This is a genomic window from Pseudoclavibacter sp. AY1H1, assembly GCF_002931055.1.
Taxonomy (GTDB): domain Bacteria; phylum Actinomycetota; class Actinomycetes; order Actinomycetales; family Microbacteriaceae; genus Pseudoclavibacter.
Genome location: NZ_PSXX01000019.1, coordinates 1 through 53,564, shown reverse-complemented (window position 1 = coordinate 53,564; position 53,564 = coordinate 1). Strand labels below are relative to the sequence as shown.

The 53,564-nt window shown below is 63.7% G+C and carries 65 protein-coding genes (1 of these 65 running past the window's edge); 31 read left to right on the top strand and 34 right to left on the bottom strand.

The window, feature by feature from the left end:
* From C5E05_RS19370 to C5E05_RS19345, 7 genes are all read right to left on the bottom strand, one after another.
* Positions 1-29 carry the start of a hypothetical protein gene (locus C5E05_RS19370; RefSeq protein WP_104342871.1) on the bottom strand. 469 nt of this gene lie to the left of the window's left edge, so 29 of the gene's 498 nt are visible here — the first part of the coding sequence; its start codon is at positions 27-29; its stop codon lies beyond the left edge, outside the window.
* A gap of 275 nt (positions 30-304) precedes the next feature.
* Complete coding sequence (locus C5E05_RS19365) at positions 305-943, bottom strand: hypothetical protein (protein WP_104342870.1); 639 nt, start codon at positions 941-943, stop codon at positions 305-307.
* Positions 944-958: 15 nt separating this feature from the next.
* Positions 959-1,378, bottom strand: a complete 420-nt coding sequence (locus tag C5E05_RS19360; protein WP_104342869.1) for a pilus assembly protein TadG-related protein — start codon at positions 1,376-1,378, stop codon at positions 959-961.
* 2 nt (positions 1,379-1,380) lie between these two features.
* The gene (locus tag C5E05_RS19355) at positions 1,381-1,839 is read right to left on the bottom strand and encodes a TadE/TadG family type IV pilus assembly protein (protein ID WP_258064928.1); all 459 of its coding nucleotides are present in this window, start codon (positions 1,837-1,839) and stop codon (positions 1,381-1,383) included.
* Entirely contained in the window at positions 1,836-2,213 is a 378-nt protein-coding gene (locus C5E05_RS19350; protein WP_104342868.1) for a TadE/TadG family type IV pilus assembly protein, read from the bottom strand. The genes C5E05_RS19355 and C5E05_RS19350 overlap by 4 nt, the downstream gene beginning before the upstream one ends.
* A gap of 4 nt (positions 2,214-2,217) precedes the next feature.
* Positions 2,218-2,388 carry a hypothetical protein gene (locus C5E05_RS20310; RefSeq protein ID WP_181059761.1) on the bottom strand — a complete coding sequence of 57 codons (171 nt, stop codon included), beginning with the start codon at positions 2,386-2,388 and terminating at the stop codon, positions 2,218-2,220.
* A 394-nt stretch (positions 2,389-2,782) separates the two neighbouring features.
* Entirely contained in the window at positions 2,783-3,301 is a 519-nt protein-coding gene (locus tag C5E05_RS19345) for a helix-turn-helix domain-containing protein (protein ID WP_219819585.1), read from the bottom strand.
* Positions 3,302-3,457: 156 nt separating this feature from the next.
* Here C5E05_RS19345 and C5E05_RS20305 point away from each other — a divergent pair, with 156 nt between their 5' ends.
* The 3 genes from C5E05_RS20305 (at position 3,458) to C5E05_RS19330 (ending at position 5,693) form a co-directional block, all read left to right on the top strand.
* The gene (locus tag C5E05_RS20305; RefSeq protein ID WP_181059759.1) at positions 3,458-4,357 is read left to right on the top strand and encodes a hypothetical protein; all 900 of its coding nucleotides are present in this window, start codon (positions 3,458-3,460) and stop codon (positions 4,355-4,357) included.
* Between the two features lie 181 nt (positions 4,358-4,538).
* Complete coding sequence (locus tag C5E05_RS19335) at positions 4,539-4,754, top strand: hypothetical protein (protein ID WP_104342865.1); 216 nt, start codon at positions 4,539-4,541, stop codon at positions 4,752-4,754.
* A 153-nt stretch (positions 4,755-4,907) separates the two neighbouring features.
* Entirely contained in the window at positions 4,908-5,693 is a 786-nt protein-coding gene (locus tag C5E05_RS19330) for a hypothetical protein (protein ID WP_104342864.1), read from the top strand.
* Positions 5,694-5,818: 125 nt separating this feature from the next.
* On the opposite strand, the gene C5E05_RS19325 is transcribed toward C5E05_RS19330, so the two are convergent.
* The 3 genes from C5E05_RS19325 to C5E05_RS20300 are packed head-to-tail and all read right to left on the bottom strand — an operon-like array spanning position 5,819 to position 6,633.
* Positions 5,819-6,214 (bottom strand): type II toxin-antitoxin system death-on-curing family toxin, encoded by a 396-nt coding sequence (locus tag C5E05_RS19325; protein WP_104342863.1) that lies wholly within the window; start codon positions 6,212-6,214, stop codon positions 5,819-5,821.
* Positions 6,211-6,432, bottom strand: a complete 222-nt coding sequence (locus tag C5E05_RS19320) for a hypothetical protein (protein WP_104342862.1) — start codon at positions 6,430-6,432, stop codon at positions 6,211-6,213. The genes C5E05_RS19325 and C5E05_RS19320 overlap by 4 nt, the downstream gene beginning before the upstream one ends.
* 60 nt (positions 6,433-6,492) lie before the next feature.
* Complete coding sequence (locus C5E05_RS20300) at positions 6,493-6,633, bottom strand: hypothetical protein (protein ID WP_181059757.1); 141 nt, start codon at positions 6,631-6,633, stop codon at positions 6,493-6,495.
* A 162-nt stretch (positions 6,634-6,795) separates the two neighbouring features.
* Here C5E05_RS20300 and C5E05_RS19315 point away from each other — a divergent pair, with 162 nt between their 5' ends.
* The 11 genes from C5E05_RS19315 to C5E05_RS19270 all read left to right on the top strand — a co-directional run bounded on the left by C5E05_RS19315 (position 6,796) and on the right by C5E05_RS19270 (position 14,650).
* On the top strand, positions 6,796-7,242 hold the full coding sequence (locus C5E05_RS19315; RefSeq protein WP_104342861.1) for a hypothetical protein: 447 nt from the start codon (positions 6,796-6,798) through the stop codon (positions 7,240-7,242).
* 106 nt (positions 7,243-7,348) lie between these two features.
* A complete protein-coding gene (locus C5E05_RS19310) occupies positions 7,349-8,314 on the top strand; it encodes a hypothetical protein (protein WP_104342860.1) in 966 nt (321 codons plus the stop codon).
* Positions 8,307-8,798: a hypothetical protein gene (locus tag C5E05_RS19305; protein WP_104342859.1), complete on the top strand. Its 492-nt coding sequence runs from the start codon at positions 8,307-8,309 to the stop codon at positions 8,796-8,798. The genes C5E05_RS19310 and C5E05_RS19305 overlap by 8 nt, the downstream gene beginning before the upstream one ends.
* 5 nt (positions 8,799-8,803) lie before the next feature.
* On the top strand, positions 8,804-9,088 hold the full coding sequence (locus C5E05_RS19300; RefSeq protein ID WP_146081200.1) for a hypothetical protein: 285 nt from the start codon (positions 8,804-8,806) through the stop codon (positions 9,086-9,088).
* Between the two features lie 17 nt (positions 9,089-9,105).
* Complete coding sequence (locus C5E05_RS19295; RefSeq protein WP_146081199.1) at positions 9,106-9,414, top strand: hypothetical protein; 309 nt, start codon at positions 9,106-9,108, stop codon at positions 9,412-9,414.
* A 373-nt stretch (positions 9,415-9,787) separates the two neighbouring features.
* A complete protein-coding gene (locus C5E05_RS19290; protein ID WP_104342856.1) occupies positions 9,788-10,504 on the top strand; it encodes a DUF4238 domain-containing protein in 717 nt (238 codons plus the stop codon).
* Between the two features lie 28 nt (positions 10,505-10,532).
* Positions 10,533-10,991 carry a hypothetical protein gene (locus C5E05_RS19285; protein WP_104342855.1) on the top strand — a complete coding sequence of 153 codons (459 nt, stop codon included), beginning with the start codon at positions 10,533-10,535 and terminating at the stop codon, positions 10,989-10,991.
* A gap of 73 nt (positions 10,992-11,064) precedes the next feature.
* Positions 11,065-11,394 carry a helix-turn-helix domain-containing protein gene (locus C5E05_RS19280; protein ID WP_104342854.1) on the top strand — a complete coding sequence of 110 codons (330 nt, stop codon included), beginning with the start codon at positions 11,065-11,067 and terminating at the stop codon, positions 11,392-11,394.
* A 64-nt stretch (positions 11,395-11,458) separates the two neighbouring features.
* Entirely contained in the window at positions 11,459-12,229 is a 771-nt protein-coding gene (locus tag C5E05_RS19940) for a hypothetical protein (RefSeq protein ID WP_146081198.1), read from the top strand.
* Between the two features lie 57 nt (positions 12,230-12,286).
* Positions 12,287-13,534: a hypothetical protein gene (locus C5E05_RS19935; protein ID WP_146081197.1), complete on the top strand. Its 1,248-nt coding sequence runs from the start codon at positions 12,287-12,289 to the stop codon at positions 13,532-13,534.
* A gap of 123 nt (positions 13,535-13,657) precedes the next feature.
* Positions 13,658-14,650 carry a hypothetical protein gene (locus tag C5E05_RS19270; protein ID WP_146081196.1) on the top strand — a complete coding sequence of 331 codons (993 nt, stop codon included), beginning with the start codon at positions 13,658-13,660 and terminating at the stop codon, positions 14,648-14,650.
* A 234-nt stretch (positions 14,651-14,884) separates the two neighbouring features.
* Here C5E05_RS19270 and C5E05_RS19265 read toward each other — a convergent pair whose 3' ends face one another.
* From C5E05_RS19265 to C5E05_RS19255, 3 genes are read right to left on the bottom strand one after another with little or no spacing between them, the layout of a single operon-like run.
* Entirely contained in the window at positions 14,885-15,220 is a 336-nt protein-coding gene (locus tag C5E05_RS19265; RefSeq protein ID WP_146081195.1) for a hypothetical protein, read from the bottom strand.
* Positions 15,221-15,254: 34 nt separating this feature from the next.
* A complete protein-coding gene (locus C5E05_RS19260) occupies positions 15,255-15,515 on the bottom strand; it encodes a Txe/YoeB family addiction module toxin (protein ID WP_104342850.1) in 261 nt (86 codons plus the stop codon).
* Positions 15,512-15,763: a type II toxin-antitoxin system Phd/YefM family antitoxin gene (locus C5E05_RS19255; protein ID WP_104342849.1), complete on the bottom strand. Its 252-nt coding sequence runs from the start codon at positions 15,761-15,763 to the stop codon at positions 15,512-15,514. The genes C5E05_RS19260 and C5E05_RS19255 overlap by 4 nt, the downstream gene beginning before the upstream one ends.
* Positions 15,764-16,070: 307 nt before the next feature.
* On the opposite strand from C5E05_RS19255, the gene C5E05_RS19250 reads away from it, so the two are divergent.
* Positions 16,071-16,307 (top strand): hypothetical protein, encoded by a 237-nt coding sequence (locus C5E05_RS19250; RefSeq protein WP_104342848.1) that lies wholly within the window; start codon positions 16,071-16,073, stop codon positions 16,305-16,307.
* Positions 16,308-16,485: 178 nt separating this feature from the next.
* Here C5E05_RS19250 and C5E05_RS19245 read toward each other — a convergent pair whose 3' ends face one another.
* From C5E05_RS19245 to C5E05_RS19205, 9 genes are all read right to left on the bottom strand, one after another.
* The gene (locus tag C5E05_RS19245) at positions 16,486-16,971 is read right to left on the bottom strand and encodes a hypothetical protein (RefSeq protein WP_104342847.1); all 486 of its coding nucleotides are present in this window, start codon (positions 16,969-16,971) and stop codon (positions 16,486-16,488) included.
* Between the two features lie 227 nt (positions 16,972-17,198).
* Positions 17,199-18,077, bottom strand: coding sequence for a type II secretion system F family protein (locus C5E05_RS19240; RefSeq protein ID WP_104342846.1), 879 nt, complete (start codon positions 18,075-18,077; stop codon positions 17,199-17,201).
* Between the two features lie 2 nt (positions 18,078-18,079).
* Positions 18,080-18,937, bottom strand: coding sequence for a type II secretion system F family protein (locus C5E05_RS19235; RefSeq protein WP_104342845.1), 858 nt, complete (start codon positions 18,935-18,937; stop codon positions 18,080-18,082).
* Positions 18,937-20,478, bottom strand: coding sequence for a CpaF family protein (locus C5E05_RS19230; RefSeq protein ID WP_104342844.1), 1,542 nt, complete (start codon positions 20,476-20,478; stop codon positions 18,937-18,939). Before C5E05_RS19230 ends, C5E05_RS19235 begins: the two co-directional genes overlap by 1 nt.
* Positions 20,471-21,298, bottom strand: a complete 828-nt coding sequence (locus tag C5E05_RS19225) for a hypothetical protein (RefSeq protein WP_104342843.1) — start codon at positions 21,296-21,298, stop codon at positions 20,471-20,473. The genes C5E05_RS19230 and C5E05_RS19225 overlap by 8 nt, the downstream gene beginning before the upstream one ends.
* 1 nt (position 21,299) lies before the next feature.
* A complete protein-coding gene (locus C5E05_RS19220) occupies positions 21,300-21,983 on the bottom strand; it encodes an SAF domain-containing protein (RefSeq protein WP_104342842.1) in 684 nt (227 codons plus the stop codon).
* Between the two features lie 194 nt (positions 21,984-22,177).
* Entirely contained in the window at positions 22,178-22,798 is a 621-nt protein-coding gene (locus tag C5E05_RS19215) for a hypothetical protein (RefSeq protein ID WP_104342841.1), read from the bottom strand.
* Positions 22,795-23,748 carry a ParA family protein gene (locus C5E05_RS19210; RefSeq protein WP_104342840.1) on the bottom strand — a complete coding sequence of 318 codons (954 nt, stop codon included), beginning with the start codon at positions 23,746-23,748 and terminating at the stop codon, positions 22,795-22,797. Before C5E05_RS19210 ends, C5E05_RS19215 begins: the two co-directional genes overlap by 4 nt.
* Positions 23,749-24,231: 483 nt before the next feature.
* Positions 24,232-24,897, bottom strand: a complete 666-nt coding sequence (locus tag C5E05_RS19205) for a hypothetical protein (RefSeq protein ID WP_146081194.1) — start codon at positions 24,895-24,897, stop codon at positions 24,232-24,234.
* Between the two features lie 255 nt (positions 24,898-25,152).
* Here C5E05_RS19205 and C5E05_RS19200 point away from each other — a divergent pair, with 255 nt between their 5' ends.
* From C5E05_RS19200 to C5E05_RS19155, 11 genes are all read left to right on the top strand, one after another.
* Positions 25,153-25,356 carry a hypothetical protein gene (locus C5E05_RS19200; RefSeq protein ID WP_104342838.1) on the top strand — a complete coding sequence of 68 codons (204 nt, stop codon included), beginning with the start codon at positions 25,153-25,155 and terminating at the stop codon, positions 25,354-25,356.
* Complete coding sequence (locus C5E05_RS19195) at positions 25,353-26,321, top strand: conjugal transfer protein (protein ID WP_104342837.1); 969 nt, start codon at positions 25,353-25,355, stop codon at positions 26,319-26,321. The genes C5E05_RS19200 and C5E05_RS19195 overlap by 4 nt, the downstream gene beginning before the upstream one ends.
* Positions 26,314-26,646 (top strand): hypothetical protein, encoded by a 333-nt coding sequence (locus C5E05_RS19190; RefSeq protein WP_104342836.1) that lies wholly within the window; start codon positions 26,314-26,316, stop codon positions 26,644-26,646. Before C5E05_RS19195 ends, C5E05_RS19190 begins: the two co-directional genes overlap by 8 nt.
* Entirely contained in the window at positions 26,643-27,248 is a 606-nt protein-coding gene (locus tag C5E05_RS19185; RefSeq protein ID WP_104342835.1) for a hypothetical protein, read from the top strand. Before C5E05_RS19190 ends, C5E05_RS19185 begins: the two co-directional genes overlap by 4 nt.
* Positions 27,249-27,268: 20 nt before the next feature.
* Positions 27,269-29,809: an ATP-binding protein gene (locus tag C5E05_RS19180; RefSeq protein ID WP_104342834.1), complete on the top strand. Its 2,541-nt coding sequence runs from the start codon at positions 27,269-27,271 to the stop codon at positions 29,807-29,809.
* 101 nt (positions 29,810-29,910) lie between these two features.
* Positions 29,911-31,998, top strand: a complete 2,088-nt coding sequence (locus C5E05_RS19175) for a hypothetical protein (RefSeq protein WP_104342833.1) — start codon at positions 29,911-29,913, stop codon at positions 31,996-31,998.
* A 3-nt stretch (positions 31,999-32,001) separates the two neighbouring features.
* Positions 32,002-33,186 (top strand): M23 family metallopeptidase, encoded by a 1,185-nt coding sequence (locus tag C5E05_RS19170; protein ID WP_104342832.1) that lies wholly within the window; start codon positions 32,002-32,004, stop codon positions 33,184-33,186.
* A gap of 587 nt (positions 33,187-33,773) precedes the next feature.
* Positions 33,774-35,750: an FtsK/SpoIIIE domain-containing protein gene (locus tag C5E05_RS19165; RefSeq protein WP_181059755.1), complete on the top strand. Its 1,977-nt coding sequence runs from the start codon at positions 33,774-33,776 to the stop codon at positions 35,748-35,750.
* Positions 35,751-35,782: 32 nt separating this feature from the next.
* Positions 35,783-36,166, top strand: a complete 384-nt coding sequence (locus C5E05_RS19930) for a hypothetical protein (RefSeq protein WP_146081193.1) — start codon at positions 35,783-35,785, stop codon at positions 36,164-36,166.
* Entirely contained in the window at positions 36,150-36,689 is a 540-nt protein-coding gene (locus C5E05_RS20740) for a DUF6611 family protein (RefSeq protein ID WP_374953456.1), read from the top strand. Before C5E05_RS19930 ends, C5E05_RS20740 begins: the two co-directional genes overlap by 17 nt.
* On the top strand, positions 36,686-37,030 hold the full coding sequence (locus tag C5E05_RS19155) for a hypothetical protein (protein ID WP_104342829.1): 345 nt from the start codon (positions 36,686-36,688) through the stop codon (positions 37,028-37,030). Before C5E05_RS20740 ends, C5E05_RS19155 begins: the two co-directional genes overlap by 4 nt.
* Positions 37,031-37,079: 49 nt before the next feature.
* On the opposite strand, the gene C5E05_RS19150 is transcribed toward C5E05_RS19155, so the two are convergent.
* The 3 genes from C5E05_RS19150 to C5E05_RS19925 all read right to left on the bottom strand — a co-directional run bounded on the left by C5E05_RS19150 (position 37,080) and on the right by C5E05_RS19925 (position 38,699).
* Entirely contained in the window at positions 37,080-37,517 is a 438-nt protein-coding gene (locus C5E05_RS19150; RefSeq protein ID WP_104342828.1) for a hypothetical protein, read from the bottom strand.
* A gap of 229 nt (positions 37,518-37,746) precedes the next feature.
* The gene (locus C5E05_RS19145) at positions 37,747-38,184 is read right to left on the bottom strand and encodes a hypothetical protein (RefSeq protein ID WP_146081192.1); all 438 of its coding nucleotides are present in this window, start codon (positions 38,182-38,184) and stop codon (positions 37,747-37,749) included.
* 104 nt (positions 38,185-38,288) lie between these two features.
* Positions 38,289-38,699 carry a hypothetical protein gene (locus C5E05_RS19925; protein WP_146081191.1) on the bottom strand — a complete coding sequence of 137 codons (411 nt, stop codon included), beginning with the start codon at positions 38,697-38,699 and terminating at the stop codon, positions 38,289-38,291.
* 271 nt (positions 38,700-38,970) lie between these two features.
* Between C5E05_RS19925 and C5E05_RS19135 the strand changes: the two genes are divergently transcribed.
* The 4 genes from C5E05_RS19135 (at position 38,971) to C5E05_RS19120 (ending at position 44,432) form a co-directional block, all read left to right on the top strand.
* Positions 38,971-40,986 carry an Ig-like domain-containing protein gene (locus C5E05_RS19135; protein WP_104342825.1) on the top strand — a complete coding sequence of 672 codons (2,016 nt, stop codon included), beginning with the start codon at positions 38,971-38,973 and terminating at the stop codon, positions 40,984-40,986.
* Between the two features lie 91 nt (positions 40,987-41,077).
* A complete protein-coding gene (locus C5E05_RS19920; protein WP_146081190.1) occupies positions 41,078-41,701 on the top strand; it encodes a hypothetical protein in 624 nt (207 codons plus the stop codon).
* Between the two features lie 68 nt (positions 41,702-41,769).
* Entirely contained in the window at positions 41,770-44,028 is a 2,259-nt protein-coding gene (locus C5E05_RS19125) for a hypothetical protein (protein WP_104342823.1), read from the top strand.
* Between the two features lie 32 nt (positions 44,029-44,060).
* On the top strand, positions 44,061-44,432 hold the full coding sequence (locus tag C5E05_RS19120; protein WP_104342822.1) for a hypothetical protein: 372 nt from the start codon (positions 44,061-44,063) through the stop codon (positions 44,430-44,432).
* Between the two features lie 437 nt (positions 44,433-44,869).
* Here C5E05_RS19120 and C5E05_RS19915 read toward each other — a convergent pair whose 3' ends face one another.
* The 9 genes from C5E05_RS19915 to C5E05_RS19080 form a co-directional block, all read right to left on the bottom strand.
* Positions 44,870-45,184, bottom strand: a complete 315-nt coding sequence (locus C5E05_RS19915; protein ID WP_146081189.1) for a hypothetical protein — start codon at positions 45,182-45,184, stop codon at positions 44,870-44,872.
* Between the two features lie 370 nt (positions 45,185-45,554).
* Positions 45,555-45,920 carry a hypothetical protein gene (locus C5E05_RS19115; RefSeq protein ID WP_104342821.1) on the bottom strand — a complete coding sequence of 122 codons (366 nt, stop codon included), beginning with the start codon at positions 45,918-45,920 and terminating at the stop codon, positions 45,555-45,557.
* A gap of 139 nt (positions 45,921-46,059) precedes the next feature.
* On the bottom strand, positions 46,060-46,800 hold the full coding sequence (locus tag C5E05_RS19110; protein ID WP_104342820.1) for an HNH endonuclease family protein: 741 nt from the start codon (positions 46,798-46,800) through the stop codon (positions 46,060-46,062).
* Positions 46,801-46,897: 97 nt separating this feature from the next.
* Complete coding sequence (locus C5E05_RS19105) at positions 46,898-47,398, bottom strand: hypothetical protein (protein WP_104342819.1); 501 nt, start codon at positions 47,396-47,398, stop codon at positions 46,898-46,900.
* Positions 47,399-47,500: 102 nt separating this feature from the next.
* Positions 47,501-48,460 (bottom strand): DUF3560 domain-containing protein, encoded by a 960-nt coding sequence (locus C5E05_RS19100; protein ID WP_104342818.1) that lies wholly within the window; start codon positions 48,458-48,460, stop codon positions 47,501-47,503.
* Between the two features lie 396 nt (positions 48,461-48,856).
* On the bottom strand, positions 48,857-49,285 hold the full coding sequence (locus C5E05_RS19095; RefSeq protein ID WP_104342817.1) for a hypothetical protein: 429 nt from the start codon (positions 49,283-49,285) through the stop codon (positions 48,857-48,859).
* Positions 49,286-49,394: 109 nt separating this feature from the next.
* On the bottom strand, positions 49,395-49,862 hold the full coding sequence (locus C5E05_RS19090) for a hypothetical protein (RefSeq protein WP_104342816.1): 468 nt from the start codon (positions 49,860-49,862) through the stop codon (positions 49,395-49,397).
* A gap of 192 nt (positions 49,863-50,054) precedes the next feature.
* Positions 50,055-50,543: a hypothetical protein gene (locus C5E05_RS19085; RefSeq protein WP_104342815.1), complete on the bottom strand. Its 489-nt coding sequence runs from the start codon at positions 50,541-50,543 to the stop codon at positions 50,055-50,057.
* Positions 50,544-50,554: 11 nt separating this feature from the next.
* A complete protein-coding gene (locus C5E05_RS19080) occupies positions 50,555-51,553 on the bottom strand; it encodes a hypothetical protein (RefSeq protein WP_104342814.1) in 999 nt (332 codons plus the stop codon).
* Between the two features lie 151 nt (positions 51,554-51,704).
* Here C5E05_RS19080 and C5E05_RS19075 point away from each other — a divergent pair, with 151 nt between their 5' ends.
* A complete protein-coding gene (locus C5E05_RS19075) occupies positions 51,705-52,307 on the top strand; it encodes an RNA polymerase sigma factor (RefSeq protein WP_181059753.1) in 603 nt (200 codons plus the stop codon).
* Positions 52,308-53,564 lie beyond the last annotated feature (1,257 nt).

The following is a 53,564-nucleotide window of genomic DNA, read 5'->3' as shown; positions in this document are numbered from 1 at the left end:
AGCTGCTGTGCGGCCTCGGCCGGTGTCATGGTCGGGACTGCAGGAGCAGCCGGTCCGCCGCCCCCTCCGCCGCCTTCGCCAGCGACTTCGATACATGTGCCGGCTCCACCGTCGCGGGCGGGTAGGAAGTTGCCTCCGCACGTGGCAGCGGTGCCGTCGAATGGAACGGCGGGTGCTCCCCCGCCGTTTCCGTCAATGCCGATGGAAGTTCCGGCTGCATAGGCCGGAGTAGCAATGCCGACGAGGCTGAGGAGGAGAGCTCCGATGGTTGCTGTTCGGATGATCGTGCGACGGGATTCCTTAGTTAGCATGTCGTCACCGGTTCGTCGGTCCCGCCGCCGGTGAGAACCCAGCGACCGTCGGAAGGTGAGTAAACGAGCACAGAGGTGACTCGCACTCGTTGTGGGTCCGTGAAGGGTTCAATTTCGCCTGAGGCGCGGACAATGCTGACTCGGGAGTAGTCGGCGCAGCCCTTGAGGTTGACCAGTCCGAATGGGACTGACTGGCCGGATCCTTGATCGACCGTGTCTTGGGTGTACGTTGCCGAACGGTCCACCTCGAAGCTCGAATCTCCCTCGATGTGGGCGCCAAGATCTTTCAGTGTCGCTGCGTTCTCCAGCGCCTTGTCGAGAGGGTCACCTGCTGCGAGGGCGCCGAGGTCCGCGGAAGCGGAAGGGTTCGCGTAGAGGGCCCAGACCAGATCGTCGAAGGTCGCATCCGCTGTTGAGGCGAAACTGATTGCTTCTTCTGCGGAGCTGGGGGCCTCAGTGACATAGGGATCCGCGGTGATCGCTTCTGCAGTGGGTGTTGCTGTCTCGGTCGACGTCGCTGCTGACGTCGATGGCGTGTCAGTCGGCGTGGTCTCTGACGCTGGGCTGCAGCCCGCGAGGGCGATGGTGGCGAGGATGCCGCACCCCGCGGCGATGGTGGTGAGTTTCTTCATGGGCTTCTTTCTGGCTCAGCCGGTCGGGCCGTCGATGAGTTGTGCGGTTGCTTGTCCGTCGACGGGCAGATGTGTGATGCCGATGAGGCTGAGGAACCTCGTCGCGTAGGTGGTGCTTGTCGTGACGGTCACGGTGAACCCGTCGACGGCTACGGTTCCTTCCATGCCGCTGGCGGCGATGTAGCCGCTCGCGGCCTCCTGGGCCTTGTAGCTGTCGACCGAGAGTGTCTGGCCGACCATCGTGGTCCCGCTGATCGAGTTCGCTGCGGCGCGAGCCGCGGAGGCTGCTGTCTGTTGTGCGTTCGTGGCTGCTTGTACCTTGCCGCCACCGTCGACGACGAGGCCAATGATGAGGACGAGGGAGACGACCGTGAGGACCAGAAACAGGGCGGTGGAGCCTCGCTCGTTCTCGGCCTGGTTGAGGTTGCGGAACATGGCTAGTCATTCCTCTCTCGGTACGCGTCGACGGGGCTATTGGCTGTCGCGGTGAGGGTTCGTGTTCCTCCGAGGCCTGGGAGCGCGATGTCGCTCATGCTGACCGTGCAATTGATCGTCGCGGACACGACGCCGGTCTCACCTAGTTGCGCTCCGAGCCCTGAGTCGTTGATCGAGACCGAAAGTGCGTCGCACGCGTATCCGGACTGGGACAGCGTGAGCTGAGCGGTCTCGGTCGCGTTCATCTGTGCTTCGAATCCGCTGCGCGAGAGGGAGGCCTCACGGGCCGCGGACGCGGCTGCGGATTCAACTGCGTTGCCGGCGACGGTGAGTCGGGCTCCGGCGATGAGGAAAGCGACGATCAGGATCAGGATTGGTCCAGCGACGGCGAACTCGACAGCGAGAGAGCCTCGCTCGCTGCCGAGTTCGCCGTTGCGTGCTCGTCTGAAACCGAACATCATTCGACCCACCGTTCGACTGGCCCCGTGATGGAGCGCTCAACATGCAACGGAATCCACGGCAGGATGCTCGGCGCCTCCCCGGTCACGGTCACGTCGATGTCTGTTGCCGTCCGGGTGACGTTGACGTTGGCGTGAGCCAGTGCTTCCCCTCCGCTGTTGGCCGCGTCCAAGCCAGCGGAAATGCCGTCGCTGACGGTGCCGTTGAGCTGTCGCGTCTGTTCGTACGCGGTCTGTGCGGCCGCCTGCGCGATGTTTCCGGCGTGCATGAATGCTGCTCCCTGGATGATCGCGAAGATGATGACGAGGAGCGCGGGGAGCACCATGATGGCCTCCACGCTGTAGGAGCCGCGTTCCCCCTCTCTTGGGGTGCGCATCGGGCTATCCGGGGAGCTCGGCGATCTGGCCCTGCACGAATGCGGTGATGGCCGCGATGACGATGCCGGCGATGACGAGTGCGCCTACGACGATGAAGATCCATTCGACAGCGGAAGCGCCCTGCTCGGGCGCGCGAGTGATCGTGCGGATGCGAGTACGGATGGTGCTGAGCATGTGAAGCCCCCTTGGTGAAGTGTGCTGGTATTCCATCTAGGTAGTGGCTGACTTGCCCCACAGTTTGGACAAGTCCCCCCCTGGGAATTTTCTCGCATTCTCTAGGCCTCGTCGCACCACGGCACTCGTGTTGCTCTCAGGTCAACAATTCGTGTCCAACGTCCGCGCTGTCGCGCTAGTGAATCGAGTTCACCTACCCGATCGGTGTGGGGAGCGGTAGTCGGGTCTGAAGCAGGCTCGCCCGGCACTGAGGGGTGCCGGGCGGAGGTTGTGAAGCTGAATCAGTGCCAGGGGTGTGTGGCACATGAGGTCAGGGAGAAGGCCTGCGGCGAGCGGCTCATGCAGATGAGTTGCGACCGGTTGGCGTGCAAGGCAACTGGTTCGTGGCTTTGATCTATCGCCCGGGTTTCGGGTGAGATTCCTGCAAGTGGGTGAGGAGGTCTTCGGCTGACAGCCGAGCGAGGGACTCAGCTCGCGCTTGGAGGTCGGCTGTTGCCTCTGTGCCAGCGGGGTCCGGGTGGTCTGTGTCGATTTCGGTTAGTAGCGATATGGCCGAACGTGCGTCCAGGAAGGCGCCCCACTGGCGGTGAAGCGCAGTGAGCTCGGCCTCGGCGTGCTCGACGGCAGCACGAAACTCGGATGTCGAGGGAGAGGCGAGTAGGTCGGCAATCTCTACGCGCAGGGCTTGGGCAATCGTCACGAGGTCATCGACGTCGACGCGCCGTCCGCCCGTCTCAATCTGGCTGAGGGTCGTCTTGGAAAGAGGGCGCCCTGCCTGGGCTAGCAGCTCCGCCAAATCGTCGAGTCGCAGCTGTCGAGCCTCACGGAGGTGCTTCAGGTTGCGCGCCAATGCCTCGCCCACGGGGCCGAGCTCGACTCTTCTCGTTGCCATCTTGTTGACAGTAGTAGACAAGTCAGGAATTTGTCTATACGGTCAAATCAACGAAACCGGAACTACCAATTCCGTTCTTGTTGCACCTCTGTGGTGTGAGTAAAAAACGAAGGTGCCCCCGGCGCTACCAACACCGGGGGCGGTCTTCCCCAACCCTGTGCAAGGAAAAGAGACGACATGCGAAGCATTGCAGGTCTGCGATGGCTGCAGCAACAGCCTGATAGTCATGGTGACGCTGGTTTCACTCCGAGATTCCAGCCCATGTCGTCGCCACGTGCTGAGGTTGCGCGCATTCTTGCGCCTCTGAAGTCTCGGCCGTGGGTGCAGCTGTTCGGCACGGTTCGTCTGCACAATGCTGCGGGCGATGAGCCGGTCAACGACAAGACGGGGCGACCGAACCAGGCGACGATTTCGCGGGCGATCGAGCTGATTGCGCTGCTGGCTACTCGCCCAGCTGCGTCGGCTGTTGAGGTGCATGATGCGCTGTGGCCGGGTCGGCCGGCGGAGGGTTCGTCGGCGTCGAGTACTCGAAACACGTTGACCTCCCGCGCTCGTCGTTGGCTCGGCCACGCATCCGACGGTGCCCCGTACTTTCCTCGTGGCACCGCCGCCGCATACCAGCTCCACGAATCGGTCACTTCGGACTGGGAAGTGCTTCTGCAGCTGGTCGGCGACGACGTCGAGCAAGCACCTACCGTGCGCCTGCAGGCGGCCTTCGACCTCGTCCAGGGCAAGCCCTTCGCCGATGTGCCTGACCACCGCTACGGGTGGGCCGAGTCCCTGCGGATGGGAATGCTCGCCACGGTCGACGATCTCTGCCATGTCCTGTTCCAGCGGTACATCAATGCTGGCGACGTCGCGCGAGCTCGCGCGGTCGCTGCGAGGGCTCGCAGTATGGGATCGCTGAATGAGCTGGTCTGGCGCGACGCGCTCCTGGCTGAGCAGCTCGCTGGCGATCGTGTCGGGTTCGAGCGCATTGCGCTGCAGCTGCAGCGCGCTCTCCAGGGCCTCGGCGACGGCTATGAGCTCGAAGCGGAGACCCGCGAGCTCATCGACCGCGGCCGCGGGCAACTGTGACAGGCCCCCGACTGACTCATGTCCAAGGTGGCCTCGCGGGCCGCCACTACCTCTGTATACAAATCAACGGTGAGGAAACTCGATGAAGGTACGTGTTCCGCACGTCAGGCGGGCAAGGGCGCCGCGCCCCACGCGTCAAACGATGGAAGCTGAATCACGGAGTCAGCTGGCCTGGCGGAGCGTGGGTGATTCCTTCACTCTCGCTGCCGCTGCCGCGATCCTGGCGTTCTTGCTCGTCGACGTCGCTGTTTCTGTGACGGTTCGCATCGGGATCTCGGAGGTCTTCGCGTACCTGGCTCTGGGGGTCCCCGTGCTGCTACTCGTCGGCGGAGCGATCTGCGAAGCCGCGCAGCTCTGGTGCATGGCTCGGCGCAAGAAGAACGGCCACCGTGGTTAGTGCGTCCTGGGCGGCAAACGCAGAAACCCACGCGCAGGGCGTGGGTTTCTCGAATTGGCGCTCTGAGCAACTCTTTCATCCCCCGCTACCGAGTTAGACACTGGCACCCGTCGGTGCGCAGGTGCTAGCCGCGCGAGGTGCAGGATTGCTGACATGAGTGAATCGGTGTCCCTCGAGGCCATCCGCGCGACCTATGCGCATCTTGCCCGATGGCAGTACAGGGCTGGGCGCAATCCTCCGGAGGAGCCGGAGATCGGGAGTGAACTCCATCTCGATGACGCTGTATTTCCGTGGCATCCCATCAGCGAAGTGTGCCGAGTTTCGCTGGTTCTCGCTGGTGAGCACCTCCGGGCTGCGCGCGACTTGATTGAGGCAGACCAGCTGTACCCAGGGGCGCATTTCACCGTGCTGCGGAGTGCCCTCATGGGAGCGGCGCAGGCCGTGTGGATTCTCGCGGCTCCGGATCGCGAGGAGCGGCGTGAGCGGGGCTTGATGCTGATTGGTGAGATGTACCGGCAGAAGCGGGCTCATCTCGGTGAGCAAGATGTGCGGATGCTGACGGTGGCGCAGCGTGCCCTGCTCGCATCACAGCTGGAGTGGTGTCAAACGCGAGTCGGGCAGGTGAAAGACGCTCGAAGGTCGCAGCAGCAATTCACCCAAACCCACGTCATCAAGGCAGCGTTGGATCTCCGGTTCGAGGATCCAGAGGCTCGTCTTGACGGGCGTCTGCTGTGGCGTCAGATGAGCGCTGATGCGCATGTTCTGGGCTGGTCGATGTTCGAGCGTGCGGACGTGATCAAGAGCGGCGCTAGGGGCGGGATTGGGACGATGATGGCGGGCGGAGATTTGGGCCACATTGTGGAGCCATACTTGCTCTCCTTCCGGTTGTTGAAGGATGGCTGGTCGCGTTTTGATCGCCTGTGCGAGGCGGGTTCCTAGTTATTGGACGAGGCTCGTGTCCAGCCACGTATGAGGTGCGCGTCTCGCGTCGACGTTCACTCGGGGCACCTCGGCGGCCTCCTTTGAGGGGACGGCCTCCATCTCGGGAGGGCAACGGTCAGGCGTTACAGTCTGGGCTTCGAGTGGGCCTCTAGCCATGCCGCGACGTCAGTGACATCGACCTGATTCGCTGCCACTCGGAGAAGGAATTCTTCGGCGTCGTCGACGTGTGGTCCGATCCACTCGTATCCATTCGATTCCAGGAACACCGTGGCTGTCAGGAACGAGGTTCGCTTGTTGCCGTCGGTGAAGTACTGCGTCGTGGCAAACCCGTGGAGGAGTGCGGCTGCCTTCATGAAGACGCCGGGGAACATGACCTGGTCGAAGAACTCTTGGCGAGGTCTGAGCACGATTCCCATGACTCCGTCGGGGTCGCGGATGCCGGCACCGGCGCCGCAGAAGGTTTCGTTGATGATCGCGACGATGTCGTAGTCGAGGAAGAAGTAGTCGTCCTCGCTCATGCGAGCCGGCGCATGAGCTCCTTGTTGCGGGCCGCTATGCGCTTGGCTGCTGCGAGCGCGTCCTCACGCTTCACGGTCTTCGTCTGGCGGGGAGTTGAGTCGCCGTCGTTGGAGACGCGCTCCTGCGGGATCGAGATGTGCGTGTGCGCGACAACGAATCGCCCGGTGCTCGAGTTGCGAGCGACGGAGCGTCCCGTGGGATTCGAGTTCTGGCGCATGCAACAGATTCTAGATCAGGGCGTTCTGGAGGGGCAGGGCGAAATGAATTCTGCCCCATTTCAGCCGTACGTCGTCTGGCCCGATGCGCCCTTGGTGCGCAGCTGCAGCGTGCACTCCGGGCCCTCCGCGATGGCTACGAGGTCGAGCCGGAGACGCGCGAGCTTACCGAACGCGGCTTCGTGCAGTTGCGATGAGACCACGACCATCCCATGTCCAAGGAGACCCTCACGGTCGCCACTACTTGGGTAGGAGAAACGATGAAGGAGGGTTCCAGGTGAATGCAGGTTCGATGCAACTTCAGAAGGTCCGCCCTGGGCGCGGGCAAGTAGCGGAGATACGACGGCGAAGGCGGAGAGAGCTTCGTGAGCGACGTGATCGATCAGGATTCCGCGCGCCGTCAGGGCGAAGCGATGCTTGATGCGATCGAGCTCGAGGCGGGAGCGAAGACGCTTGACGGGCATTCGTGCGCGGAGTCGGCGGAACGGGCCTATCGTCGAGCGTTTCGCGCGGAGCAGACGCTCTCGGTGGTGCGTGCCGCTCTTGGAGAGCTCGAGGTGGGTGACGAGGTTCGTGCATGCCGCGCGCGATCGGTGCTCGCTGAGGTGGATGGGCAGTTGCCGCTCGTGGACGGGGACGTGCTCCTGGCCTTCAGTGCCGATGAACTCGAAATCCTCGCTTCTCGTCTCCGGGGTCTGCAAGTCGAGCCTCGGTTCCCTGATACCAAGCCCCTGTACGCGCTGCGTCGCGCGGTTCGGCGTATCGAGGAGGCCGCTCTGCAGGCAGCCTCTGAGCGAGGTGGGTCCGAGTGACGAAGCGAGTCGGGATTGTCGTCGACGCGGCCGACGAGACCGAAGCGGTCGAGCTGCTCTTCGAGGCTGGGATCCTCGTCCACGAAACCAGGAAGGAACGATAGCCATGGCTGAAGAACAAGGCCGGCCTCTTGAGCTGGAGTACGAACCGTACGAGCTCACCCGCGTGTATGACGCGATCAGCAATATTGAGTACCCGGGCTCTGACTCGGACGAGTGGACCCACAAGGCGAAAGTCGCTGCTCGGGAGCTCATGGAGTGGGCACGCGCAGACGAGCGCGCGAAACGACCCAACCGGGAGCAGATGATCGCGGACGGCATCAACCGTACGGTTGACGAAGGTCTCGGACCGCATCCATTGCCCGATTCCTACTGCCATGCGGTGCAGTGCGGTGTTGACGCCGTGCTCTCGTCGCTCGCTCTCAAACCCGAGGGTGATCAGGAGCTCCTCGATCGAATCGAGGTCTTGGAGAAGGATCTGGCCTACGAGGTGACCCAGAAGGTCAACCTGGCAGAGCAATTGGAGCGCGCGAAACGACCCAACCGAGCGCGGCTCATCGCTGCCATGGACAAGTGCCGAACGGATTGGGAGGATTCCCGCTCGCTCACGGGGCCTGACCTCAGTGAGAATCTGGCCGATGCCGTATTCGCGGTGATCGCTGACGAACCTGCGGCCAGCGATGAGCCGAGCGTCGAGGAGGTTGCCACCAGCGGGAAAGCGATCCTCACCGATCGGCAGATGTTCGAGCTTGTGGTTAAGGCTCTCCTCCGTGGGTCGTTTGGCTGGTACTCGGAGACGTTCCAGCAAGCGCATGACGCTTGGTTCCGTTGGAAGGCCATGCACGACGACAGGGTGCGCTCCGCGGAGCGAGAGAGGTTGCTTGACCGTGTGGTCACACGCGCGGGAATAGAGGCCGGAGCGCGGCGCCTGTTCGTGTACGACACAGCTGCTGCTGGCGATGCGGAGGGCGCGTGGGACGCGTTGCTCGACGACGCGCCTCTTCGTGCCATCTACCGAACGCGCGCTCGAGCTGTCCTCGAAGCGGCCGCGCGACAGCCGTCCGATGGCTGAGGTATCGATAGGTGATGGCGCCGTCGCTTCGTCTGAGACGGTGCTGAAGGAGCGAGTTGTCTACGTCGGTCGACGGGTGGGCTCTTCCGGCAAGATCGCCCACTGGTACATGCCGGTCAGGCGTGAGGAATCGCTCTACGGAAGTCTGAAGAAGTACTCGCGCGATCAGGCGATCGGAGCCGTGTTCGAGATCTCGCGGCCAGCAGATCAGCCAGCGAGTACCTATGTCGCGGGCGAGCACGCGCCGCGCGTCGTCGACGTGTGGTCGGACGAAGCTGAGATTGCTGAGTGGCGAGTGTTGGATCGTGCGGAGTACCAGCAATCTGTGGTCGTCGCGCGGGTTCGTAGGGGGCTCCGCGAAATGCCGGACGAGTTTGACGACGCGCTCCGCGTGCTGACGCGACATTTCGCGAAACTGAATCACTCGCAACGTGCCGCGCTCCTGCCTCTGGTGCAGGCGCGCATCCTCGGCGGTGGAAACTAGTGAACATGAAGTTCAGGGAATCGGCCCTAGGCGGGGCACTGCGCGAGGTGGCAAATCCTCTGTGGTTGGCCCCGCTCGGGGTTGGTGCCGGCGTGATCGTTGGTGGAGGCATGGCGGGCGTGCGGTGGCCGGTGTTCATCGTGGGTGCGCTTCTGATGCTTGCAGCTCTCGCCGTGCTGGTGCTTCGATGGCGTCGACAGCGTCGCGAGGAGCACCGGCTGGCGGAACAGGCGCGGTGGGCTGAGCTCCATGACCTGTACCGGCGTGCCAATGTCGACGAGAGCAAGTGAAGGCGAGAGGGGCCATCATGGCGAAAGACCAGGCGGAGATCGGCACGCTGTACCTCGATGACGAGGGCATTGCCTATCGGCTCACGGGCTTCGGGTTCGACTGGGATGCAGACACTCCCGAAAAGCGTGAAGTGCCCGACTATGTCGTGCACTTCACGAGTGGTGGAAGCAGTGAGACCCACAGCCTTCCAGAATCGGCAGTGGTCGTGTGGGTGCCTCCTCAGCTCAACCCAGTTGGTCAGGATCTGTCGGTGATCAGCGGCGCGAGCGACGTATTCCCGCACCTCACCATCAGGTCTGACGAGGGCGACGAGACGCGGTCCTGATTGTGGGTGCTCGAGCACTTGAGTCGATCGCTGGTCGTGACACGGATGGTTCGTGGACTCTCAGGATTCCCGAGCTCGTGTCGCAGGGGCCGCACGGCCAGGAGCACGCTGAGCAGGTCTACGAATAGGGTCTCCATGACAGAGATGCACGGCTGGATGGCAAGCACGACGGCGGCAAGCCGTTTCCCGCTGTCGCAGCGGAGATCTGACGCAGGGTGCGTTGCGCGCGACCAAGACAGGAGTCAAGTCTCATGCGAAGTGTGGAAGTTGTAGCGGTGACGGTGCGAGCGCCGCATGCCTTGTCCGTGGAACTGAACCCCAAGCGCCGGGACACTTGCGGGGGTCTGGCAGCTTGAAGGTGAAACGAGCCCACATGGTTTCCAAGGGGTACCTCCGTGCCTGGGCGGACTCGCGCGGACGCGTGGAGGTCATCGACATGGAACATCAACGCGCTTTCATTTCCTCGCTCGAAAACGCTACGGTCGTGAGCTACGCATACGAACCCTCGGTGCTCACCCATGACCTCGAAGGCGAATACGCGCGAATCGAGAGCAAGGGGATCCCTACGATCGCGAAACTGCGGGGCGGCCATGGGCTGTCTCGATCAGAGAAAACGTCGTTGATCGCGTTTCTCGACATGCATCTGGACCGGGGACGGTACGCAGACCAGGCGAACGTCGGGACCCCTGCTGTGATGATGATGAGTGACGGCCAGATGAAGGACGTCGATTTCAACATGGCGGACAGGATGTTGCTCTCACAGTCGTTCCCGGAAGTAGTCCGGTTGGCTACTCGCAGTATCGAAGACTGGTCGTGGCAGGTCACGCAATCGGCCGATGGCAGCTTCTTGGCGACCGGAGACGGCGCTGTCCTGCTGTGGCAGGAGTCCGAGGGGTCTGGCCTATCGACAGTTTCCTTCCCACTGTCTCCCACGCAGCTCCTGGTGATTGGCAATGACCTCCCGGACCCGCTGCCCCTGAACCCGATAATGGCCGAACAGAGCCAGCGTTGGCTCATTGGGCAACGCGGAACGTTCAATATGAACAAAGACTCTTGGAAGTCCAGCGGTCTAGGCGCAGCGAGCAACTGAGGCTTGTTGCTGGGACTAGTGTCATGCCATGACAGAGGCGCCGACAGACGAATGGACAGTCGAGTATGAGGGAAACCGCTTCGAGCGGTTCTTCACACGGCTGCCCTCATACGAGCAAGCAGTGCTCGACCAGGCCATCGAGTCCGTGCTCACACTCCACGGCCCCGACATCTGCGAATCGGAGTGGGGCAAGAACCTCGGCAAGGGGCTGTACGAGTTCCGCGTCAAGAAATCTCTCGCAGCGCTCTGCTCAGACGCCGGCGTGAAACCGCCGCCAGGCCATCCCGAGGGCCGCACCGTGCTCCTCCGCGCATTCTGCACGTTCCATGGCAAGAAAATCGTCCTGCTCCTCGGCGGCTACGACAAGAAGAAGGACCCATCAGAAAAGCGTCAGAACGCTGAAATCAAGAGGGCTCGCAAGGCGCTGACGGCCTGGAAGGTCGCCGAGGCGAAGGCTGCAGCCCGCGCAAAGAAGGGCCTTGGGTAGTGACCCCACTTGACTCAGTATGTGTTAAAACGCATACTGAGGCGTAGTACTCAACACTCGAAGGAGGACCCTCATGGCCAAGAGCTACCGCGAGCTCGCCGCTCGAAGCAAAGCTGACTGGACTCCCGAGGTTCACGCCGTCCACGCCGCTGCCGGCAGCGCCTTCCGCACCGAGATGGCGGAACGTGCAGCGCTCGGCGCCAGCCTCGCAGAAGCGCGCACACGCCAGAACCTGACGCAACCTGAGCTCGCCGAGCTCAGCGGTGTACGTCAGCCAGAAATCAGCCGAGTCGAACGCGGTGTCGCCAACGCCACACAGAAGACGCTCCACAGTCTCCTCGATGCCCTCAATCTCAAGCTCGCGATCGTCCCCCGCGACAGCGCGGAACCACGGACCCACTAGGGCGGCGGTGTCTCACCCTCCTCCCTCCGTTGCTCTGTCGAGCTGCGAAGGTGCCCTCCGACAGTTGCTCGCTTATGTGCTGGAGAAGAAGTCCGGCGCTTCATGGCTCCAGGAAGCTGTTAGCGCAGAGACCATCGCCAAATGGGAAGCTCGGCGTCTCGAAGAAGAGCGCAAGCGCACGACGCGAGGCGTCGCTGCCGTGGCGTCCGACCCCCTGGCCTACGCCGAATTCTACGAACTCGTCGGTCTAGTGAAGAAGAACTGGAACGACGTGGCGCCCGCCCTTGGCAAGAAGGCTGTGACGGGGGCGCTGCTTGATCGTTTTGACGACCTTCGAAACACTGTTGCGCACAGTCGTGATTTGCTCCCGTTCGAGGAAGCCCTTCTGGCTGGCATCTCTGGGGAAATTAGGAATCGAGTGACGCTGTATATGAGCACCCAAGCACCTAGCGGTGAGCACTTCGCGCGCATCGAGGAAGTGGTAGATAGCTTCGGAAATCGAATCGATGGAGTTGCAACACTTCAGACCTCGAACCCTTATGTCCAGTGCGACCAGGTGCTTGAGGTCGGAGATGTAGTTACCTTCCGGTGCCGCGGCACTGACCCTCACGGTCGAGGGCTGCGTTGGCATCTTGCGGTAGCCCCGGGCGGTGTCGACCAGGTCATTGTGGAAGGAGACGAGGTCGAACTGCGATGGACGATCGAGCCGCGTCATGTGTCCAGCAGGTCGTACGCGATCGTCCATCTCGTAGCCGACAGTGCGTTTCATCGCTGGACAGAAGGCGTCGAAGGTATGGGGCTCTTCTTCTACCAGATCACACCACCGCACTCATGATGCTCGAGGAGCGCGGGTCGCTGTTTGGGCCAGAATGAGTCCAACGAAAGGTTCAACTTGATCAGCTACGAAGAGTTCCAGCCCACGCCCCTCAATAGTCGACTCGACTCTGAAGGCCGGCAAGCGACCCCCAACACCATCGCGAGAATCATCGCCCTCACGGTCCTACTGACCCCTGAAAATAGAGAGATTCGTGAGCAACTGGACTCCGAAGCGCCAGAACTAGATCCCTACTCCCTGCAGATCTCCCCAGCAACTCCCCTTCATGATCTGAATGCGTGGATCCTGACCAGGCTGATCCATGACACCTTCGAAGTCCCATCGACCACCGAGTCCCCACAACGCAGCTGGTGGATCGATGAGCAAGTAGCAGTGGCTACTGCAATGCAACGGCCGGACTTTGTGAGCAGTGCCTGGAATAGAGTTCTCGAGTCCGAAGACGCGCTCTCCGCGATGGCGTTCATCTCCGCGCATCTATGGAGCCCCGATGAGAACTTGCGAGCAGTGGCGACAGCTGCCCTCAGCAAAATCCAGCCCACCGCGACGTTCCTGGAATCCACGGCGAATGTTTTCGCACAATCAGATGATCCCGACCTCCGCGCTCTGGGCCAAGTCGCACGCCGCAACCTCGGACTGGACCGGATCGCGCGACCGAGCTCCCCGACTAGCCAACTCACTCAGAACGGTCCCCTTCGGCCACCCAGTGTCCTGATCGGTGGGACTCGCTCCGGCGATGCGGGTCCTGAGAGTTGGTTCTGGCCTACGAATCCGACCGCGAAGCAGATCCAATCGAGCGTCGCCAGCGACCTGTACACCAGCACCTCTTCGTCGTTCACCTGGGGAGGCGCCTACTCGCAGTCGGGACGTGTCGCCGCTGCTTCCCAGCTGAGCAAATGGGTCACCAAACGAGACTTCAACGGCCTCCACCGAGCATTCGCACACAGCCACGGCGGCAACATCGCCCTCGACTACCTCGCGAACGGAGGCCGCGTTGAGCTCCTCGTGTTGCTACATACGCCCGTACACGCCAGGCAAAAAGCTGACTGGAAAACCATCCGAAACAACGTCGGCATGGTGCTCGTTCTGTCATCAACCCTCGACTTCGTTGTTTGGCTCGATCGCGCAGCAACAGCCCCTAGGAGCCACTCGTCACTCCTGCGGCCGCTGGAGAGCGTGCTAGGAGACAAAGCGTCGACCTACACACCAAAGCCTTGGTTCTCCCACTCTCACTACACCGCGGCAAGTTCTTGGGGATCCCCTGAGTTGACACACTTCGTGAACTACCACCACGGCGAAGTTCACTGAGCTCACACTCGGCTCCCCGACCCCTTACTCGTGCTTCAGACACGATGGCGGCGGTTCCAGTTCCCTGCAGGGCTCATCCGAGGAACAGCCACTCTCGATCTGGGACGCCTCTACGATCTTGGCATGCCCCTGCGAATCGACACTTCCCGAGCTCTACGCACGCATGACCAGCTCGTCACTCTGATCCAAGCAGTGATGGGTGCCGACAAAGGCGACGAATCTCGTTCGATTGAGTGGAAGTCCGGCTACGCAAACATCCTGAGCGCCGACGCGTCCTTCGCCATCGCTCGCGCGATTCTTGGACTCGCGAATCGCCCCGTGGACGTCGCTGCCTCCGCGTTCGAGGGCGTCGGCTACGTCGTCGTCGGTGCCGAGCCGGGGACTCTGCTCGGCCAGGTGGTTCCTGACAGTGCCGAAGTGCTGAATGCGCTGCGTCGCTATACCGGGCATGGCTCCCCGCTCTGGGATCAACGCCTGGTCGATGTCGAGGGGACCGAGGTGCTGGTCATCACAGTCGAACCTCCTCGGGTGGGCGACAGGATCGCGTTGCTGCAGAAGGGTTTCCAACCAGCCAAAGGCCCGCTCATCGCTGAGGGGACGATCTTTGTCCGCCAGCCAGGAGCCACCGAGCGCGGATCACGCAGCGAGATCGAGATGCTCCAAGATCGTCTGCTCGCTGGCGCCAACACGGCTGAGCGCGAACGCGTCTCAAAGCGCAATGAACAGATTCGGGACGCCGTCGTCGAATGCGTCGCTGCAGCCCACCGCTGGTCGCGGGCGATCGAAATCATGGTGCTCATGACCTACAAGAGGGCGTGGCAAGCGCGCGACTGGGAGGAATGGGTCGAGACCGACACCGGCCGTGCCATGGCAGCCGATCAGAAACTGCTGACTGACTCGGCACGTCGACTGAGGCTGCTCGTTAGTGACGAGACGTTCTTGTCCACGTTGAAATATGCGATCGACTGTGTGAACGCTCCAGATCGCTTCGAAGCCCTCATCAAGAAAGAAGTCACGGACGAGATCCGGAGCGCCACCCTCCAGAACGTATGGAAGACCCAAGAAGCCTGGGATGCAGTCGAAGCAGCCGCGATCGCTGTCGTCTCAGACAAGTGAGACGAGGTGCCGTCGTCCACCCTCTTGCACAAGCCCATCACGCGCAGGCCTCACGCCGTGCGGGCGGCGGGACGAGTGCACCTCGACTGCTGTGATGCGAGATGGGTCGAAGATGGGGTTGGCGCGCAGACGCTCCCCAGAGTCGAGGCATGGGCTCCCGCTTCCGCCACCTGGAGGTGGGGGCCATTTTCGCCTCTTGCGGGAATCCAGTCCGTCGCGATCCGCTGATGGTGGCTACTCCCCCAGTGTGCGGAAGATCTGTTGCCGGAGGTCCTCGGATATCGGCAACGCGGCCGCGTTCACCGCGGCTTGGAGGTCGGCGCGGTGAACGCGCTCCTCTTCTGGCGTTGCGGGCCAGTCCCCGAGGGCAGCGATGACTCTGCCGTCCCGCAGAATGAGAGTCTGCACGGGCCGCCCAAGTCCACGCGCGACGCGGCGCGCGAGCGCGCGCCATTGCTCCACTTCGATGGGTAGCTCTTCGATCTCCGCGTATGCGGAACCAGTCGCCGTCAGATCCTCACGGATCTGTTCCATGAGGCGGGCGCTGGGAAGTTGTGCTGGTGCTGCCATGTCGTTTGTCCTCGGTGAGTTGATGACGTCGCCGCTAGTAGTGATCGCGCGCTTGCAGGATCACAATTCGCTCGTCGGTGACGTAGTAGACAAGCCGGTTCGTCTCATCGATTCGTCTGGACCATGCTCCACTCAGGACGTGCCGCAGCGGTTCGGGCTTCCCGATGCCGGTGAAGGGGTCCCGGAGGACGTCGTTGATGAGCTGGTTGATGCGCTTCAGGGTCTTGCGATCTTGCCCATGCCAGTAGAGGTAGTCCTCCCAGCCGTTGGGGTCGAACGCGATCTGTCGGCTCATTCCTCGATGAGCGCGTGCGTCTCAGTCTCGCCGCGGCGTGCGCGCTCCATGGACTCGAGGAGTCGTTGCGCGTTCTTGGGGTTGCGGAGCAGGTAGGCCGTTTCTGTGATGGCGTCGTAGTCATCTTTCGAGATGAGAACGGCGTTGCCGTGCTTGGAAACCACCTCAACGGGGGTGTGGTCGTCGTTCACGCGCTGGATGAGCCCGAAGAGGCTCTTGCGTGCCTCAGTGGCGGTGATTGCGGTCATGTCGGCATCTCCATTCTGGTACGTGAAAATGTACCACTGCGGTTCGTGCCGGAGGCATTTCTCGTGGAGGCGCGTGCAGTCGGCCAGGTGTTGCTCGTGAGCTCGACTGCGGCCCCAGGATCCGCGCAGCGGGCGCTCCTGGACGACGTGTGTGGCGCATCGGTGAGTATCGGCCGGTTCCCAGTGCTCGAGCCGCACCGTTGTCGCATCGGTCCGGCGGAATCCGTCCCGTTCATGCGTCGGTCGGAGCGTTGACGTAAGCCCTGGTCGGGGCGGAGTATCGGAAGGAAACGAGAGGAGTAGCGATATGGGTGATCAGCTCGACTACGCCGCGTTCGAGGCGCGTCATACCGATCCGTCTGTCTCCATGGCGCGACCCGCGACGGCCTTGACGGGGAGTGAGGCTGCGGCTTACGGGAGGGAGATGCTTGATCGCGAGCACGCCCTCGATGCGGAGCTTGCGGCCGCGTTAGATCAGGCGCTCGCCACCGTGGATCGCGGTGGGGTGACTCCGTTGCGTCGACGCATACGCGGGGGCAGCTGAGTTCACGGAGAACGCAGGAGGGGCCGGGACATTTCGTCCCGGCCCCTCCTGCGTCGCTCGTCGAAGCCATTTCTCTCGAGGGGTGAGCAGTTCCGGGCGTCGCTCCGGTTCTGGCTGGTGTGCGTGTCACGTTGGTGCTTGGTCGGGTTCCCGGTTCAAGCACCGACGTGCCGCGGGGTCAGGCGCAGAGCACCTGGCTCGCGACGAGCGTGGTCGGTACGCTCTGCGGCAGCGAGTTCGGGCGGGCGACTCCGACATCGAGGTAGGCGCAGACCCTGTCCGAGCTCTGGTTGAGCTTGATGACCTTGGTGTAGGCGACGGTGGTGTACTCCTCGTTCGCTCCGGCCTTGTTGTAGGGTGCCGCCTGTCCGTGGATGCTGATCCCGATGTAGCGGGGCATGAGGCTGCCGGCTGCTTGGAAGCGCGCGTAGTTGCCCGGGCAGCCGTTCGACCATTTGATCTGGAGAGTCCCGAGCTTCTGCCAGGAGTTGCCCGCCCAGGTGCCGACATCGGTTTGCTTCACCAGGAAGTTCGTCGCGCAAGAACCTGACGCGGGGTTCGCATACCCGCCCCAATCGCTGGCGGAAGCGGGAGTGGCCATCGAGAACGTGAGTGCGACGGCTGCTGCCATCGTGAGGAGCGTGGGTGGGATGAACTTGCGCATGAGTAGTCTCCTTTGACTAGTGCAGCGTGTGTGCGTTCAAAGTAACCGGAGGCTCGCTCGACATGCTCGAAGTTTTGATCACGGTTGTGTAGCGAGCGTGAGTTCACATCTCAGGTTCAGTGTTCGGTCAGTTTGTTGCCCGGGATTGAGTCATCGAATATGACGGAGGGGCTGGGACGCTTCGTCCCAGCCCCTCTTGTGTTTGTCGCGCTGCGTGCCGTCTAGCCCTACTTGAAGAGGTTGAGCATCAGCGGCGTGAGGATGATGCCGACGAAGACGAAAGCAAGCAGGGTGAGCGGGATGGAGAGCCGTTCGCTGGCCTCGTTGGCTCTCGTGTGCTCGTCAGCGAGGAGCTGCACTCGGAGTGTCTTGCCACGAGCTCGGAGGGTTTCTGCGACCGAGGCTCCGGAGTCGCCTGAGAGGCGCATGATTTTGGCGATTTCGCCGAGCTCGGGGACTCGGATTTGGTCGGAGAGCGTGCTCAGCGCGGTCCAGGGGGGTGTGCCGGCGATTTGTGCTCGGGTGAGCTCCTGGCGGATGCGGCGGAACACTGGGCTGGTTGAGATGCGTGCGGCGTTCGTGAGCGCGTCCGCTGCGGAGCTGCCGCTGAGGCGTTCGGTTGCGACGAGCTCGAGGTAGACGGAGACTGCCCGCGCATACTCGCGCCGAGCATCCTTCGCTTTGAGGCGCAGTTCATGGTCAGGGATGAACCACAGCCCGATGCCGAGCGGGATGCCGATGAGTGCGGGGATACCCATCGGGAGGGCCCCGATGGTTTGCATGATGAGCCCGAACGCGGCGGGTGCCAGGAAACCGGTGAGGGCAAGCAGCGTCTTTTCCCAGTAGAACCGCCACGAGGGCATCTCGACCAGGTCGAGGTCGTCGACGGGGGTGGTGAAGAACGGCAGATCCGGAAGGCGGCTCTGGACCCATGTGCCGACCCGCTCGGGGCGGGCCTGTTGGGAAGAGTCGACGGTCACGAAGTTGCTGTTGCCGAGACGCCCAAGCGCGTCGGAGAGCTGTGGCCTGGTGGGTGCCAGCGGGAGAAGCAGGAAGACCGCGCCGATGGCGACGATGGCGCCGGGGATGAAGGTGAGCAAGGACATGGCTACTCCTGGTGGCCGAGGAGGCGGGGTGTCGGTGGCGTGGTGACGATGCGCTTCATCCAGACCAGGACGAGGGCGTAGACGATGAGCCACACAGCGAGCAGCAGCTGCCCGATGGGTGAGCTGTAGGGCGCCATGAATTGACCGAAGACGGGCAGGAGCACGATGAGGCCGGTGGTCATCAGGGTGATGATGCGCACGTTCTGCTGCGGCTTCGCCCGGTCGGTCTCGATCTCGCGTCGAGCGCGCACCTCATCCGAAATACTTGTCGCCAGATCCTCGAGCGCCCGAGTGAGGCCGGGGCCCCGCTTCTTCTCGGCGAGGAGCAGGTGCGAGACGAGGAGATCGGCGGTGGGGTCTTTAAGCTCTTGCGCGAACGCTCGCAGGGCGTCCTCGGTCCGCCAACGGGCGCCAAGCCTCGCGACGAGGGTCGCCACCTGGGGGCGAATCGCCTCTGGCGCCGTCGCGAGGCTCGTTGAGATTGTGAGCTCCATGCCGGCTCCCGTGCTCGTGAGGCCAGCCAGGTTGCGAGCCCAGCTCTCCAGCGCGTCGAGTCGAGCGAGCTGCGCTGGCACGCTGCCCTTGCCCAGGAGGAGCGGAATGCCGATCGCAGCGAGCGGGAGCGCAACGAGGTAGACGATCCACCCGCTGAGGAGCCAGAGCCCGATGCCGGCGAGCGTCGCACCTGCAACGAGGATCCGCGTCCGCCGGTCAACGCTCGCCGCGAGTTGTTGCACGAAGACGCTCGTGCCACTGGTGCGCTTGTAACTGCGCACCTCGGGGGGAGGGGCGAAGCCGAGGCCGAAGACGAGGAAGCCGGCGAGGGTGAGGGTGACTGCGAGGGCAGTGATGGCGGCCATCAGGCGTGCTCGCTTTCACGGAAGCCGAGGTAGCCGTGGTGCTCGACTGCCTCGAGCATGTGCGGCGTGGGGCGAGCCACGCGCTCGAGTTCGGCTCCTCTCCATGAGCGGGCGAAGAGGTCGGCGGCGATCGGGCGTTGCACTCCCCCGATGATTTCTCCGGGCTGAATTTCTGCGATGTGCGTGACGCGACGCTTCGGCCGGCCGGTCTCGTCGAAGACGCGCTGGATCTGCACGACCAGGTCGATGTGCTGTGCGATCTGTCGATAGGCGTAGGCGTCCGTCGACCCGAGGTTGCGCAGGGAGAGTGACGCGAGGCGCTCCACGGTGTTCGTGGGCGAGAGCGCGTGGATGGTCGAGATGGAGCCGGCCCCTGCCTGCATGGCCTGGAACATCGCGTCCACCTCACCGCCACGGACCTCGCCAACGATGATGCGTGTCGCGTCGAGGCGCAGGCTCTCTTCGAGCAGCTCCACGAGCGTGACAGCACCGGCTCGGGTGCCGTCCGTTCCCATCTCGCCCTGACCGGGCCGATACTGCAGCGGCGTGACGATGTGGTTACGTCCGATGCGCTCGAGGTAGAGCTCGCGCTCCTTCTCGATCGTCACGATTTTCTCGTGTGCCGGGATCGCTGCGGCGAGGGCGCGCACCAGGGTCGTCTTGCCGGCACCGGGGAGGCCGGCGACAACGACGCTGTGTCCGGCTTCGACCGCGGCCGTCAGGAACGCGGCGGCGTCGCTGGTGAGCGTGCCGTGCTCCTTGACGAGCGATTCCAGGGTGACGTCAACGAGGCGGTGGACGCGGATGACGGCCTTGGGCCGGTGCGCGATAACGGGATGGACGGCGGCGAGACGCGCTCCACCGGGGAGGTCCATGTCTAGGAGGGGATCGACGGAGGTGAAGTTGCGCGGCTCCGCGCCGTTTCCCGACCTCTGCGCGAGGAACGCGATGTCGGCGACGAGCTCCGCGTCGTTGCGCGCGATCGGTGGGTGCTGTTCGCGGCTCCCATCGCTCTTCGATACCCAGACTTGGTCGCCGTAGATGTCGATGTTCTCGACCATGGGGTCGTCGACGAGCGGTTGGAGCCGGCCGAGCTTGAAGATCCCATCGAACAGTGCCTTCGCGGTGGATTCGCGTCGCGCCATGGACCACGCGGCGTCCTGTCCGGAGACGCGGATCTGTTCGTGAATGTGCTGCTCGATGACCTCGAGGATGTGCGCCTGTGCCTGGGCGTGCTGCTCGGCCTCAGTGATGCCGGGGTTCGCCTCGATGGCGGTGGAGAGGAGCTCTGACACGCGCTGGCGGAGTTGGCTGATGAGATCCCACTCCAGGTGGCTGTCGTGCGCTGCTTCGGTCGCTGCGGACGGCGTAGTACTGGCCGGAGTGACTTGCGGTGGTCTCGAGAAGCTGGGGGCGCGCAGGGTGGAGGCTGCTTGGAGATTCGAATGCGAGACGTGTGCCTGTTCGGTGGGCGTCGCCGCGCTCGTGAGGAAGAGCGGCAGAGAGGCGATGTCAGCGGGTGAGTTCACGGATTCAGACATGTGTCGCGCTCCTTGGGTTCTGCGTGGAGCCGTTCACGACGGCATCGTTGCGGCTGGCGTACTGGGTGAGCCGCTCCCCCGTTGCTCGGATCGAGTTGGCGTATCGGTCTCGGCGATCGCGTGCGCTCTTCCCGAGGGAGTACTTCGCCGCGGATTCCGGCGCCCATGGCACGTGTCCGAGGACGGGGATGCCGGCGGCTCGCTCGACTTCACGTGGGGAGTAGTTCTCGGTCGCGCGATCGATCAGGATCGCCGCGAGGCGTTCAGCGCGTCCGGTCTCGGAGATCATGGCCTGCAGTTCGTTGAGCACGGTGGTGTGGTCGTTCACCCGGGCGACAAGACTGGCGAGGTCTGGCAGGGTGCTGCCGGTCACAACAGTTGTGAGGTCTGCGGCCGTGATGACCTGTGCGCGTGCGGGATCTGTCGGCGTGAACGAGCCGAGGTCGACCAGGACGTCCATGGTGCTCGAGCGGAAGGCCGCAAGCGACGTGACTAGGTGGCGCCAGAATGCGCTCGCGCCACGGGCAGCGCCCAGGCTCGCGAAACCGGGGACCAAGTAGCGCTCGGGCGCGAGCTCGAGGCTCTGCTCGAACACCTGCTGCGCGGTGACGGATCCGGCTGTGCCAGCGAGAGCCGAGAGCTGCGACAGCCCGATGGTCGGTGCGACCTGGCCGCGGAAGTGACCGGCCAGGACGGTGGAGGTGTAGCGCGGGTCGGCCTCGACGAGGAGCGCGGGCCGGGGCCAGTTCATGGTGAGGGCAACGGCTGTGGTCGTTGTTCCTGCGCTGTGGCCGATCGAGCAGAGTGCGATGAGTGCCACGTCAGGCCGCCCCACCCGCGTCGAGCACGACGGCGACGCGACCGGTAGCCGCGTGTGCCGCGACGAGCGCCGCTTGGTTCGCGGGGACTTGGACGTTGACGATCGTGCTACCGCTGCGTTCGTCGTGTCCGATGGCGTAGACGGTCGCTGCGATGGTCGTGGGTTCGACCCCGGGGACGTCGCTCTGCGCAAGCGGAGTCGCCACGATGCGCACGGTGTCTCCGGCAACGAGCGGGGTGCTCGGCAGCTGGCCGCCGGCGAGGGCGATGCCCACGATGGACTGATCGGCCGGGACGTTCGTGGAGCTCCCCACTGACTCGGCGCTGAGCAGGGCGCCCTTGGGGAGGTCGGTGGCCGCGACCTGGCCGATGAGGCTGTCGATGTCGTCGACGCTCAGGGTCGCAGCGCTCTGCCCGCCCGTGATCTCGATCGTGCCGAGATCAGTGGCCTCGATGATGTCGCCGCGGGAGACGTTCGTTGCGGTTGTCACGACGGTGTCGCTGTGCGTGATGCTGGTGAACAGGAAGTAGCTGGTCAGGCCACCGACGATGACCATGGCCATGCCTCCGGCGATGAGAGCGGTGCTGCGCCGCCGCTTGGTGGCGGGCTGGGTTGCTGCCGGTTGCACTCCTCGGCGGGCGGACGCTCGCGGTGGCTTCGTGGCTGTCGATGGTTCTGTCGTCATGGTTCTTCGTCCCCGTTCGTGTCACCAGGTGACAGCGCCTCTCATCGGGCCGCGTTGTTGGGCGGTCGACCTGTGGCGTGTTCGCTGGCGTTGAGTTCGTTGCGCGACCTTTGGTCGCTACCTACGTATTGGCATCCGTTACGTGCCGTTTGGACACCTGCTGGCCTCGAATCAGTAAGGACAGCAGGTGTCGATCAGTGGGAGATCTCCGGCAGGTAGGAGTCGAGCGCGGCGGTGATCATGGCAGATCGGTCGGGGGCACCGACCTGCTTCACGAGTTCGTCGAGCACGGTGCGGTTGCTGTCGCGAATGCGGATGTTGATGCGTTCTGTGTTCCGTCGTTCCTGGTGGACGCGGAGGTCTTCGCGGTCGAAGAGCGACTTCGCGGTGGGTGCGCTTGCTACCCGGCCTGCGAGCAGGTCGGGAAGCTTGTCGATCGTGGCGTCGATGGCGTCGAAGACGATCGTTGGGTTGGATCGCCCGGTGGCCTTCCGGTGGGCCTCGAGGCGCTGCAGGAGCTCGGTCCACATGGGGACAGGAATGGGCTTGTATCCGTCGACCTGCAGGGCTGTCGAACTGGATTCGGGCGCCTTGGTGGGCTGAGCGACGCGAGCCTTCGGGGCCTTGGCCGTGTCGTTGCTCTCGGGCTCGGGGATTGCGGGGATGTCCTGCGATGCGGTGGCTGGCGATCTCCCGGCTGCGGTGGGAGCGGAGGCAGGGGCGGGTGTCTTCGTGGCCTGCCGTATTGGCTCGACGGTGGGGATGTCGCTCAGGAGATCTCCGAGCTTTGGCAGCGGCTTCTTCTGCGGGTTCATGCGGATGCCCCTTCGTTCTCAGGCTCCTGATTGGTCTGGGCGGTGTGGGTGTTGATGGTCTGCAGTACCTCGCGGGTCACGGCAATGTAGTCGGCCGCGAGGTGGCCGGCGCTGCTGCCGATCCGTCGCGTCGCTGGCTCGCCATCGAGGAGCTGCTTGCGCCAGGCGAACGGGTCCTGGTCCTGGGCTTCCTTCGCGAGCTCATGCGCGAGCTGGCCCGAGTTTCGCGCGGCGACGGCGGAGGCCTGGGCGTGACGAATGTAGGACTCAAACACCGGGACGTCCTCACCGAGCATCTCCCGGAGCTCCGCTCGCGCGTTCGCCTGGACTCGAGTGGAGGTTGACCCGATTCCCCAGAGCAGCACGCCGAGGATCCCGAGCGTCGGGTTGTAGCGGCGAAGCTCCTCGACACGTCGTGCGATCTGGAAGATGCCACTCTTGGACGCGTCATCGGGAAGTGTGGGAATGATCAGCCATCTGGCAGCGACGAGCGCCTGGGTCTGCATGATCCCTTCGCCGGGAGGGCAGTCCAGGAGCACCAGCGAGTACTGCGGCGCCAGTGGAGCGAGCGCGCGGGCCAGGGCCTCAGTGACGTCCACGCCGCTCATGCCGTCGCCGGCGAGCTGGGTCGTCAGCTTGCCGGTCATGCGCCCACCAGGGATGACGTCGAGGTTCGGGCGCACGCCCACGATGGGGGTGAGCTTCTCCCCCATCGCTACCGCGTCGAACAGCTGGCGGCCCTCGTCATCGAGTTCAGTGCCTCGATATCCGAGGTCCTCGCCGAGGTTCCCCTGCGGATCGAGGTCAACGACAAGGACGCGCTGCCCTGATGCCGCGGTGATGCCAGCCAGGTTGGCGGTCGTCGAGGTCTTGCCGACCCCTCCCTTCATGGAGGCTTCAGCGACGACGTTGTCGAGCTGGGATCGGAAGTCAGTCAGAGTTTCAGGCATGAGCACCTCGTGTGTTGTTCGGCTGCATAGGTTCAGGTTACTCCAGTGTCACCCCCCTGGAAAGTACCAACACGCTGTCAGACACATACCAGCGCGATGACAGATCCTATTCAGTTCTGTACCAGCTCCGCTACCAACGCATTACAGCACTGCATCAGAGACGCAACATGCACGCAACATATGCGCATCAACCAACAACCAGGTACGTAACTGTTACACAGCAGGACTCGCAATGGTCTGCAACGGGTCTGCAACAGGTGCACAGTCTGCGAGTACCAACTGCACAGCAGTCGTGCGCCCCAGACGAAACAGGCAAGGCACTCATAGACAGCCTGAAGCGTACGGGTGAGCTACAGGGAGCACGACAGGCGCGTAATGGGAGGGTCCCATGCTCGACGTGTGTCGGTGGGCGTCGACGGCAACGGCCCCTGTCGAGGTCTGCGGGGCAGATCTCGACAGGGGCCGGGTTGGCTGTGGTGGGGCTTACCAGCGCCCGTGTTCGACGATGTGCGCGCGAACGCCGTCGCGGAGCTTGTAGCGGATGCGCTGTACGCGCTTGGTGAGGGCGGCAGCGCTGAGTCCCTCGACGGTTGCGAGGTCAAGGCGGCTTTGCTTCTCGCCGAGCTCGTAGGCGGTCAGCAGGCGGATCTCGTCCGCGGTGAGGCAGCGCGACTCTCGGGCCCACCGCAGAACCTCCTGCAGCTCGCGGGTGCTCGAGTCGTTGGCAGACACGGGGCCCAGTGCGGCCTCGAGGGTGTCGTCTGGGGCCGCGTCTTCAGGGGCAATGGCGAGCTTCGTCTCGGTGCGCGTGATGATGCTGAGCGTTCGCGCCCCGAGGTTGAAGGCAACGCTCGTGCACGTGGTGTCCAGGGGGAAGAGCTGGATGGCTTCCCAGACTGCCGCAATGGCGATGTCCCGGGCGTTCCGCACTTCGTGGCGGCGGAGGCCGACGGTGCCGCGTGCGAGGCGGAGAGCGCGGGGGAGGAACGCGTAGAGCAGGAAGTCTGTCGCTGGCCCGTGACGTAGCTGAGCGAGCCGGATGAGCTCGAGCAGGATGGCGTTGGTTTCGGGAAGGTCGGCAGCTTGGTACTGCGCGTAGAGGTCGGCGCTGGTGTGTTCACCGAGCGATCCGAAAGAGGTCACCTGCATCGAGCTGAGTGACCAGTGGCGCCTGACTTGGGTCGGGCATGAGTGTTCTGCGGAAGTCCACATGAAGCTGCACCTCTTCTGTCGTGGTGCTCTTCACGGTCCTCACGGGGTCTTGGCCGGGTTCTTGGTCACTTCCGGACGGGTCTGAAAAAGGGCTGATAAACGGGCAGAAAAAAGATTCCCGGCGGCCTGTCCAAATGAGCGTCGCCTTCGGCCATTACCTATGTGACCTAGCTCTAACCGGAGGGACTTCCCATGTCTGAACCCACTGAGACCGCGTCGTGGGCTGATGAAGCCACGGTGCTTTCCGCGTGCGACGAGATCAGCCTCACGGCGCTGGAGCTCGCGACGAAGCCGCTCGATGTGCAAGTTCAACAGCGGGTCGTGACGCTTCTGCAGAGCTCGTCGACGGCGGATGCGATGGAATCCGCTCGTCGAGTCGTCGGCGGTGCCGCATGAAGCTCTTCGGGCGGTCCAAAGAGGCGAACGACGCAGGCGCTGACGAGGTTGAAGAGGCGGTAGACACCATCGCCCCGATGCGCACGGAAGCGTGGACTGGGGGAGCGTCCATGGGGGCGAAGGCGTTGTCGGCGCTCCTCTTCGGGGCGATCGCGTGCGGGCCGGTCGGGTTGGGAGTTTGGGCTTTGAGCGGGAGTGCCGAAGCGCCGTTGCCGGTGGCAGCTGCTCCAAGCCCGGTGGGGCTGACGGCTGCAGAGCAGCGCGCCGGTGCCTTCGGGGAGCAGTTCCTGAGCGCGTACTTCCGGGCAACTCGCGACGACACCGCCCCTCTGGCCGAGTTCCTCACGAACTTCGAGGTCAGCAGCACAGTCGCTGTTGAGTACCGCGATTTGGTCGTTGCCGGCGTCGATGAGGGTGACGAGGGGCAGTTCACGGTCACGCTCAGCGCGCTTGTCAACGAAGTCACAACGAGTGGGCAGATGCAGTGGGTCAATCGGCAGTATCAGGTCGCCGTCTCAGGCGTCGACAGCACCTTGGCTGTCGTAGCTCCGCCCATGTTGGTGCAGGAGGAAACAGGGCTCGACACAACAAAACGTGACTACCCCGCGGTGGCATCTTCCAGTCCGGTATGGACCGCGGCCAATGACTTCCTCGTGCCCTACTTCACGGGAACCGGCGACATCACTCGATCGGTGACCCCAGGCGCTGACCTGACCCCGCCGACCAGCCCAAACTACGTCGCCATCGACCTCGTCCGAGTCGGCGCTCACGAAGAAATTCCCGCGGAGCCAGTCAACGGGGAGGTCCTTCACCTCGAGGCCACGATTCGCGCGACGGCGGCCGCGGAGAGCGTGCATACCTACGTGGCCTGGATCACCGTGACCTCACGAGACGGCCGCTGGGAAGTCTCGTCACTCGACCCCTACCCATTCACCACTACACCAACGGAGACACCAAATGCTTGACACCCTTATCGCACGCGCCAGCACGACCTCTGCTGTCGAAAGCCTCCGGGCCGAAGGAATCCTCGATCGCGCGAATGGCCTCATCGTCGACATGACCGCCGTCTTCAACACGGCGGTTGTCTTCGTCGTCTGCGTCGTGGTCCTTATCGTCACCCTCAAGGGCGGCTTCACCGTCGTCAAGCTCGTCAGTTCGGGCCTCGTAGGTGCACTCGTGATCTGGCTCGTCGTGGGCAGCGGTCTTGTGAACCTCAGCGGTTCCGTCGGCAGTGAACTCGAATCCAGCGCCACTGTCGTGACCATCGAATCGCATCCCGCACTCGCATGAGCACCCAGGCTGGCCACGACATCACTCGCGTAGCTCGCTTCTACACAAAGTCACGCCGCTACCCGAAGATGATCGGGCACGCCGGCGGAGCTCGCATTCCCGGAGGGCCGTACAGCTTCGCCCAGGCGATCGGTGCGGCCCTCACGATCGCGTTGGCGTGGGTGACGCAAAACGCGTGGGCACCCAACACGATCGTCGCCCTCTTTGGAGCCGCGGTAGCAGGTGCGCTGGTCGGTTTCGCACTGCGGTACTTGCCAGTCACCAACCTCAACCCAATGCTGCTGATCTCGGCTGGCGCACATGCCGTCTTCACGCATCAGACGGGCACCTACAAGGGTGTGAAGTTTCGCCTGAAGCCCCCGCGTCCTGTGCCCACGAGGTCGCTGGCGCAGCCGAGACGAAAGGCTGCGGGTCTTCAGCTCGCGGAGCCCGCCGTCGAGCTGAGCGCGCCCACGGTGGCGGAAGCTCGGACACCGCTCGTCGAGCCGCTGCTCGAAGAGCAACCTCCTGTCGTGGACGCATCGCCCACCGCTTCTGAAGCACAACCACCACGTGCACTCACCGGTGTCGAGCGTCTTCTCGCTCAAACCTCATCCCACTGACACGAAAGCGGAGCGTTCCCATGCGAATCCCGATCATTGCCCTCGCAGACAATCTCCTGTGGACGCGCTCTGGCGTCGTCTGGGCCGTCTGGCGCTTGCAGGGCGTCGAGTACCGCTACACGAGCTCCAAGAAGCAGCAGCAGGCGTTGATGGCCCACCAGGCACTCCTGCGCGCGCTCCGGGGTGAAGCGCTGCTCTACAGCGTCTGCTCGGATCGCGATCCCGTGTCCGTCGTCGAACGGATGCTCGAAGGTGTCGATGTTGCGGAGCACCCCCAGTGGGCGGAAGAGGTTGTGCTCACCTTGGATCAGCTCGCCGGCATGCAGATCGGTGAGCGGAGTTTCTGGATAGCTGTGCCGTTGGCGGTGAATGATCCCGTCAACCGGGTGCGAGGGGCCGCATACAGTGCTGAGTCGAGCCTCCGCGACTCGCTGGCGCTTCCGCGGCGGTTCCCCTCCACCTCCACGCTGGAAAAAGCAAGGAAGAGTGCTCACCTGATCGGGCAGTCGCTGCCGTTTCCCTTCCGTCCTCGCGCGGCCACACCCGCCGAGACCGCGTGGTTGTTCGGGCATGCCCAGCAGCGGGGTCTTGGCGTTGATGGAGCGGTGCCCTCTGCTGGCAGTCCGCTCGATGAAGTGTCGTTCCAGCGGCCGACCGTGATCCCCGAGCCGCTGCTCGACGAGGGCGCCCAGTCGGATACCTCTTCGCTGGGCCGGATCAACCCGTTCAAACGGCGCTACGTGAAAGTCACGAGCGCTCTGACGGAGGAACCCTCCTACCAGGCACTGCTTGCCCTCACGGGCGGCCCCAAGGGTGGCTGGAGCACACCTGGAGTCGAATGGTTGGCGAAGCTCGACGAGTTCCCCTTCGCCGTGGACTGGTCGCTGCGGCTGCAGATCTCCTCCGGCAAGGTCGTGCAGCAGCGCAATAAGAAGGCGGTCAACGAGCTCAACGACCAGATGAAGCAGCAGGACGGCGATCAGTCACCTTTCGGTGGTGGCGCACACCTCAAAGACGTCGCGGAAGCGCTGCAGTCGTACGCTGCGTCGCTGAACCTCTCGGAGAAGGAAGTCGAAGTTCAGGCAACCGTGATCGCTGCTGTCGCTGGACCCAGCGCGGAGGACGCCCGTTGGCAGGCAGAACAGATCAAGTCGGTCTACGGCAGTAGCGAGTTCGTCTTCGACCCGATTCTGGGCGGTCAAGAAGAGCTGTGGTGGGCCATGCTGCCCGGGTCGCCCACGACTTCGCTGGTCCGAGAGCTCGCGCAGATCACGACGAGCCGAGAATTTGCCACAGCGATGCCGCTCACCGACGCCGAGCTCGGCGGGCGCTCTGGGTCACTGATCGCCACGAACATCTCAACGGGACGCGAAGTCCCGGTCTGCCACTCGATCGCGGCGCTCATCCGCGAGAACAAGTCCGGCAGCATCGGCATCGTCGGGGAGCCAGGTGGCGGCAAGAGCGTCTTCATGAAGGGAATCCTCGGCGACAACATCGACCAGGGTGCACGTGCCTTCATCATCGACCGAACCGTGCTTCGCGAGTACGCAGTCTTCGCCAAGTCGCTGCTGCCCGATGACACGGCGATCGTTGACCTGTTGAACCCGGAGCTCTCGCTGGACCCGATCCGCATGCTCGGCCCGGAGGCCGGGGCGAAGCACGTGTTCTCGCTCATGGCGATGATGCTGGGCGTGCGTCCGCGCGACCCGATGGGTATCGAGCTCGCGTCACTCCTGAGCCCGAAGAACATCGCCGAGCTCGGTGTCAGAAGCATGGACGACCTACGCAGGATCACCGCGGCGGGGGAGCGGGACTCGGTGCGTGCGCACCTCAACGGGATCATGAACGTGATCGCCGATCGAGACTTCGGGCGCGTGCTCTTCGACCCTTCCCTGCCGCCGGCAGACCTTTCGCGGCGAGCCGTCATCGCTTTGACTGCGGGGTTGCGTCTCCCCTCGGATGCCTCGCTCAACGCAGCTCACCTGTTCAACGACCTCCCGATGGAGGCCATCGCAGGGCGCGCCTACTACGCCTACCTCGCTGGCCTCGCCCGCGAGTACTGCTTCGCCGACTCGAAGCAGCTCGCGATCTTCGGCGTCGACGAGGCCTCCCACATCTCCATCAGCGAGGAAGGCAGGGGGTACCTCAACGAGTTCCAGCTCGACGGACGCAAGCACTTCGCATGCGCCATCGTGGCGTCACAGACCGAGGAGCATCTCGGCAACGAAGACGGCCGGCGAATGATCCCCACGCGGATCCTGTTCCGGCACGGGGACTCATCGCTTGCGCGGCGCAGTGTGGCCTGGTTCATGGGCGAGGACAACGAGGAGCGCGCTCTGTCCGGAGACGACATCGACCTCGACGAGTCGGCACGGGACATCGCTCGCATTCTCGTGGAGGACACCTCGCCGCTCGACGAGACCGGCGAGACCCCACCCCACCGCCGAGGTGAGGGCTTCCTGCGCGATCCTCAGGGACGCGTTGGCAAGGTCCGGTTCATGCTGCCGAGCCGAGCTGAGCGCCGCCAGGCCGTGCTCACGACCGCGGGAGGTGCAGCATGATCCTCCACCTGGCCGGTCGCGTCCTAGGGCATCCACGTCGCCTCCGGGCGCAGATCCGCTCAGCCTGGAGATGGTGCCGGCAGCGCCCGCGCCGTTCGGCGGTGTTCCTGGCGATCGCGCTTTGGGCTGGGCAGGTCATCTTCGGCAATCTCGTGTTCGCCTACGCCGATCCTGGCAACGAACTCATCGCAGCCTTGGGGGCTACTGATTCCAGCGGGGTGCCACTCGAGGCCTATGACCTCCTACCGATCGACCGTGGTGACGTCATGACCCCGCAGAAGGGCATCTACGGGGTTCTGACGGACTTCCTGTGGGTCGGGCACATGGTCTCCATCACCATCGCGCTCAACGTGCTCACGCTCCTCCTCGAGTTCGAATGGATCGATTGGCTGCTGGCCCCGGTGGTGGGCTGGTCGGGACTGCTGAAGCAGCAGTTCGAGGGCCTCGAATGGATCCCGTTTGCGCTCGGAATCTCCGCTTTCGTGGGCAGCATGGCCATGTGGTTCGGAAAGCGAGCCGCAGGACTCATGGACATCATCATTTCGGTGGCCTGCGGCATAGCTGCTGTGGGGATGCTCGCCAACCCGCTCGTAAACATGCAGGGCACCGAAGGAGCTTTCGCTACGGTCCGTTCCTGGGGCGCCGAGATCGCGGTCGCCGTTGTGGAGGACACTGGCTCCGAGGGAAGCACAGGGGCCGTGGTCGACCTCGACGGCGACAGTGGGGCTGAGGCTAAATCTGCGCTCAGCACAGTCGTCATCGCGGAGATCGTGGATATCTTTGTGCGCCAGCCGGCACAGTCCGTCACCTTCGGGAAGACCCTCGACGAGGTGTGCAACGCAGAGTTCACCGAGGTCATGATCTCGAGCCCGCCGTCCCTGCAGAACAACGACGTACGCAGCAAGATCAGCAGCTGCGACGAAGAGGCGAAGAACTACGTTGAGAACCCGTCGGTTTGGCAGCCACTGGCTGCGTACTTGTCGTCAGCCGGCAGCATTGCGCTCTGGTTCCTGATCGGGGTTCTGTGCGTCCTGTTCGTCTGGAGAGTTCTCAGCACGATCTGGGCCGGCATCCGAACCATGATCTGGGTCAACATCGCGGTCCTCCCCGCCATCGGGCGTCCACAGCTGGGACGAGCCGTCACCGACATGGTTCTAGGTCTTGTGTCCGTCGTCTTCATGCTGGTCCTGCTCAGTGGCTCGCTTGCGATGACCCTGAGCATCGCCCGCTCTCTCGCCGCTGCTGGCCTCGACGTGCTGTTACAGCTGATGATGATCGGCACCTTCACCTTCATCATCACTATCGGTCTGATCGTCGCCACGATCGCCATGCGCAAACAAGGCAAGACCTGGGGCAGCCTGCTCGGCAAGCTGGGCCTGGGCAAGGACTCCGCCGATGGCACGGGGCTCCACCCGGTCCAGGTCTTGGATATGGGCGTCCGCGCCGTCGAGAGGACGTCGCGGATGGCCAAGAAATTCGGCGACACCCGCACGACATCGAAGAATGAAAAACCCGAACCTTCCACGGAGATCGCTGCGCCAGCGGAGCAGGAAATTGCACCGTCAACGACAGTCCCGGCTACCTCGCGCCCACGTGGCGAGGAACCGCCAAGCAGTGTGCAGGGTGTGGCGGGATCGGACTCCCCGTCGCCCCGTGACAGTGCGAGCGCGGAGGAGCCGAACGGCGACAAGGCAAAAGACATCGCACGGGGCGCCGCAGAGGCCGGCAAGGTCGTCTACCGCCTCGCAAAGGCTGCTCCAGGCGGCTGGGGTGCCATCGGAGCGGAGAGCGGAAAGATCGCCGCGGAGAAGATCGTCACTAAGGGGCTCCAGTCGCGAAACAAATCGGGAACTCCCGACGCTGCAGCCTCAGCTCACACCGCGCACCGGGCAGAAGCTGGCCTTCCCGATGTCCGGGTCACCACGCACGCGCCGGAGCGACTCACGCTCGGTTCGAGTGTCGAGAGCCCCGGAGGCAACCGTGTGGAGGTCGGCAGTGATGGACGGGGGAAGCTGGTGCAGAGCACGAATGAGCGTCCAGCAGCATCGACGGTGCGCCCCTCACGCCCCCGTTCCTCAGCCTCTGAAGCCCGCATCGCGTCCTTCCGGAAGCAGTACGCCTCCCCGGCATCAGCACCGGTCGCCGCGCCACCAGGGCCACCTGCGGCGCCCGTTCGGTCCCTCCGCTAACTCATGAAGAAGTGGATCATCGCGGCTGCCGGTGTCGTGGTCCTTTCCGTGCCGGCTGTGCTCGTCCTGGCGCTCACACTGGCCTTCTTTACGGTCTTCAACCCTGGTGCGGTCGGGAAGGGAGGGGCGGCGATCTGCTTGCCGTCCCTCTCTGCCCCTGGGGGATCGCTCACCGTGGCGGCCAGCGACGGCGAAGAGGTTGCTCTCGATGCTGCCCGCATGCAGCACGTCGTGGATCTCCTCGAAGGGGCAGCTCAAGCAAAAGCCAACCCGAAGGCGCAGCTCATCCTCGTCATGGGTGCCCTCGCCGAGTCGCGAATGCGCATGTACGCGAATTCGACGGCGGTACCCGAATCGGTGAACTACCCGCACGACGCAGACGGCAGTGACCACGACTCGATCGGCCTCCTGCAGCAGCGCCCTTCAATTGGATGGGGCTCCGTAAAAGACCTGATGGACGCGAAGTTCAACGCTCGTGCGTTTCTGGGTGGCCCAGAAGGTCCCAACGGCGGCAGCCCGCCCGGGCTCTTCGACATTGCGGGCTGGGAGTCGATGACTCCGAACGATGCTGCCCAGAAGGTTCAGGGCTCTGCGACCCCGAATGCGTACGGGCGCTGGGAAGCAGCGGCGAAGCAGCTGATCGCTGCTGTTGGCGGTGGAGGATCTGGTGCTGGCTGCGCAGCCACGAGTGCTTCGGGTGAGGGTGGCTACCCCTTCACGGAACCTCACCCGATCACGGATGGTGTCGGCCCTCGGGGGTGCCCGGTCTCGAGCGGAAGCGGCTGTGCTGCGTCGACGTGGCATCCCGCGCTCGACTTCGGAGCCGCCTGCGGGACGCCAGTCCTGGCGATCCGTCCAGGGACTGTCACGACGTTGAGTGGCTACTGGCTTGGCATCACGACTCCGGACGGCACTGAGGTCGCCTACCTCCACATGTTCATGGACGACGTGATCGTGAAGGTGGGCGACACTGTGAGCGTTGGGCAGCAGGTGGGTGCTGTAGGAAATGCTGGCCCGTCGTCCGGCTGCCACCTCGACATTCGCGTGACCACACTCGGGAGTACGGACGCTGCAGTGCTGTCGCTGCCGCATGTCGGTGGCTCGTCGACGGCCGCCGGCTACGTCGATCCCCAGGCCTACATGGCCCTCTACGGAGTGGATCTCGGTGCGACGCCGTATGCCGCGTGAGCGGAACCTAGAACCTGATGTGGGTGGGGGAGGCTCGCTCGTCTTTACGCAAGCTTCATTCCGGCGAGCCTACACCCCCATGTCAAGTGTGACAACCCTGTTTTGCACCTACTTCGCTGGGCCAGCATGTCTGTTGCGTAGAGGTAGCGCTTCAGTCTTGTGTCGGCGTCGTTGCTTGAGTCACACCTGGCTCGCAACTCTCGAGCCTCGTGGGCCGTACAGGTGCAGGGGAAGGTTTGTCTGACTGCTGGTGTCCAAGACCCGCGTTCCAGAGGGCACTACCGAGGTAGAGCCGAAAGGAACAACCTGATGACAACGCCAACGAACGAACCCACGGATAAGTGGATGCCATACCCGCCGAGCGTGACGCATGACCTCCAAGCTGGTACGGCCGGAACTGGTCGCGTCCCTCTTCCTCCCATGCATCGAATGCCCATGGCTGACGGAGCTTGGGCGCCCTGGCCCGACAACCCGGTGGCACGTCGGGCACAGTTCAGGGAGCTGTCCCAGATGGCCCGCAGCGCATGAAATCCGATGGGGGGTTTGCCCAGCTGCCGCGATACCGGTCTGCAAGTCGTGGCTGGGTTGTGGTGCTCCTCGCTGCTTCGGTCATCGGCTGGGGCATCGGTGCGCTCATGCAAGACGGGCTGCTCGCAGTCGGCGCTCCAACCATCGCTGGCGTCCTGCTGCTGGGCATCGCCGCACTGTCGATCCGCAACCGAGCTCGCCGGGAGATCACCGATCCGATGGTTCGGGCGATGTCGCTCGAGCTCGGTGCAACCATGCCCACGCGAACGCTGGTGCGCCTGGACCGCTGGACCAAGCGCTGGGGAGTCGGAGAAGTGCAACGGATCGTTTGCAGTTACGCGTCTCAAAAGGACGATCCCCGGATGATCGCGAATTTGCGAGACATCGCTTTGAAGCGCACGGGCGTCTCCTGGGAGGTGACCTCACACGATTCACGACGCTGCCGGGTCGTGCTCGAGCCCACCGCCGTGCTCGACGCGAACGATCCGTTCTCGAAAGCGCGACGTCGCGCAGAAGCGGTGATGGGAAAGCTGTTCGGCGAGAGCAGCCAAGCAAAGGTCGTTTGCGACGACAAGGGCGTCGTCACTCGGGTCGTCGTCGCACATGACCGCGGCCCGAACGTCACCCTCGAGGGCTACCGGAAGCGCCTCGAGAACGTGGTCGATGCAATGCTGCCTGGCAGCTGGCGGTCACGGTGGGATCTCGAAACCGACAAGGTGACCTTCGAGCTGCGCCCCGTCCTTCCCAAGATCATCAACCTCGAGGTCGATGAGGAAGAGCTTGACCCCACCTACGAAACCTACGCGAACGCGGTACTCGAGGTCGCAACTGACGAAGACGCTGGCCTGATCGGATGGCGCCCAAAACACGACGCGCACGCTCTCATCGTCGGTGGGACGGGATCAGGCAAGACCAAGGCTGAGCAGGCGTTCGTGTGCAAGCTCGCAAACCAGGGGTTCCGCATCTGGATCCTCGACGGCAAGCGAATCGAGTTCCTGGGCTTCGGGGGGTGGCCGAACGTTGAAATCATCGCGTCGTCCATCGGTGACCAGATCCGGATGATCCATGCAGCGCATGACCTCATGGAAGAGCGCTACGACATGATCGAGAACGGCCAGGCCGTGGCTTCTGATTTCGAGCCGCTCGTCATGGTGATCGACGAGTACACGACCTTCCGCGATCGTGTCCGCGACTTCTATCGAGGCATCAAGCAGAAGGGCGACCCTCCCCAGCCACCTGTGTTGGCACTGATGGCTAACCTGATGCGCCTGGCGCGAACCGCGATGATTCACATTCTCATGGGTCTCCAGCGTCCCGACGCGGAGATCCTCGGCGGCGAGATGCGCGACAACATGGCCTGGCGTATGTCCATGGGGCGCCTCAGCCCGCAGGGTGCCGTCATGATGTGGGACTCGCCAGCGATCGGTGTCGTGCGCACTCCACCCGGCCAGGCAATGGTGATCAACCGCTCAGGAGAGCCCGTGCGGGCGAAAGTGCATTTCGTGCCTGACCCCTCGAAGGATTTCGACGATGGGTCAAAGGCTCACATCGAACGGGTGCGGCCTTCCACGACCAGATATCCGCGGAAGATGTTTCGGACCCCGGTGGCGGTTCCGGACCTCGACGGCGAGGGGCTGCTCATCGAGCCGACCTACGGTGACTACGCCACAGCCCCGATTGTGCCCTGGGCCCCGCGATCTGAGCGTGTGGCGGGTGGGCCCGCGGTCGTCCGCAGTGCCGCGGCTGAGATTGAAGCCGAAGGCGCGGAGTTCGTCGACACCGGGACTGAGGATGACGGCTACACGGCAGAGGAATCTGCCCGCGCCGCAGAAATCTCCGTCGGAGACCTGGTGCTGGCGGATCCCGATCTCGGCGTCTGGGGCGTCGTCGTCAGTGTCGAAGTTGATCTCGTCGACGAGGACCAAACGGTCATCTCGTTCGCCGACGTCGACACCGGAGATGAGGAGTTCATGTCCATCGAGTCTGGCGAGCTGCTCACGCTGCGCCGGCCCCACCTGGAGGTTCAGGCCGCATGATCTTGCAAGCAACTCCAGCGAAAGAATCCAGCATGAGCGGCTCCCTGAATCGGACCGCCATCCGCAACTTCTCCGGAGGCGCGGCGCAGAGACAACTTCCCGCCTCTGTTGCGGATGCGACGGGAGCAGTCGCTCTCCGCGCATCTTCGAATGTCACTCAGCTCGGTGCCGATCGACACAAGGGGGCCTGGATTGGCCTCGTCCTTATCGGCACTTTGCTGGGCTTTTGTCTTGCCGCGCTCTGGCAGGCCGGCACGTGGGCGCTTGAAGCTTCCGGTACCTGGTGGCTGGTCGTCTTCGCGTGGGTGGGAGTGGTGCTGTGTGCTGCACTCTCGGCTTCCCTTGCCCTGATGGGGGCTGCCATTGCGGTGCCCTGGTTGAAGTACGTGCGAAGGGTGCGTGAGCGGCGTGGGTAGACAATCCGTCGAGCGTTCCCTTGTGCGCGAACGGCAGGCGGCCCCGCGTTGGGGGCAAGTGCTGATCACTCCACCTGCGAAGCGGCCGTATGTCACCCGTATTTCGGTTGTGCTGATCATCCATCGACCAGGTACAAGGCTCAGCGAACGCCGCCTGCTCCGAATCCGGGACTTCCTCTACTCCGAATCAGGGGTTCTCTACCTGTCGGTGTTCGCCGTGATGGGACTCCTTGGGGGCTGGCTCGGAGCTGGACTCGTTCTGGCCGCCTGGGTCGCCGTGTGGGCCTGGGCTTGCGGGGCGTGCCGTCGGCTGGGCCTGCAGACCAGGGTGGTTCGCGTCACGGCCTACCGAAGGGGGCAGGCGGGCGATGTTGAGTTGATGGAGCGCCTTCTCGGTCAACTTGAGTTGCTCGACACCAGTGATCTGTGTCCCGTGGATTTCGAACATGAGTGGGCCCGTGTTTATGACCAGGCAGGCAGATCTGAAGACGCGAAGCGGCGAGAGAGTAAGGGGCGGCGATGAGCAACAATTCAGGATCCTCGAACGGGATCGACGGCGAAACCCTGACTTGGATCTTCCTGCTTTGCGGGTTGGGTGGCGGAGGTCTCTTCGCTCTCAATCGCCTCGCGAAGCCACTCACGGATTGGCTAGTGAACGTGCACGTGCTTGCGGGCGTAGACGCTGACTTGGTGCTTGATTTTGGCAACGGATCCGGCTTGGACATCATCCGTCTCGTCATCCTGGGGGTCATCGTCCTGCTGCTAATCGTCGGGACGGTTGCTGCTGTGCAGGCATGGCGCCGTGCGCGACGTCGGTTGAAGGAGGCGGCAGTGAAGCGCCGGGAAGAGCGAGACCGGCGTTAGTGAGTCGATGAGGTCGGGGGTGTTCCACGAGAGTGGAGGACCCCCGATCTCATTGCCTGCTGAGGTGCAGGTAGATCGTGGACTGCGGGAGGCCTGTCGCTTGGTGGATTGTGGCCGGGGTGATGTTGGGAGCTGTTTGGCGGAGCTGCGCGAACAGTAGCGATATCTGCTCCTGGACACGCTCGATTTTCGGCTGTAGCGCGAGGCGTTGGCCGGCATTGGAGCGCAGTAGGTCTAGCAGTTCAGGGCCACTCGTGATCGAGGAGGCGTCTCCGGTCAGTTTCGCGGCGAGGAGATCTCGGTAGAAGGTCCCCCGACTGAGTTGGGTGGCATTGATGAGCGTGCCGGCGGATAGCTCGAGGCCTCGCCCGATTACGAGCAACGAGAGGCGCTGCTGCCGGCACGCTTCTAGCTGCGAGCTCAGCGACCGTTGGAGCGTCACAGCGTCGCGAATCTCGTTGAGGAGCTGCTCGACGGGGCGATTCACGATGTCGTTCCGTGCTTCGGCGCCCTGCAGGCGAGAAATTCGGTGTTCAGTCGCGGAGCTCGGACCTCGTGGCGCACGGGGGCGTACGTAGGGCACTCGAATGATTGCGGCGACTGCACGCGGCCAAGCGTAGCTTTCGACCTTCGCTGCGCGAGGCCTGAACCGCAGATACAGGCGTCTCCGGTCTGACCTGTGGTTGATGGAAGGGCAACTGAGTGCTTCAACGCTCCTAGGGGAGGAGCGCGGGCATCCACTGCTCGCGACGCCACCCGGTGGGCTCTGCTGCTGTCCCTGCAGGTTCCGCGATGGCGGACGCGGGCACGTCAAGAAGTTCGTCAGCGAGGCCAACACGCAGGGTCTCGTAGATGATCCAGGAACGCACGCTCATGACGTTCGTGCTCGCGGCGACCCACTTGCGGCGGACCCGCTCGAGGGTGAGGAACCGCTGTGGCTCTCGTTCGATGATGACCTCTCGGACTGGGTGCCAGATGTAGTTGCTGTCGTGTCCGTTCTGGGCCAGAAGCTCGCTCCCGAGCTCGTCGCTGACGGTGACGACGTCGCGTAGGTGTTTCGGATCGTTGATCGCCGAGAAGTCGCGCGTGACGACATAGAGGCCGGAGAGCAGGAGATCCACTTCGTCGTGAATCTGGGGTCGGAAAGTGAGCATGGGTTGCCTTCTGTTGGCTGGCTTAACACTCGGATTCGAAGGGGAGACATGCTCGGCTTCCATGAAGTGACCTGTCCGAACTGGCCTGGGTCGTTCCGCGCCGCTTAGAGGTGTTCCTGAACCAGTTGGAGTCGCAGCTGCACTTCCGCTATCAGCTCGGGATCGCGGTCTGCGGGGCGGTGACGGAGGTCCTCCAGGTGGGCGCGGAGTTCGGTAGCGACGGCCTCGAGAAGGATCAGAGCGTCTCCTCGAGTGGGCATCTGCAGTGCCGTGCTGGGGGAGAGGGCTTCACCGAGGTCGCCGCGGTGTTTCGTCCGCAGGTACCAGTTCGCCTCGGCTGTGCTGATCACCATCGCGAGACGGGTGGAGAGCTCGAGCTCCAGGCAGTGTTCCTGATCGGGTTGAACTCTGACGGCTGGTGCGAGTGCGGGCACGCACAGGCGGATGTTGTTACCGAGCGCCTTCAGGCGGCTAAGTGGCTGGTCGGGCTGGGTGGAAAGGCGTGGCTGGGTCATCGGGTCTCCTTGATCTGGGTGAGGCCCGTCGAACGGGGGCGCGGATGCGCGTGGAGGGCCCTGTCCCGGTAGTGCCCGTCTGGCTTCGTGATTTGGACAGCTCAGTCGCTCCTCTTTGTCGATCGCATGGGTTCTGGGTCGCCGCTGTCTTTGTGAAGCACGCCCCCGAAAAAAATTCCTGAATGGGTTGTCCAAATCTGGGTGGCAGGGGGCCATTACCCACGTAGGCCCATTTGGCCGCCTTCAACTCGCTTCCTGGAAGAAGACACGAATGACCAAAACTGAAGTAGCAACCGCCCCGGCCCGCTCCGGGCGTGCGCTTGTCCGAACGTTGTCGGCGGGTGCCGTCGGCGTTATCGCGTTTTCGGCGCTGGCTATGGCTCCTGGTGCTGCGGCGGCCTCGGCCGCGCAGTCGCCTGGTTTCAAGCCCATGGCGGCGTCGACGGCGAACTATGCCGATGTGTTCTCGAACGTCAAGGTCGACTCGGCCGACCCGGTGCGTGACGACGGGGCGCTGCTCTGGAGGACCGCTATGGCGGTTAGCTTCGACATGGCGATCCCGGACGATGCTGTTCCGGGTGACACGTTCACGGTGAAGATCGCGGAGAGCGGTGACTTCCTGTTCCGCGCATTCGATGGACTGGAAATCAAGAGCGCCGACGGAACCGTGGTCGCGACCGCGAAGAGCGCTGCGGGCGATCGCGGCACGATGTTCATCACGCTCACCGACGCCGTCGCAGTCTCCTCCGGCATCGTCGGCTCCACCACGGTCACCGTGCAGCCGGTGGCCGACCCCGAGGAAGACAAGACGGCGACGCTGACCCTGGTCGGCGCGGACGGTTCAATCCTCGGGCCGGGCACGTCCTACACGATCGCCCACCTGCAGCCAGCCAGCACGGGCCACGTCATCTCGCCGCGCATCATCAACGGCAACGAGGTCGGCCTCCTGGTCGCCTCGCAGTACGTGGACAAGAATGCGACCCTCACCGCTGCTGACCTCGCTGGTGCCCGTACGGAGGTCACCGCATCGAAGGGGGCGCTCCCCAACTGTGACGGTGATTTCACCGTGGGCTGGATCACCGAGGGCGGCACCAAGACGGTCAACAGCGGATACAAGGCCGTCGTTGAGTCCTGCGACCTCGAAACCGGCAAGGTCGTGCTCAGCATGCCCGCCGGTGTCACCGTGCCTGAGGGTGTGAACGGGTTCACGTTCTACTCCGAGTGGGTCGCAGACACTCCCGCGAAGTCGTACGAGTTCACCGGCCCGATCACGGGTCAGGGGCAGACCGTGGAGAAGACCGGCAGGGGAACGTCGCCGTCGCTGGCGGGTGCCGCAGATGGGGTCGTTCGTCCCGCACAGACCACGGTCGCGAAGACGTCGGATGCGCCAGACCGACTCCTCCCGGGCATGGAAGTGGTCTACACGATCACCACGAAGAACCTCGAAGAGCTGCGCACCGCGTACGACCTGAAGACGGTCGACACGCTGCCTGCAGGCGTCGAGTTCATCTCCGCGTCGCAGGGCGGCCAGCTCAAGCCCGACGGCACGGTCGTTTGGGGCGCATCCGACTACGCACCCGGCCAGGAGAAGAGCGTCCGCGTGCGCGTGAAGGTGCTCGACACCGCCGCTGATCTCATCACCAACAAGGTCGTCAACACCGGCTCCAACACCTGCTTCGAGGGCGACGACACCGGCAGCGTGTGCGAGGCGAGCGTTTCCGACACCCTGACCCGCGTCGGCCTCGAGCTCGACAAGCAGGAGCTCGGCGTCGAAGACAGCAACGGCGATGGCACGACCGGCAACGCTGGCGACCAGATCACGTACGGCTTCAACGTCACGAACACGGGCAACGCACCCGAGAGCACGATCACGCTCACGGACAAGCTGCTCGGCATCGACGGCGTGGACATCATCCTGGATGTGCCGCTGGAGCCCAAGGCGTCGATCATGCTCCCGGGCGAGTACGTCTACACGATCACGGTCGAGGACGAGAAGGCCGAGTCGGTCCTCAACGAGGCCACCGTCAGCGTCCCGGACGGTCCTCCCGTTGGCGACTCGGTCGAGACGCCCGTGACGCCCGCTCCGGCCCCAACGCCCACGGCAACCCCGACGACTCCGGCCTCGCCGGCAGCAACGCCGGTTGGCTCTGTTGATCTGGTGAAGACCGGCGCTGACGCTCAGGCCGCGCTCTGGACCGGTGGCGGCATCATCGCCGCGGCGCTGGCGACGCTCGGAACACTCGTGCTGCGTCGCCGCAAGGCGGCAGCTGCTTCCGAGCAGGACTAGTCCCCCGAACTGACGGCCCACACCCTCCCCTCGGGTGTGGGCCGTCGTCCATTAACCAGCTCGCCGCAGCACCGCACGATCGGAAGAAACCGTGACCGGACACCCGCTCTCTGTCGAAACGCTCCTCACCCCCGAGATTCCAATTGGCCGTCGCGCTGCTCGCGAGTCCCGCACGCGAAAACAACGACGGCGGCACACCGTCGCCGTTGCCTCAATCTGCGCCACCCTCACGCTTGGCGTGGCGATCGCTGGCACGGCGGCATTCGCCCCCGCGGTCGCTGAACGCGGGATTGGCGCCCTGCGCACCGCGACAAATGAGATGGCCGTGGAGCTCGCCCCAGCCCCCATCGCAGGCGGAGAAAAGCTCCCCGTCGTGTCCTTGGGCTCACTTGGTCCAGACGCGGCCCTGGACGCGTGTGACGGCTCCTTTCCGCAGCTGGCCTCATATGCGGTCGACGCAAGCCTGCAGCCCGTCTACGCGGCGCACAACGGCTGCGGTGGAGACGTGATCCTGCCGCTCGACGTCGGATCGCGCTTGGTCATCGAGGACACCACCGGCGCTGCGCAGACCTACCAGGTCACGGAGTTGCGCGACGTGGACAAGTACACGGCCACCACGGCAGACGTGACGGGCATGAGCGGGGCACTGCTGCTCCAGACCTGCCACTGGGGCGAACCCGTCATGCGGTTCGTTGCCCTATCCCCCGCGGTCTGACCCCGCTTCTTCCCCCTTCGCGGTCAGCCGTTCGGGACCGCCCCCACTGCTTTCAAGGAGATTCCCCCATGAACGACACCTCCACCGGGCTCAGCCGGCGATCCATGCTGCTCGGCACGCTCGGGATCGGCGCCCTTAGCGCAGCCGCTCAGCTCGCACTCCCCGCGCCTGCGGCGGCCGCAGCCGCCCTCCCGAAGGTCGCGGCGATCGCGTCGCCCGCTCGAAGCCTCTTCGCGGAGAACGAGCAAGTCTTGGCGCGCTACCTGATGAGCGTGGCGGGCATGGCGAACGACATCGTCGACAACGACCCCAAGCTCTACGGGTTCATGGGCGGCGGGTGGTGGCGTCCGGTCGAGACGCAGTCCCCGTCGAACGCCAGCGTCATGGAGCACGTCGCGACGCTCGCCTGGTTCTACGCGAGCGAACGGCCGTGGAACCCGTACTACCGGGACGCGAATTTGCTCAAGCGACTTGAGGCTTCGATTCGGTACTACACGTCGCTGCAGTTGCGGGACGGCAGCTACCCGGAGCTGCCCGGCAAGACGAATCTGGCCTCCACGACCTTCGGGACGACGGCGCAGGCCGTCACCTACGAAGCGCTGCGGAAGTTCGGCGTCTCCTACGACAGTCGCCTGCAGCTGCGGCGGAGCATCGAGCGGTCCGTCACGTGGTTCATGAACACGAAGGCCGCGCACTGGAGCGCCCCGGTGCTCTACTTCAACCAAGTTGCTGCTGGGCTCGTGGCGGCGCAGCGCTCGCTCCAGGTGCTCGACAAGCCCACCACGACACAGGAAGCGGTGAACGAACGGATCTCGTACCTGATGAAGAACGGCCAGTCCCCAGCCGGGTTCTTCCACGAACCATTCGGGGCCGACTTCGGCTACAACTTCACCGTCACCCTCCCTGATCTCGCCTGGCTCTACCGGCACACGGCACACCCGGACCTGCTCGCAGGAGTCCAGCGCTACGCCGACTTCATGAGCTACGCGGTCATCCCCGAACCGGGAACCGGCGAGCTGACCCATGTCCCTGCGCTGCACGTGCGCAACGTCGTCTCCACCGTCGTGCGGCCAGCTGACGACCTCTCGGACCGCGCGGCGCTGGCCAAGGACTTCCTTCCCGGCGCCCCAAAGCTCGCCCTGTTCATGCCAACGGCAGAGCAGAAGCGCCGTGAGCGGAGCTCGTTCGCCGCGCACACGAAGGGGATCACCGCCCTCACCAAGCCAGACACCTCGCCCCGCACGTGGATGTACGGGATCCTCGCGCCCGAAGGGCCATCCGGTGAGGCTCGCGCAGCCGCGGAGGCTGAGCTCCCCATGCTGGTCGGGAGCCGATTCACAAAGTACGCCGCTGGCTCCAAGGGGGACCAGTACCTGTTCGTGCGTCGACCCTCGTACTACGCGGTCGGGGTCTTCGGTGAGTGGCTCAAGCCCTACCGGTCCACTCGGCAGCTGGGAACGCTCTGGAGCCCCACCATGGGCACCATCTTGGTCGGTACCAACAACCCGGACTCGCCCGAGGGATGGGAAACCGTGGGGCCGAACGGTGGGTTCTCTACGCGCCAGTCGAGTGCGTCTAGCAGATACTTCGACAGCCGAACCTCCAGTGGAGCTCAGGCATTGCGCGGTGAGCAGCTCGTCGATCGGGCCACACTCTTCGCGCAGCGCACCGAATCGACCGCGGGCTCCGCCGAGTACGTGACCGGCTGGGGCTACTGGGATACCGGCTTGCGCTACACCTTCATCACGCAGCGGGCCGGCGACTGCACCCAGCGCCTGCCGCTGCTCATGAAGCAGGGCGACGTCCTCACGTTCGCTGGAGGGTCCACGTACGTGTTTGGCGACGCAGACCGAGAAGTCGTGACCACGAGCATCGTCCTGACCCGTGGGGGCAACAGCGTGCTGTTCAGCCTCGGCAAGATGCCGTTGCGGGTCTTTGTGAAGCGCACGAACGAAGCAGCTGCCGGTGGGGTGGTTCACCGCGTCGGGGTGATCTTCCAGAAGCAGATCGACCTGAACATCGCGTTTCTGGCTGACGACCATGCGCAGACGCTCCAGGTCGAAGCTCACCGCCACGGGAACGGTGACATTTCCATGCGAGTCATCAGCCTGCCGGCGCTTCGTGGCGCGCAGCTCAGATTCGCGGGTGCCGCGGAGGGCGCACAGCTCGCTATCCCGAACGTGGACGACTACAGCGTCTCGGAACAGACCCTCAAGGCGACGTCATCGGCGGCTCGCGCTTCCGGTGGATCTCCAAGCGACGTGACCGTTTCCGCAGTGACCGTGGCCGGCGAGGTCGCTGGTCAAGCCGCCACGACAATCAACTAGGGATTCTCATGACCACTACAGAAAGCAGTTCCATGACTCGCACACGGGCCTTCCCGCTCCGTCGTTTCAACGGATCGGCTGAGGGGGATCGTTCGCGCTTCTTCTTCGGAGGCGACCGCCGCCGGGACTGGCTGCGTGCAGCTCGCGCGGCCGGTGGCACGTTCCGCTCCCCGAGCGGCGACGAGACGATGCTCGCGCTGCGCGCGGCGGTACGCGACGGGGGATCGCTGCTCGAGGAGTATGCGGTGCGCTCCACCGTCCGATCCCTGCTCGCGCAGCTCGCGAATGGGCAGATCCAGCCTGCCACTCCTGCTCAGGTCGTCCCTGGCGTCCTCGTTGAGGTCATTTCGCTGAACACAGACGGCAGCGCGTCCGTGGCGTGCATCTCCTGGAGTGCCCCATGACGTCATGCCCGTCGTAGAGGAGAACGTGGAACGCCTTGCGGCGCGGGCGGAACGGTACCGTCTCTGACAACCGTGCCATCGCGCAATGAGGTGTCGACCGAACGTTTCGCAGAGCGTGTATGGACCAGGTGTCGAGTGAGGTGAGCTGATGCACGTTGTGAGCATCGTTGATGCGTACGCCACGAGGCGTGCGGGCGGTGCTGTTGGGGTGTACCTAGCTGGACATCGAGCAGAGTGTGTCTGCGGTTGGCGGGGTGAACTTCGAACGGTGCGATCGCGTGCGGCGGAGCGAGCTGCGCTGAGAGATGCGTTTGAGCACGAGTCGAGTCGCGCGATGCTGGGCTGAGTTGATCCATCGAAAGAGCGCCCGACGGGGCGAGGCAGGTGTCAAGCTAGCCAGCACCGTCGGGCGCTCTACGAATCTGTGGATGTCCTCGCTACTGGAGGTTCGCTCGCCGACGCCAGTGGGCGAGGTTCGAGATCTCGATTGATTCGCGGCGTGTGAGCGGCCCGAAGGGGTGCGCGGCGACGGCCCTGGTGTACCGGGTGACCATCTGTTGCGGTTCTACGGGCATTTCGTTGGTCAGTTGCGCACGGGCGAGTTGTAGGGATGGGGTGACTACGTGGTGCAACCAGGCTGCCGGGGTTGTCGATTCGGTCAGCTCGAGGTCATGGAGCTTCCAGGCAGGCGGGTCGAGCTCACGGGCGATTGTTTCGAGAACGGCGGCTTGAATCTCGGGTGAGGGATTCATGCGCGATCCGCCAGGATCGTGAAGACGTGGTCTCGGGCGCCACGCATGCGCCGCGCGGTGAGGACGGCGGTCCCTCCACCCGGGGCTTTGATGCTGACGCTGCCGTGCCGGCAAGCATGGACGAGCTCGAGATGGGTGGCATCCACGTGGAGTTGGGCAGAGGTTGCTGCGGCCTCGGCGGCCCAGGCTTTGTGCCTGAGACGGCTTAGGCAGCGAGTCTGAAGTCGCTTGAGTCTTCTCCGAAGTGGAGGCCTGTCGCTGGAATCGGCGTCGTTGAGCAGTTGCAGGAGCGTGGGCGACGGTGTGAAGGTCGCCCGACGGCATGAAGTGCGCGCGATGACGGGGGCCGCCCACGCGGTCATCGAGCGCACTAGAGGACCTTCGGTGTTGCGTCGTGCACCTCGGAGGACGATGCCTGCTGGAGGATGACCTCAGCGAGCCGGAGCGCACGTGGCGGAAATGACCGGCCGAGTCGCTCTTCGTGGGCCGCGAGGCTCAAGACGTGAAGGACCTCGTCGACGACGACGTGATGGCACATCACGGTGAGGAGCGAGGCTGCCGACGGCGGTAGGAGCGTCACGAGCAGAGCCAGGGCGTCAGCGTCACGTGTGCCGCTGTGGGATGTCGCGAGTGAGAACGGCGACCAGGTGCCCAGTGCGGCTTCGGCTTTGAGGGCTTCGAGCTTGTGCTGAGCCGCTGTGAGTGTGGAGAGTGTGGTCCCGTTGGGCTGTGCCATGAGATGTCCCGTCTGCTGGAGTTGCGCGCCCTACCTGTGGTCGGTGTTCGCGCAGTGTTTAGCGATCGGCACGGAGGAGGTGCCTATGTAGGTAGTGGCAGCTCGACCTGTTGGTTTGGACACCACGTGGTGCTGCGCGTTATGTCGTCGCTGTTGGGAGGCAGCGGGTGAGTGTCGCTGTGAGGCTGTCGTGATCGGCAGGCGAGAGCGTGAGCTTGTAGGCGTCGACGACGTCGACGTATGCGGCTGCGAACTGGCAGCGGTAGTCGGTGTTGGGTGGCTCCCAGGCGCTGGGGCCGTCGTCGCTCTTGCTGTTGTTGGTACTCGCGTCGACGGCGCGAAGGTTTGCTGGATCGTTCGCGAAGTTGCGACGCTGCTCGGGCGTCCAAGTCGCCGCGCCGTGGAGCCAGGCGAGGTTGAGGGGCACGATGTGGTCGACGTCGATCTGATCGCCGAGCTCCTGTGGTGTGTTCACATGGATCAGCTGCCCGGTGTAGGGGTCATGAAGTGTGCCGGCGACGACTTTGCAGTCGTTGGTGCCTGGTTTGTGCACGAGGTCGGTCAGGTCGCGGTTGAGGATGTCGTTTCGGGTGTCGCATCCGTTGCGGTCGACGTCGGCCCAGCGGGTACCGAACTCGTCGCGCTCGTATGCGGGAGTTTGGGGGTCCGCCTCGACCTGCTGCGCGATCGCGAGCACCTGGAGGCGTTGGCTGATCTCCTCGGCCGTCATCGTCGACGTGATCGGGGCGACAGTTGCGGCGCTGCCGATGGGTTGGGCAGGGGTCGCCTCGTGGTGCGGAGTTGAAAGGCCGATGACTGCCCAGCCGGCGATGGCGACGGCGAGGAGCGAGATCATGGCGGTGTTGCGTCGATTCAGCATGGTCGGTGTCCTTGCTCTGGGTATGCGGAAGGGGGCTGCTCGCGTGACGAGTCAGCCCCCTTGGGCCCGCAGGGTGCAGCCGGATGGGCCTACGTAGTTAGTGGCCTTCGGCGGCATCGATTTGGACATCGATTTCCGCGGGAATGTGATCGGGCTTGATCGTGTCGTCCTCCATGTAGCGCCGAGCTCGGTCGTAACTGAGGCCGGAGAAGCCGGCGATTTCCTTGACTGCGAGTGCGTTCGGGAAGTGCACGCTGATGGTGCGCAGGATCTGCCCGCGGCGGGTGATGTTCATCGCGAGCTCGTGATCGGCGGCACGCAGCCGTTCGGCGGTGTCCTCGAGCCGCGCTCGGAGGGTCTCAGTGCTTTCGCCTCCAGCAGGCACCGTTGGTGCTGGGTTGAGCTTGTAGAGCATGGCTCGGCTGATGCCGGAGAGCCTGGCGAGCGCCGCCATTTTGATGCCGGCACCGAGTGCCTGGCCGCAGAGGTCGTTGCGCTTGATAGTCAGCTGCTGCTTCTCCGCCTTGGCCTTGGCGGCCGCGTTGGCGGTGAGCTGGAGTTCGCCGATGAGCTGGACGAATGCTGCTGGGTGAGTCATGGGTCGTTCCGTTCGTGAGTGGTGAGCACGGAGACGGAGGGGCACCAGACCGCGAGGAGAAGCGGCTTGTCAGAGTTACTACTCTGCGGTCTGGCGCCCGTCCTAGGAGGATAGTGGGCTGGTGTCTGCGGCCCTGTGGTCGCGCAGCTTGGCGTAGGCAATGGTGTGGGTCACAGTCGATCCAGGTCGAACGAGCACGCTCACTGTCTTCTCGTTGACGCGCGCAACCTCGTACCAGGACCCTCGGTACAGCACCTCGTCACCCTTCGCGATGTCGCTCGCTTGATAGTTCGTGGTCGCGCCGTCCGCCACCTGGTCGGCGCGGATCTGCTGCCAGTATGTGAGGGCGTCGGACTCGATGTTGCGCCGGTTGAGCAGTTGGTCACGGACTTCGCCGGTTGCCGGCGGGACGTCCTCGGCGTACGGGGTCCCGGGGGCTCGTCGGTAGCCGTTGAGGAGCCGCTCGACACTGCGGATCTCTTTCTCGATGTTCTCGATGCGGTTGGCGACGGTGATCGGGCTGTAGCGGTGCTCAGTGGTCTTCGCCGCGGTGGCGGCTGCCTGCTCCCCGCGTTGGGCGTTGAGGCCGGCGTCGATGCTCTGACGCATGGCCTTGTCGAGCTTGTCGATCGACCTCCGGTGTTTGCTCTCGGAGTGGTGACCGACCAGGATCGGCTGCCCCATGGGTGGGACTGACTGTTTCGCGACTTCGAGGCGGGCATCGGCGCTCTTCTCGATTTCGGCGAGGTGGGCGGCGCGGGTGGTGAGGCCGGTGACGCGGTGGGCCTGACGGGCCGCTCTGTCGGCCTCGACCTGCGCAGCTGGTCGGGCTGTGTCATCGACGGTGAGGGTGACCTGGCGGCCGGCTGCCTCGAGTGCTCGTGCCGCGTCCTTGATCCGGTACCGGTTCGCGACCTTGTCGCGGCTGTGAGGTAGGTACCAACAGCTGATGCTGCGCCCCCAGCGCCATCCCTCGCGCTTGAAAATGTCGGCGGTGCCGTCCCCGCGGTTAGTGCCGGCTGCCGTGGTGCCGGCCTCGTGGGTGTGGGTGATGGTGATCATTCGGGTTCCCCTGACTCGAAGTTCTGAGCCTCCCGCGAGCGCGGCCTGGGGGTTGAGTTCCTGGCGTGGGCGGGTGGTGTGGTCTCTGTTTAGTTTGTATTGGTGACAGTTACTAAGTGTAGTCGGCCATTTGGAATCTGTCAACCTGCACGCAACACTGGATCAGCAATGACATGAAGCCTGTGTGCCGCACTCCCGCGAGCGCATCTGGCTGCTCGTGGGTGAGGTTCTGCACATCCCCTGTTTTGCTGGGCTAGCGGGCGAATTTTCGCTGTTAAGTTTGTATACCTGACAGTTACTAAGTGTAGTCGATTCCTGTCCACATGTCAACCCGCACGCAGACATGTGGGGACGGCCACTGGGGGCCGTGGTGGTGGCCACGGCCCCCAGTGTGGCTCAGGAAGTTCGGCGGAGGTGGATGACTTCGAGGTCTCGCATGCTGTTGCCGTTGATGTTGAAGCCGATCAGTGCGAGGTTGCGCGAGAGGGTGTTGAACGCCTCGTAGGTGGCGTTTTCGCGTGCGTGTTCGTCGTTGAGGGCGGTCAGGTTGAAGTAGCCCGTGAGTTGCAGTGAGCCTCGGACGCCGATGCGGTAAGGGCTTTCGAAGTCGGGTCCGCCGAGGGCTTCGATGGCCGTGTGGAACTTGTCGAGTTCGTTCTGGCTGGTCGCGTAGCGGAGGGCGAGTCGCCAGAGTGATTCCATGCGGCTGTCGTCGGGGCGGATTTGGGTGTGTCGTTCGGTGGTGACTCTGCCGAGCATTGCGTCGAGTTCGGCCTGAAGTCGGGCGTTGTGCTCGGCGAGTGCTGAGTCGAGGTTGTGGTTCATGGTGCTCCTTTGTTAGTAACTCTGACAGTTACTAAGTGTAGTCGCTCGATGAAAAAGTGTCAACCTGCACGTACAAGTGGGGCCGGGAACCGGCCCCACTTGTACGGCCCTAGTCGACTTCGACTTCTTGAATGTCGATGTCTCTCACGTTGTTGTAGGCCGTGTTGCCGTAACTGCGCATGTACTCGATGGCATCTGCAGTTTCAAACGAGTCGTAGGCCACATCTCGTGCTGAGTCGGCGCTGGTTGCTCGCACCGTGTAGGGGACGTCGATGAGGAGTGAGACGGTTACCGTCACGTCGTAGTCGCTTTCCTGGTATCGCTCAGGGCCTCGCATGGCTTCGACGATCCGGTCGTAGACCTCGCACCATTCATGATCTCGGCTGATTTCGTGGGCGTCGTCCCAGAAGTTCTCGAGGCGTGGATCGTCCCCGCGGACCCGTCGCGTGGCGAGGGTTTCGAACTCTGATCGTGCTTCTGCGAGTTGCGAGATGAGGTGATCTCGCTTGATGAGGGCGACGAGTGTCTGTGACACCACGGGGGGAGTGATGGACGAGGCGAGAAGAAGGGCGGTCATGAGGCGTTCTCCGATCTGAAAGTTAGTAACTCTGACAGTTACTAACTTAGCTGGACCGAAGGAAAGTGTCAACCCGCACGCACTGTCATTCCGGGCTGCGAGTTGCGGTTGAGAACAAAGTGGGGCAGCCCAACTGGGCTGCCCCACTCGACCCGCGGCGTGCTCGGCACACCGCCTGTCATTCGACGCTGACTAGTGGATGGTGTTCACCTCGCGTCGAGTCCTCAGAGCGTCGATCACTCCGATCGCCCCGGCGCAAATCATCAGAAGGGCACCACCCCAGAGGACAACGGGTGTGGCGTTGTCCGGGTAGGCAGCATCCCAATTGACGACGTTGTACAGAGCTACGCTCGCGAAGGTCGTTGGGCCCACGAGTGTGACTGCGCCTGCGCCTGTGAGGAGCAATACCTGAGCGAACGCCGTTGATGTGCGGCCCTGCCCTCGCAGGGCTGTGGACCGTGCCCCGAGCCAAACTGCCCCACCGGCAACAAGTAGCGCCCAAATCGCCGTCACGATGAGGAGAGCTATGAGGTTGCCAACGTAGAGCTTGCTGTAAGCGTCGCTGAAAACATCTTCGCTGATGGCAGTGAACGGCCAGTACAGGCTGGCGAACAAGCCGTAGGGAATTAGCGATGCGGTTGCGACGATGAGCGAAGCCCGTGCGTAGTTCGGCGTGGTCATGGGTTGGTTCCTTACCAGTTGCAGACCTTCGATGCTGGCCATACGGTACCAATTCGTGTCACCCAGTTGGGGTTGTTCGAGCGCCCTGTCTCGAGGTCCCAGCTACCCCACTCAGCGAATCCGCCGGTGATGTGGCATCGCCACTGCTGGTACATGGTCGGCTTGTTGTTGATGTATCCGGGGTGGTTGGACGACAGAATTCCCCAGCCGACCGAACTGAATTGCCCGCTGTTGCCAGCATAAAGCAGACGCCCGTAGGCGGAAATGTATGCGGACACTTTGTAACCCGGGTTGGACGCCGAGTACGCCGACACCGTGCTCTTGGTGAATATGGAGTTGGTGTAGTTCGGATCAGCAACGACCGGGTAAACGGTGCCTTCCACTGAGGTGTGGTCGACGACCTGCGTCAAGCTGTCGCCGTCAACGACGTAGTGCGTGGGCAGGTCGCGGCCGCTGTCATCTTTCGCCCACGGCACATCGACGGCACCTACGAGATCCCCGGCCGCGTCGTAGATTGCGACTTCTCCGCTTTCGACAACTTCGAGCCGCCCCCCGTCGGTTTGGAACTGATAGGTGTAGGACGTCGGTGCGTCCGGGCCGTCAATGATGGTCACGATTTGCAGGCCGCTCGGGCTGGCGATGGGAACGCTCGTGGATCCGTCGCCATGGTCGTACGATGCGGCTGACGATGTGAGCTCGTTCTTCTCGTCCAGGCCTGACTCCGGCAAGGAGATGGTGACGGCACTCTCGCTTGTCGCGACGCTGATCTCTCCGGTGGACTCTGCTGGGAGTTCAGCTTCGGAGGGATCTGTGACCTCGTCAGCTGCTGCGCCGGGATCTGTATCTACCCCGTGCTGCTCAAGGAGGGCGAGTACTTCGTCGGAGGATAGTTCGTTGTCGTCTGCGAAAGCTGGCATCGCGAATGATGTCGCGGTGCCTACAGCGAGAGCGCCGGTGAGGAGGCAGGTGGTCCACCTGCGGGCTGTGCTCTGGCGGTGTGTCGTGGTCATAGTTCTCCAATGAGTGAGAGGGAGAGGTGCCCGGCGGATGAGCTTCCACCTGCCTAGTGATGTCCGGTCAGGGGTATGAGGTTCACAGTGGAGGTTCACCGGCGTGTCGTGGTTGGCACGCTGAATCCGATACGACTCGTAAACTTTGACTGTGACGGGGGCAGAGATTTCGGATGGTGTGCTCTGGTTAGAGGCAATCTCCGGGACGGAACGCTCGTTTGCGGTGCTCTATGACCGCCACCGGGAACGCGTCTTCAGATCGGCGTACAGGAAGCTCGGCGCAGTGGCCGATGCTGAAGACGTCGTGGCGATGGTCTTCCTCGAGGCATGGCGGCTTCGGCGCAAGGTACGCATCGTGGACGGCTCGGTGCTTCCGTGGTTGCTCGCGGTCACGACGAACACATCGCTTAACTTCACCCGTGCGCAGAGGCGATACCGCCGCATGCTCGATACGCTGCCGCCCAGTCTCGATGAGGCGGACCACGCCGCCAGTGTCGAGCAGCTCGTTGATGGCGAAAAACGGACCGAGTCGTTGAGGAGGGCTCTGCGTAAGCTCTCGTCCGGGGACCGAGCCGTGGTTGACATGTGCTTGATCGAGGAACTACCGCAATCTGTGGTCGCGAGAGCCCTTGACATCCCTGAGGGAACCGTCAAGTCTCGCCTACACCGAGCGCGACGCCAGCTCGCACGGGAGCTTGAGTCCGATGGGGTGCTTGAGAAGGATCTAGTTGATGTGCAGGAGCCCAACCGATGAGTTCGAGTGATCCTCAGATGAGTCCTGCCCGCGTGGCGGCGATTCGAACCATGCTCCTGCAGCACGTCCAAACGGAACCCGCCGCAGCTCGTGCACGTCGGCGGCTTCGGTGGATCTGGGCTGGTGTCGGTGGGTTGGCGATTTGCGGGGTCGCGGCCGCGGGAGCGACGGCTGTGCTCCAAGCCCAGGACGTGTCTAACGAGACCGTGGTGCATTGCGCCAGTTCAACCGCGCTGAACCAAGATGGGAGCTTTCCCGGCTCAGCGGCAACGATCGCGACTGACGATGAGCAGGGGCGCGTCGCAGATGCAAAGGCCCTATGCGTGCAGATGTGGGAAGCCGGCGTACTAGAGCCGGCTGTAGACCCGAGGGCGCCGGCACTCCCCCCAGGTGAAGCGCCGGCGGACCTTCAGGTTTGTGTGATGAAAGACGGAAGTGCAGCGGTAGTGCCAAGCGCTAACCCTGGAATTTGCCCAAGCTTGGGTCTCGCATCACTCGCGGAATAGATCTCACCCAAAGGTTCCCTTTGGACGGAAGACCAGGGAACGAACAGAGTCATTCCACGAGCCAATCGCGGCGCAGTTAGGCGTGCAATTGAGCTTAGCGCCGCCGTATGAAGTGCCGGTGTAAAGCGTCACCCAACATCCATTCGCTGCCTTCACCGAACTGATTCCCCAACCTGTTGTGTTCGACGAAAATCCGAACGTTCTCCCTGAGCATCCGTTTGTTCCCCAATAGGCCATACTGGACCCCTGGTAGTTGCCGTCCTTCCACACAGTTCCAATGTGTGTGGACGCGCTTGCGGCTCTCGCTGACGCGCTGCTAATCGAACCCGACGCCATATATTGGTCTCGATCCCTTTCAGTAGAAAAGCAGACAGGTTGTTTTGTTGCACCGTTGTATGTGATCTGAACTCCGCAGTGTGATTCAGGTGCGGCAGTGACATCAGCAGCCGATGGGGGAGCAGTGAGAACTGCGAGCGCAGCGATGCAGCTCAAACCGGTCAATATCCGGGTAATTCGGGTGAACATGGGGTTCCAATCGGTCAGGAGGGCTCACCTGCCCTCGGTTTCGAAATAGGAATGTCCGCTGCGTGCAGTTCGGTTCACGGCCGCATTGACAGCGCAATCTGTCAACTCGAACGCAACTCGCCTCTGACAGACGCGGTAGTGCGCCGACCGCGAAGCGGGAGGACTGATGCCGAGTCCGGCTCGCCGGACGACGGGAGGGATGGCGCGCAGCGCCAGACCCCCAGAC

What these genes read in the sequence shown, in the direction of transcription:
- C5E05_RS19365 (WP_104342870.1), bottom strand. Translation starts at nt 943, where the DNA reads ATGAAGAAACTCACCACCATCGCCGCGGGGTGCGGCATCCTCGCCACC.
- C5E05_RS19360 (WP_104342869.1), bottom strand. Translation starts at nt 1,378, where the DNA reads ATGTTCCGCAACCTCAACCAGGCCGAGAACGAGCGAGGCTCCACCGCC.
- C5E05_RS19355 (WP_258064928.1), bottom strand. Translation starts at nt 1,839, where the DNA reads ATGATGTTCGGTTTCAGACGAGCACGCAACGGCGAACTCGGCAGCGAG.
- C5E05_RS19350 (WP_104342868.1), bottom strand. Translation starts at nt 2,213, where the DNA reads ATGCGCACCCCAAGAGAGGGGGAACGCGGCTCCTACAGCGTGGAGGCC.
- C5E05_RS20310 (WP_181059761.1), bottom strand. Translation starts at nt 2,388, where the DNA reads ATGCTCAGCACCATCCGTACTCGCATCCGCACGATCACTCGCGCGCCC.
- C5E05_RS20305 (WP_181059759.1), top strand. Translation starts at nt 3,458, where the DNA reads ATGCGAAGCATTGCAGGTCTGCGATGGCTGCAGCAACAGCCTGATAGT.
- C5E05_RS19330 (WP_104342864.1), top strand. Translation starts at nt 4,908, where the DNA reads ATGAGTGAATCGGTGTCCCTCGAGGCCATCCGCGCGACCTATGCGCAT.
- C5E05_RS19325 (WP_104342863.1), bottom strand. Translation starts at nt 6,214, where the DNA reads ATGAGCGAGGACGACTACTTCTTCCTCGACTACGACATCGTCGCGATC.
- C5E05_RS19320 (WP_104342862.1), bottom strand. Translation starts at nt 6,432, where the DNA reads ATGCGCCAGAACTCGAATCCCACGGGACGCTCCGTCGCTCGCAACTCG.
- C5E05_RS19310 (WP_104342860.1), top strand. Translation starts at nt 7,349, where the DNA reads ATGGCTGAAGAACAAGGCCGGCCTCTTGAGCTGGAGTACGAACCGTAC.
- C5E05_RS19305 (WP_104342859.1), top strand. Translation starts at nt 8,307, where the DNA reads ATGGCTGAGGTATCGATAGGTGATGGCGCCGTCGCTTCGTCTGAGACG.
- C5E05_RS19300 (WP_146081200.1), top strand. Translation starts at nt 8,804, where the DNA reads ATGAAGTTCAGGGAATCGGCCCTAGGCGGGGCACTGCGCGAGGTGGCA.
- C5E05_RS19295 (WP_146081199.1), top strand. Translation starts at nt 9,106, where the DNA reads ATGGCGAAAGACCAGGCGGAGATCGGCACGCTGTACCTCGATGACGAG.
- C5E05_RS19290 (WP_104342856.1), top strand. Translation starts at nt 9,788, where the DNA reads ATGGTTTCCAAGGGGTACCTCCGTGCCTGGGCGGACTCGCGCGGACGC.
- C5E05_RS19285 (WP_104342855.1), top strand. Translation starts at nt 10,533, where the DNA reads ATGACAGAGGCGCCGACAGACGAATGGACAGTCGAGTATGAGGGAAAC.
- C5E05_RS19280 (WP_104342854.1), top strand. Translation starts at nt 11,065, where the DNA reads ATGGCCAAGAGCTACCGCGAGCTCGCCGCTCGAAGCAAAGCTGACTGG.
- C5E05_RS19270 (WP_146081196.1), top strand. Translation starts at nt 13,658, where the DNA reads ATGCCCCTGCGAATCGACACTTCCCGAGCTCTACGCACGCATGACCAG.
- C5E05_RS19265 (WP_146081195.1), bottom strand. Translation starts at nt 15,220, where the DNA reads ATGGCAGCACCAGCACAACTTCCCAGCGCCCGCCTCATGGAACAGATC.
- C5E05_RS19260 (WP_104342850.1), bottom strand. Translation starts at nt 15,515, where the DNA reads ATGAGCCGACAGATCGCGTTCGACCCCAACGGCTGGGAGGACTACCTC.
- C5E05_RS19255 (WP_104342849.1), bottom strand. Translation starts at nt 15,763, where the DNA reads ATGACCGCAATCACCGCCACTGAGGCACGCAAGAGCCTCTTCGGGCTC.
- C5E05_RS19250 (WP_104342848.1), top strand. Translation starts at nt 16,071, where the DNA reads ATGGGTGATCAGCTCGACTACGCCGCGTTCGAGGCGCGTCATACCGAT.
- C5E05_RS19245 (WP_104342847.1), bottom strand. Translation starts at nt 16,971, where the DNA reads ATGCGCAAGTTCATCCCACCCACGCTCCTCACGATGGCAGCAGCCGTC.
- C5E05_RS19240 (WP_104342846.1), bottom strand. Translation starts at nt 18,077, where the DNA reads ATGTCCTTGCTCACCTTCATCCCCGGCGCCATCGTCGCCATCGGCGCG.
- C5E05_RS19235 (WP_104342845.1), bottom strand. Translation starts at nt 18,937, where the DNA reads ATGGCCGCCATCACTGCCCTCGCAGTCACCCTCACCCTCGCCGGCTTC.
- C5E05_RS19230 (WP_104342844.1), bottom strand. Translation starts at nt 20,478, where the DNA reads ATGTCTGAATCCGTGAACTCACCCGCTGACATCGCCTCTCTGCCGCTC.
- C5E05_RS19220 (WP_104342842.1), bottom strand. Translation starts at nt 21,983, where the DNA reads ATGACGACAGAACCATCGACAGCCACGAAGCCACCGCGAGCGTCCGCC.
- C5E05_RS19215 (WP_104342841.1), bottom strand. Translation starts at nt 22,798, where the DNA reads ATGAACCCGCAGAAGAAGCCGCTGCCAAAGCTCGGAGATCTCCTGAGC.
- C5E05_RS19210 (WP_104342840.1), bottom strand. Translation starts at nt 23,748, where the DNA reads ATGCCTGAAACTCTGACTGACTTCCGATCCCAGCTCGACAACGTCGTC.
- C5E05_RS19205 (WP_146081194.1), bottom strand. Translation starts at nt 24,897, where the DNA reads ATGCAGGTGACCTCTTTCGGATCGCTCGGTGAACACACCAGCGCCGAC.
- C5E05_RS19200 (WP_104342838.1), top strand. Translation starts at nt 25,153, where the DNA reads ATGTCTGAACCCACTGAGACCGCGTCGTGGGCTGATGAAGCCACGGTG.
- C5E05_RS19195 (WP_104342837.1), top strand. Translation starts at nt 25,353, where the DNA reads ATGAAGCTCTTCGGGCGGTCCAAAGAGGCGAACGACGCAGGCGCTGAC.
- C5E05_RS19190 (WP_104342836.1), top strand. Translation starts at nt 26,314, where the DNA reads ATGCTTGACACCCTTATCGCACGCGCCAGCACGACCTCTGCTGTCGAA.
- C5E05_RS19185 (WP_104342835.1), top strand. Translation starts at nt 26,643, where the DNA reads ATGAGCACCCAGGCTGGCCACGACATCACTCGCGTAGCTCGCTTCTAC.
- C5E05_RS19180 (WP_104342834.1), top strand. Translation starts at nt 27,269, where the DNA reads ATGCGAATCCCGATCATTGCCCTCGCAGACAATCTCCTGTGGACGCGC.
- C5E05_RS19170 (WP_104342832.1), top strand. Translation starts at nt 32,002, where the DNA reads ATGAAGAAGTGGATCATCGCGGCTGCCGGTGTCGTGGTCCTTTCCGTG.
- C5E05_RS19930 (WP_146081193.1), top strand. Translation starts at nt 35,783, where the DNA reads ATGAGCGGCTCCCTGAATCGGACCGCCATCCGCAACTTCTCCGGAGGC.
- C5E05_RS19155 (WP_104342829.1), top strand. Translation starts at nt 36,686, where the DNA reads ATGAGCAACAATTCAGGATCCTCGAACGGGATCGACGGCGAAACCCTG.
- C5E05_RS19145 (WP_146081192.1), bottom strand. Translation starts at nt 38,184, where the DNA reads ATGCTCACTTTCCGACCCCAGATTCACGACGAAGTGGATCTCCTGCTC.
- C5E05_RS19925 (WP_146081191.1), bottom strand. Translation starts at nt 38,699, where the DNA reads ATGACCCAGCCACGCCTTTCCACCCAGCCCGACCAGCCACTTAGCCGC.
- C5E05_RS19135 (WP_104342825.1), top strand. Translation starts at nt 38,971, where the DNA reads ATGACCAAAACTGAAGTAGCAACCGCCCCGGCCCGCTCCGGGCGTGCG.
- C5E05_RS19125 (WP_104342823.1), top strand. Translation starts at nt 41,770, where the DNA reads ATGAACGACACCTCCACCGGGCTCAGCCGGCGATCCATGCTGCTCGGC.
- C5E05_RS19120 (WP_104342822.1), top strand. Translation starts at nt 44,061, where the DNA reads ATGACTCGCACACGGGCCTTCCCGCTCCGTCGTTTCAACGGATCGGCT.
- C5E05_RS19915 (WP_146081189.1), bottom strand. Translation starts at nt 45,184, where the DNA reads ATGAATCCCTCACCCGAGATTCAAGCCGCCGTTCTCGAAACAATCGCC.
- C5E05_RS19115 (WP_104342821.1), bottom strand. Translation starts at nt 45,920, where the DNA reads ATGGCACAGCCCAACGGGACCACACTCTCCACACTCACAGCGGCTCAG.
- C5E05_RS19110 (WP_104342820.1), bottom strand. Translation starts at nt 46,800, where the DNA reads ATGCTGAATCGACGCAACACCGCCATGATCTCGCTCCTCGCCGTCGCC.
- C5E05_RS19105 (WP_104342819.1), bottom strand. Translation starts at nt 47,398, where the DNA reads ATGACTCACCCAGCAGCATTCGTCCAGCTCATCGGCGAACTCCAGCTC.
- C5E05_RS19100 (WP_104342818.1), bottom strand. Translation starts at nt 48,460, where the DNA reads ATGATCACCATCACCCACACCCACGAGGCCGGCACCACGGCAGCCGGC.
- C5E05_RS19095 (WP_104342817.1), bottom strand. Translation starts at nt 49,285, where the DNA reads ATGAACCACAACCTCGACTCAGCACTCGCCGAGCACAACGCCCGACTT.
- C5E05_RS19090 (WP_104342816.1), bottom strand. Translation starts at nt 49,862, where the DNA reads ATGACCGCCCTTCTTCTCGCCTCGTCCATCACTCCCCCCGTGGTGTCA.
- C5E05_RS19085 (WP_104342815.1), bottom strand. Translation starts at nt 50,543, where the DNA reads ATGACCACGCCGAACTACGCACGGGCTTCGCTCATCGTCGCAACCGCA.
- C5E05_RS19080 (WP_104342814.1), bottom strand. Translation starts at nt 51,553, where the DNA reads ATGACCACGACACACCGCCAGAGCACAGCCCGCAGGTGGACCACCTGC.